We start from the raw sequence: 54,954 nt of genomic DNA, 5'->3' as shown, positions 1-54,954 counted from the left end.
CCAGCACGTCGTGGATGGCGCTGAGCTGGTCGTCCGTCTCCTCGTAGGGGAAGCGGGCGCAGAACTCGTCGAACACGCCCTGCGGCGCGTCGGTTTCCTCGACGGACTTCAGCTGGCGGGCGGCGGCGATCTGGATCAGGCCCTCGGCCATGACCCGCAGACGTTCTTTCGCTTTCGCCTTGCGGCCCTGCCAGGCGGCGCCGCCCAGCTTGTCCAGCTGCACGCTCTCGGGATCGGAGGCGCCGTAGCGGGTCAGCAGGTCGATGTTCTCGACGGGCAGGTACAGCTTGGCCTCGCCGCCGTACATCAGGTCCAGGCAGTCGTGCGGGGCGCCCTGGACGTCGAGGGTCTTCAGGCCCTCATAACGGCCGATACCGTGGTCAATGTGCACGACCAGGTCGCCGGGCGTCAGCGCGGACGCCTCGGCCAAGAAGTTGGCGGCGCGGCGCTTCTTCCGCGGACGGGCCAGGCGATCACCGAGAATGTCGGTCTCGGAGATGACCGCCAGCTGGTCGGTCTCGAAGCCGTGGTCCAGCGGCAGGACCACGCGCTGGGGGGTCTTGGGGTCGTTGGCCTTGGCCGCCTGCCAGTAGCCGGCATAGGGGATCTTCTTCAGGCCGTGGTCGGCCAGCATGGTCCCCAGGCGCTCGGACGAGCCTTCGGACCATGAGGCGAACAGCACCCGCTTGCCCTCGGCGGCAAGTTTCTTGGCGTGGTCGGCGGTGGCCTCGAACAGGTTGACGCTGTCCTGCGCCCGCTCGGCGGCGAAGACGCGGCCCAGTTTTGCCCCAAGATCGACGACGTCCAGGCCCTGGGGCTGGAACGGCGTGAACAGGCGGTGGGTGCGGTCGGTGAGCTCGCGGTCCCACTCGGCGGCGGTTAGGTACAGGGCCTCGGGCGCCAGCGGGCGGTAGGCCGACTTGCGGTCGGCGCTGGCGCGGGCGTCATAGGCGTCGACGATCATCGACAGGCGCTCGTCGCGGGCCTCGGCGGCCTGGTGGTCGACGCCGATCAGGCTGCCGGCGGGCAGATAGTCGAACAGGGTCGACATCCGTTCGTAGAACAGCGGCAACCAGTGCTCGAGACCCGCGCGGCGGCCGCCCTCGCTGACGGCGGCGTACAGCGGATCATCGCCCGGCGCGCCGAACTGCGCGACATAGCCTTTCCGGAACCGCGAAATGCCGTCGGCGTCCAGCAGGGCCTCGCTGACCGGCAGCAGGTCGATTTCTTTCAGCTGCTTGGTCGAGCGCTGGGTCTCGGGATCGAAGGCGCGGATGCTTTCCAGCGTGTCGCCGAACAGGTCCAGGCGCACCGGTTCTTCGGCGGCCGGCGGATAGACGTCGATGACGCCGCCGCGGATCGCGAACTCACCGCGCTCCGACACCGTCGAGGCGCGGGTGTAGCCGTTGACCGCGAAATAGCGCTCCAGGTCCTTGATATCGACGACATTGCCGACCTTCGCCGAGTACGAGGCGCGCAGCAGCACGTCCTTGGTCGGCACGCGCTGCAGAAGCGCCGGCGCGGCGATGACCAGGATGGCCGGCTTGCTCTCGCCCAGGCCTCGCGCCAGGCGCGACAGGGTCGCCATGCGGGTAGCCGAGACGCCCGAGGACGGACCGATGCGGTCGTAAGGCAGGCAGTCCCACGACGGGAACAGCACCGCCTCGATCTCGGGCGCGAAGAACTTCAGGGCGTCGATGAAGGCCCCAGCGCGAGCGGTGTCGCGGGCCACGAACGCGGTCAGGCCGCCGCGCGCCCGGGCGATGTCGGCCATCACCAGTGCGTCAAAGCCCTCCGGCGCGCCGGCCAGGGTCAGGCCGCCGGCGGCCTTGGCGATCTGTTTGGCGTCGTAGCTCATGCTCTTTAAGCGCCGTCTCCGGTCGGGCGCGAGGCGTGCGCCTCGAACCTGAAAGCACGGATCATCGCCAGGACATCCGTCTCGAACTTTTCAGGGGTCGGCTCCTGGCCAACGATCCAGGCATAGATCTCGCGATCCGACTCCTCGAGCAGGCGCTCCAGGGTGTCCAGCTGCGCAGATGTCAGGTTCGGGCCGTGAACGTCCGCGAACGGGCCCAAGATCAGGTCCGCTTCCCGGAAGCCGCGATGCCAGGCGCGGAAACGAAGGCGCCGAAGGCGGGAGTCGTGGTCGATGCTCATGTGTCGGCGGATATAGAGCGGTGGTTGCTCAGGCGCCAGCCTAACGACTTGGGCCGCCAAAGCGTTCTTAGGAATATCCTTCCGAATACCCCCTATCGCCTTGTGGCGATTGACTTTGCCGACTTTCCGCCTATTTATCCCCAGCTTCGGAGCAGGTCTGGCGAATCCGCGCCGCCCGCTCGCCCAAGCACGGGCGGCTCCGGATCAGACCAGCGTGTAATGACCGAATTTACTGACCTCGGGCTTTCGCCCACGACCCTGCAGGCGGTCGCCGACACCGGCTATACCACTGCGACCCCGATTCAAGCCCAGGCCATTCCGGTCGCCCTCGCGGGCCAGGACGTCCTCGGCATCGCCCAGACGGGCACCGGCAAGACCGCCGCCTTCACCCTGCCGATGGTCGACCGCCTGGCCTCGGGCCGCGCCAAGGCTCGCATGCCGCGCGCCCTGGTCATCGCCCCGACCCGCGAACTGGCCGACCAGGTCGCCGCCAGCTTCGAGAAGTACGCCAAGGGCACAAAGCTCTCGTGGGCGCTGCTGATCGGCGGCGTCTCGTTCGGCGACCAGGAAAAGAAGCTGGACCGCGGCGTCGACGTGCTGATCGCCACGCCCGGCCGCCTGCTCGACCACTTCGAGCGTGGCAAGCTCCTGATGACCGGCGTCCAGATGATGGTCGTCGACGAAGCCGACCGCATGCTGGACATGGGCTTCATCCCGGACATCGAGCGCATCTTCAAGCTGACGCCGCCCAAGAAGCAGACCCTGTTCTTCTCGGCGACCATGCCGCCGGAAATCACCCGCCTGACCAAGCAGTTCCTGCGCGATCCCGTGCGGATCGAGGTGGCCAAGCCGGCGACGACCAACGCCAACATCACCCAGTGGATGGTCAAGGTCCCCTCCTCCGACCCGAAGGCCAAGCGTCTGGCGCTGCGCACCCTGGTCGAGAAGGCCCAGATCGAGACCGGCATCGTGTTCTGCAACCGCAAGACCGAAGTCGACATCGTCGCCAAGTCGCTGAAGGTGCACGGCTTCGACGCCGCGCCGATCCACGGCGATCTGGACCAGAGCCAGCGTATGAAGACCCTGGCGGACTTCCGTTCGGGCGCGCTGAAGATCCTGGTGGCCTCTGACGTCGCAGCGCGCGGCCTGGACATCCCGGCCGTCAGCCACGTTTTCAACTACGACGTCCCGCACCACGCCGACGACTACGTCCACCGCATCGGCCGCACCGGCCGCGCCGGGCGCACGGGCGTGACCTACATGCTGGTCACTCCGGCCGACGACAAGGGCTTCGACAAGGTGGTCAAGCTGATCGGCTCGACCCCGGACGAAGAGAAGCTCGAGCTGGACTACTCCAACGCCGTGACCGTCAAGCGCGAAGGCGACCGTGATCGCAAGCGCGGTGGTCGTGATCGCGATCGCGGCGAGCGCGGCGACCGTCCGCCCCGTGGTCGTGGCCGTGGCCGCTCGGAAGAGACCGCCGCCGAGGCGCCGGCCGAGGCTGTCGAAGCCGCCGCCGTCGACGCCCCGGAAGCCGCCGTCTCCGAAGAGCGTCCCGCCCGCGAACGCCGGCCGCGCCGTGAGCGCACGCCTCGCGCCGAGGCCGCCCCGGTGGTCGAGACCGAACGCGCCGAGCGTCCGGAACGACCCGCCCGCGCGGAACGTCCCGAGCGTAGCGAACGGCCCGAGCGTAGCGAACGTCCGGAACGCCCCGAGCGTCCGGTGCGCGGCGTCCAGCCGGTTCGCGACCGCGACGAGGACGACCGTCGCGTGGTCGGCTTCGGCAACGACATCCCCGCCTTCCTGGCCCGCCCGCCGCGCGGCAAGTAAGGCTCGGGCATCGAGACAATAGCCAAGGCGCCGGACCTCAGGTTCGGCGCCTTTTGCTTACCTAGTGGAACAGCCGCCCCTGCAGCCACAGGATGGCCGGATAGGCCGCCAGCCAGGTCCAGAAGAACCGGTTGAGGCCGAACAGGCAAGCATTGGCCAGGTGAAAGGTCCCGGCGACGACTAGGCCCACGATGAGGGCGGGCGTCCACAGCAGGGTCAGTGGAAAGACTAGCTCGAACCCCATCACCGCCCAAGACATCGCCAGCAGCACCCGCGGCCGGTCGGCCCACCCCCGCAGAGCCTCACTGACTGGATAGGCCGAGAACCGGAACACGTCGGCCAGGGCCCGGCCCGAGCGCCAATCGGGGTTCACGATCTTGACCCCACCCGAGATGAAATAGGACAGGATCAGTTGCGCCCCCAGATACCCAAAGGCCAGCTCCTGCAAGGGCAGCGTCGGCAGCAGGCGCGATGCCGTCAGGCACCACAGCGCCAGGAGGCCCATCCGGTCGCTGCCGCCGTTATACGGCCCCTCGAACCGGTACAGGATCAGCACCGACAGTCCTGCTAACCCAACCAGCGGCCACGGCGCGGCGATCCCGGCCAGCGCCAGCCCGCACAGGGCGATCCGCAAGCCGAACAGCACCTGCTCGCTCCGGAAGCGCACCAGGTGCTCCAGGCTCTGCTGGATCAAGGCCAGGGCCAGCAGGCTCTCGGTCAGGCGGGCGGCGGCTTGCAGCGTCATCCGACGGCGATCTCCGCCAACCGGCGCGGCGCGGGCTGGTACTGCACCTCGTCGACCAGGGCCTCGCCCGCGCGGCTGACGAAGACCACGCGGAAACACAGCCAAGGCCGCTCGGCGTCCTGCGGCTCGCGGACGACATCGGCGGCGATGCGCTTGAAGATCTCGCTCTCGCTATGGGCGGTCTCGTCGTCGCACAGGCGCTCGGCGCAGCTGACCAGGAACAGGCTCTCGTTCCAGCATGGATTCCAGACCAGGCGCGTCAGCATCTCCAGCGGCGACAGGCGCTGGGGCCTGGGCCGGAACGGCTTCCAGTCGCCCGCCGTGTCGCCGATCGAGCGCAGCCGGGCATACTCGACGCGCGGCGACGGGGCGATCACGTCGAAGAAGTTCCAGGACGGGATCAGCGCGGGCAACAGCAGCTTCAGGGGACTGCGCACGGGTCCCTCCAGAATCGCGAGCGAGGTCGCAGCCTAGCCGGACCGGTCGCTCCCGCCCAATGGTCAGGCTCGCGGAACGCTGTTATCATTCCGCTCGTTTTCGGCTTTGATCGCGCCGGAGCCCGGCGGATCTAGCCCAACAAGAATGGGAGGACTGCAACGTGGCCGCCATCGAACCCGAACTCGACAAGGAAGCCATCCTCATCGCGCATGAGAAGACCTACCACGCCTTCTCGGTGCTGCTGCGCTGGTCGATGCTGGGCCTCGCGGCCTCCATCAGCGCTCTGACGGTGTGGTTCGCCACGCCCGGCGGCTTCTGGGGCGGCCTGTTCACCTTCGCGATCGTCTGGGTCGCCGGCTATTACGGCATGGTCAAGCGCGAGGAGCAGCAGCCGCTGGACCCGTGGGTCCCCGGCCGCAAGGGCATCCTCTAAAGAGCCGCATCCACGAACGCCATCAGGTCGTCCAAGGGCGGCCTGAAGGCGAACTTGAAGCCTCGGCGGAACCTGGCCAGCAACGGCGCCGCGCGCGCCGGGCACGGTGACGCGCAGACATAGCCACGCCAGTCGACCCCGACCTGCCGGCAGGCCGCCCTCACCCACTGGCTGGTAAAGTTCAGGGGCTGGATCTCCACGACCCGCGCGCCCTTCGGCAGGAACACGGCATTGGCCAGGGCCGCGCCGCTCGCGCCCACCAGCACTTCGGCGTCGCGGATCAGGGCGACCTGCTCGCTGGCGCTCAGGGTCTCAGGCCGCACGATGGTGAAGCCGCGCGCCGCCAGGGCCTTCTCGAACGCGGCCTCGCCCACCATCACCCGCATCGACTGGCCCCGGCGCGAGAGATAGACGCGGCGCGCCCCCTTCCCGGCTGGCGCTCGCGCCAGGATCCGAGCGGCGACATCGGCAAGCACGCCATTCGGGTGATGCAGGAAGTGGTCCATGCTGGTGGCGAAGGCCGCGCGCTTGAGCCGAACGACCGGCGCCTCGACCTCGTGGACCTCAAGGCCCGGGAACGCCAGGGCGATCAGGTCGCGCTGCCACGGCGTCAGCTTCGGGGCTAGCACCGGCGCGCCCTCCAGCAGCCCGGCTTGCTCCAGCAGTTGCAGCGACGTCAGGGCGTCGATGACGAAGTGGCCGTAGTTGAAGCCGGCGCCCCAGGGCAGGAACACCGCCCCCGCCTCGATCTCAGGCGCTGTCGCGGGCGGCGCGAAGCGGGTCGTGTTCTCGCCGACACCCGGCAGGATCGACAGGTCCTGCGAGCCGTGCCGGACCTCGCCGATCGTGGCGTTGTAGAGCGCGCCGTCGGTCCCGATCAGGCCACCGTAGCGTGGGAACCACCAGGCCTCGCCGATCGCGCAGGTCGCCGGCACGTCCACCGGCGGCGGGCTGGCGACGTCGTGCGGCCAGGCGCCGGCTTCCGGACCGCCCAGCACGCCCGCCGGCGCGCCGATCGAGGCGTCATGCTCCGGCGACCACGCGATCCCGGCCTCGCCCCGCGCGAAGCGTTCGCGCAGTTCGGGAACCTGCATGCGCGGCAGGTCCTGGGCTTCGACGATCGGACGCAGAGGCAACGACATGCGCCGCTTGGAGCATGTCGCGCCGTCCTGTTGAAGCTACTTCTTGATCTGGCCCGCCAGGTACTTGCGGATCCCCTCCCCGTACGGCGGGCGCAGGCCCAGCATCGGGGCGATGTCCTTCTTCAGCTGCTGGAACACCGCCTTGCGGTGGCTGAACTCGCGGAAGCCGTCGTGGCCGTGATAGGCGCCCATGCCGGCCGGGCCGACGCCGCCGAACGGCAGGTCCTCCTGGGCGACATGGAAGATCACGTCGTTGACCGTGACCCCGCCGCTGGTCGTGCGCTCCAGCACCCGGTCCTTCTCGGCCTCATCGGTCCCGAACCAGTAGAGGGCCAGCGGCCGGTCGTGGGCGTTCACATAGTCGACGGCCTCGTCGACGGTCTTGTAGGTCTTCACCGGCAGGACCGGGCCGAAGATCTCTTCCTGCATCACCTTCATGTCGTCGGTGGGATCCAGGATCAGGGTCGGGGCGATCTTGCGGTGCTCCTGCTGGCTCAGGTCTTCGCCGGCCGGATTGATCTCGACCACCCGCGCGCCCTTGGCCCGAGCGTCGTCGACATAACCCTTCACCCGGTCGTAGTGGCGCTGAGCGACGACGGCGGTGTAGTCGGGATTGTCTTTCAGCGTCGGGAAATAGCGGCCGACGGCGGCCTTGGCCTCCTCGACGAAGGACTCGACCTGGTCCTGCGGGGCGAAGACATAGTCGGGCGCCAGGCAGATCTGGCCGGCGTTCAGGGTCTTGCCGTTCATGATCCGCGCCGCGGCCGTGGCCATGTCGGCGCCGCGCGACAGGATCACCGGGCTCTTGCCGCCCAGCTCCAGCGTTACCGGCACCAGGTTCTCGGCCGCCGCCCGCATCACGTGCCTGGCCACCGAGGTCGCGCCAGTGAAGACCAGATGGTCGAAGGCCAGGCCGGCGAAGGCCTGACCCACTTCGGGTCCACCGACGAACACCGCGACCTCTTCCTCGGCGAAGGCCTTGGCGAATATCGCCTTCAGCAGCTCCGAGGTGGCCGGCGTATATTCCGAAGGCTTGATCATCGCCCGGTTGCCGGCCGCGAAGATCCCGGCCAGCGGCGCGAAGGTCAGATTGACCGGGAAGTTCCAGGGACTGATCACGCCGACCACGCCCTTCGGCTGCCATTGCACGGTAGCCTTGGCGCCGAACAGGCCCAGGATCGCCGGGGTCGTCTTGCGCTTCTCGGGCCGGACCCATTTGGCGACGTTTTCGCGCGCGAATTTCAGCGGTCCGATCGAGCCGGCGACGTCGGTCAGGGCTGTGGCCTCGGGCGAGCGCGAACCGAAATCTTCGTTAACGGCGCGGGCGATTTCGGCCTGATGACCGATCAAAAGATCAATGGAGCGGTTGAGCCAATCGATGCGCTTTTCAACGCTCGGCGGCCCATTTTTTAGGTGCGCGGCCTTTTGGCGCTCCAACACCGCGTTCATCGCCGCCTTGTGGGCGTCGAAAGACAGATTCACCGGTGCATTCATGACCTTGTCGCTCCTCCCCAGGGCCTCACGTTCTGGCGCGAAACCAACCTTATCAGCGATCACCATGAGCGAGCCGGAGAGCGTGCGCAAGCGAACGTTGTTCGTTCTTAACCGCTCGTAAGAACTCTCCAGTTTAAGGTCAGGCTCCAAGCGATCGGTGTTTCCGCAAGGGAAAGCGCCGATGGGGGAAGAAAAGATGTCGGACGTCGAAACCACGCTGCGCGGTCCCGAGGCTTACAAGATCGCCTCGCGCGCGCTGGAGCTCATGGAACGCCACCAGGTGTGGCCGACCGCGCTGAACTTCGAGCTGTGGACGCACTACGTCGCCGACCCGGACGGCGCGCTGGCGCGTGAACTGACCCGTCTGATCTCCCTGGGCGAACCGATGACCGAGCTGGTCAGCGAAGAGCTGGCCGCCACCTATCTGCCCAAGGCCCGCCTGAACGAACAGATCCGCGACGCCGGCGACATCCTTTCGAAGGAACTGGAAGCCGTCTCCAAGGCCATCCAGAACGCCCAGAAGTCGAACGCCGCCTTCGGCAAGGAACTGGCCGGCGCGACCAAGAGCCTGGACAAGTCCAACGACGTCGAAGCCATCAAGGCCGTGGTCGGCAACCTGGCCGAAGCCACCCGCCGCGTGCACAAGGAAAACCAGTCGCTGGAAACGCGCCTGGCCGACTCCACCGCCGAGGTCGAGCGCCTGCGCGAGCACCTGGAACAGGTCCGCCGCGACGCCACCACCGACGGCCTGACCAACCTCGCCAACCGCAAGGCCTTCGACGAAGAACTGGAGCGCGCCTGCGCCGAGGCCGACGACCAGGGCGCCGGCATCTGCCTGGCCGTGCTGGATATCGACCACTTCAAGGGCTTCAACGACACCTGGGGTCACCAGACCGGCGACCAGGTCATCCGCTACGTCGCCTCGGTGATCGGCCGCGTCGCCGCCCCGCCGCGCTTCGCCGCCCGCTACGGCGGCGAGGAGTTCGCGATGATCTTCCCGCGCGAAAGCGCCGCCCAGGTCGCCACGACCCTGGAAGAAATCCGCGTCGAGGTCTCCTCGCGCATGCTCAAGCGTCGCTCGACCAACGAGGACCTGGGCGCCATCACCATCTCGTCGGGCTTCGCCGAGCGCCAGCCGAACGAGAGCGGCCACTCGATCATGGAACGCGCCGACGCGGCGCTCTACGCCTCCAAGCGCGGTGGTCGTAACCGCGTCACGGCGGCGGAATCCATGCCGGCCTCAGCCAACGCGGCCTAAACTTCTTCAGCAGAAGACCTACCTGGCGCCGCCGCTCCCTCGGGACCGGCGGCGTTTCCTTGCGAAGATTTCGCTAGCCTTCCCAAGGGGCAAAGGCGCCTAGACTCTCCCAACGAATGAAGGGAGAGCCGCCGTGGACTATCAGAAGATCCGTGTCTCGACGCAGGACGGCGTCGCCACCGTCACCCTGGCCGATCCCACGACGCTGAACGCCGCCAGCCTGGAGATCGCCCGCGAGCTGATCCACGCCTTCTCGTCCATCGCGGCGGGCAAGATCGAGGCGCGCGCGGTGATCCTGACGGGCGAAGGCCGCGGCTTCTGCTCGGGCGCCAACCTTTCGGGCGGCGGCGCGGCCGGGCGTGAACTGGACGTCGACGGCAAGCCCGACGCCGGTTCGGCGTTGGAAAATACCTACAACCCGCTGATGACCCTGCTCAGGGACTTTCCGCTGCCGATCGTGACGGCTGTGAACGGCCCGGCGGCCGGCGTCGGCTGCTCCATCGCCCTAATGGGTGACATCATCGTCGCGGCCGAGAGCGCCTATTTCCTGCAAGCCTTCCGCCGTATCGGCCTGGTGCCCGACGGCGGCTCGACCTATCTGCTGCCGCGCCTGATCGGCAAGGCGCGGGCGATGGAGATGATGCTGCTGGGCGACAAGATCCCGGCCGCCACGGCGCTGCAATGGGGTTTGGTCAACCGCTGCGTCCCCGACGCCGAACTGATCCCGACCGCCCATGCCCTGGCCGTCGAGCTGGCCCAGGGCCCGGCGGCGCTGGGCGCGATCCGCAAGCTGGTCTGGGACAGCCTGGACGAGGACTGGACCGGCCAACTGCACGCCGAACGCAAGGCCCAGAAATTCGCCGGCAAGACCGAGGACTTCATCGAGGGTGTCAGCGCCTTCCTCCAGAAACGCGCGGCGGCGTTCAAGGGGCGCTAGCGGCGACCTGCAAGTCCCGTAGGATCCGAACCGCCTCGTCGGCCCGCTCGGCCGGCACGAAGACATGGTCGTGGTTCAGCGCCGCGACCATGTTGCAGGCGATGCCCGCTTGGGCCAGCGCCGTGGCGACAGCGGCGGTCAGGCCGACGCCGTCCAGGGCCGAGTAGACATTCAGGGTGATCAGGGCCATCGGCGCCTCGACCGTAAGGCCGGAGGCCTGGGCTGCCTCTCGCTCGAGGATCAGGCTGACACCCTCGGCCTCGCGGAACATGGCCAGGGGCTGCAGCGCGGCCCAGTCGCGATCACCGGTGGCGCAGAAGACGTATTGGCCAGGCTTCAGCTCCGGCATCATGCCGGCGACCATTTCCCGAGCGTCGCGAACGACTTGCGTCATTTATCCGAGGTTCCGAGATAGGGCTTGTAGCTCTTCTCCTCGACGATGTCAGAACCGGCGGCCGCGTTGATGGCGCGCTTGATGGCGGCGCGCTTGTCGTTATCGATATAGACGCGGCGGGCCAGGGCCACGAAGTCCGGCCCGAAGTCCTGGCGGCGCTCGCAGTCGCGCTTGCCGTCCTCGATGTCCCACAGGGCGGCGTTGACGTCGGTGAGCTCGGCGGTCAGGCGGGCGATCTCGGCGCTGTCGGGCAGGTGCTCGGCGGCCGTGGCCTCCAGCATCGCCAGTTCCTTGCGGACATTGGCCTCTTTCGCCGGATCGCCGATGCGCTGGGCCTTCACCCGCAGAATGGTGATCTTGTCGACCAGTTCGCCCGCCGAGATCGGCGCGAGGATGGACATTCAGGACGCTCCGGAGACCAGCTTCTGGAGGGCGTCCCAGGCCGCGTCGACCGGCAGGGCGCCCATGCCGCTTCCGTAGTCCTCCGCGACCAGCATCTCAAGCCGCTGGGCGGCCGGGCGGAACTTCACCGACTTGCGGAGGTCCTGCTGGAGAGACAGCAGCGGCGCGCCGCCGGCGGCCAGCATGTGGCCGGGACCGGCGTCGTTGGCCACGCCCGCGGCCAGGCGCCCGGCCAGGGCAATCACCAGCAGCGGGCCCTTCACCGCCGTGAAGCCGTCGGTTCGGTTGCGTTCGGGCTGCAAGGCCTGCGGGACCTCGCGCGCGGCGACGGCGGCGTCCTCGGCCTCGTCGGGGCCGAAGAAGAACACGGGCGCCCAGCCCTTGGCGGCGACGCGGCGGGCCAGCTCCAGATAGTTCTCCAGTGGCCAGCGCTTGTCCTGGCCGCCCGCGCCGGGCGCCAGGCCGACATAGGTCGGGCCGGCGGGCAGCAGGGCCTCGGCGGCCTTCAGGGCGTCGGGGTTGGTCAGGGCCAATGGACGAGGCGCGCCCTGCCCGTCCGTCGCCAGGCTCAGCAGCCGCGCCAGGCGGTCCGTGACCGCCACCGGCCAGTCCTTGTCCCGCGCATGCCGGGCGGCCGAGACGAAGCGTCCCGCCACCCCGCGCTGAGCCACGCCACTGCGGCCGATATGCTCCTGGGTGTCGATGACGAGGTCGAACTTGCGGCCGCCGAACGGCTTGCTCCATGGCAGCATGTCCAGCGGATGGCCCCCGTTCGGGCCCTCCAGGATCAGCTCGTCGATATAGCCGGCCACGACGCCCTTGAGCGGCCCGGCATAGACCGTCTCGACCTTGGCCGCGCACCAGCTGATGCGCGCGCCCGGGAACGCCGCCCGCAGGCCGGCGATGAAGGGCAGCTTGATCAGGCCATCGCCGATGACCTCACCCATCGAATAGATCAGAACCGTCTGGACCATGGCCGTGTGTCGCCGCCCAACTGCGTCGGGTCAATCACGATTACGACAATGTAAGTGAACACTCACTTGCATTTCTGGCTGGCCGTGAGATGCTCCCTTCATGAGCGCCAAATCCCGCATCGAACGCGCCGCCCTCGAGGCCTTCGTCGTCGAAGGCGTCGACGCCACAACGACCAAGACCATCGCCGCCCGCGCCGGCGTCTCCGAGGGCGCGATCTATCGCCATTGGAAGAGCAAGGACGCGCTGGCGGTCGGCCTGTTCATGGACTGCCACTGCCGTCTTTCGACGCTGATCGAGGACGAGGCCGGCGCCGCCGACGGAATCAAGGCCAAGGCCGCCGCCCTGGTGCAGGCCTATTGCGCGGTAGCCGACGAGGACTGGCTGCTGTTCTCGTTCCACCTGCTGCAGCTGCACCACTTCCTGCCCTACTACCAGGAGGACGGCCGCGATCCGGTCACTCTGGTCGAGAACGTGATCAAGCGGGCGATGATCAATGCCGAGCTGCCGCCGGGCGACCCGCGCGTGCTGGCCGCCATGGCCATTGGGGTGATCACCCAGACCGCGCAGAACAAGGCCTATGGCCGCCTGGGCGCCGACGCCCTCTCGGCCCACGCTTCTCTCATGACGGCGGCCGTCCAGGCCGTGCTCTTTGCTCGCTAGAGAAAGACCCCATCCCATGCGCAGCGCGCTGTTCAACGCCTACTACTGGGTCCTGTCGATCTTCTACGGCCTGTCGGCCGCCTTCGCCGCCCTGGCGCCAGGCCGCAAGCCGGTGGCCTTCGCCCTGCGGCTCTACAGCCAGCGGATGCTGTGGGCGCTGAAGACCTTAGCCGGGGTCAAGGTGCAACTGAAAGGCCAGGAAAACCTGCCCGCTGGCCCCTTCATCATCGCCGCCAAGCACCACAGCTGGGGCGACGGCTTCGTGATGTTCGCCAATGTCGAGAACCTCAGCTTCGTCACCGGCGACCACCTGGAGAAGTTCCCGCTGGTCGGGGCGATCCTGAAGAAGTTCGGGGCCATCGTCGTCGACAGCTGCGGCGGGCCCGAAGCCCGCAAGGCCCTGTCCAAGAGCGCCGCCCAGGTCGCCGCCGAGGGCCGGCGCATCCTGATCTATCCCGAAGGCCACCTGGCCAAGCCGGGCGAGCATTTCCGCTACCGCACGGGCGTCTACTACATGAGCAAGGACTTCGGCCTGCCGGTCGTGCCGGTGGCCACGAACCTGGGCTGCTTCTGGCAGCAGACCGATAAGACGAAGAAGCCCGGCATTGCGACCGTGGAGTTCCTGCCGCCCCTGCCCCAAGGCCTGGAGAAGGCCGAGTTCATGCGGCTGCTGGAGGCGACCGTCGAAGGCCGCACCAATGAGCTGATCGCGATGGCGCGCGGCGAACCGGTGAAGGCTTCGGTGCTGGTGGAGTCGCCGAAGAAAAAAGCGTCAGAGCCGAGGGTGGTCCAGGCGTCGGCCTAGACCGCGACCGGGCACTCCGCCGGTACGCCCGCGAACGTGCCCTCGGCCCGGCGCTTGGCGAAGTGGGTCTGGGCGCAACCACTGGAGCACAGCAGGCCGGTGTCCGACCAATACAGCGGGGCATCGTCCTCGTGCTTGAAGCGGGGCGCCCCCCACGGCAGGCCGCATTCGACGCAGGACGGGGTCTTGGCAAGCATGTCGGTCAATCTTCGAATTCAGTGTCGGCGCGCGGTGCGGTCGGCAGCTGCGTGTCCAGGGACTGGCGATAGCGGATGCAGCCGCGCATGAACTGCGGCCACTCCGGGACGACGGGCTGAGGATCGGTCTTCTCGGGCAGCAAGGCCCACATGTCCGGATGATGCCAACACAGTTCGTGTAACGTGCTGCCCCGGTGCGTGCGGATCGCCGCGCGCAGCTTGCGAACCTCGTCGATCAGCGCCTCGCGGGACAGATCGTCGAGATCCTCGTCCATCAGTCCAGAGCCTCTGGCGCCGGCTGGATGGTGACGCTCTCGCCGCAGCCGCAGGCATCGGTCTCGTTCGGGTTATGGAACACGAACTTCGACGACAGCTTGGTGATCTCGTAGTCGATCTCGGTGCCGATCAGGAACAGCACGGCTTTGGGCTCGATCAGGATGGTGACGCCCTTGTCCTCGACGACCTCGTCGATGGGCCCCTTCTCCTTGGCGTACTCGAAGACGTATTCCTGGCCCGCGCAGCCGCCGTTCTTCACGCCGACGCGGAGGCCGACATAGGCCTCGCTAGCCCGATCCATGATCTCCTTCACGCGCGCGGCCGCGGCGTCGGTCAGGGTGACGACCTTGGGGCGCGGGCGGCGGGGACGTGCGGTGATCGCGGTTTCCATGGCTCTCGAACCGATCAGAACATGTTCAGTTGCAGCTTGGCCTCGTCGCTCATCCGCGAGGCGTCCCACGGCGGCTCGAACACCAGCTCGACATTGCACGACTTCAGGCCCGGGATCTCCATGACCGCGTCGCGCACCCAGCCCGGCATCTCGCCGGCCACCGGGCAGCCCGGGGCGGTCAGGGTCATGTCGATGGCGACGTCCTTGGAGTCGCTGACATCGACCTTGTAGATCAGGCCCAGCTCGTAGATGTCGACCGGGATTTCCGGATCGTAGACGGTCTTCAGCTTGTCGATCAGCTGATCGGTCAGCCGGTTCAGCTCGTCCTGCGTCAGAGGCGCGGGCGCGTCTGCCGTGACGGGTTCCGGAGTGGCGGCGGCGTCGGTCATCGGTCGGCTCAACTGAAGAAGCTACGCGCCTTGGCCAGCGCGTCCACGAACGCGTCGGCCTCGGCCTCGGTATTATATAGGGCGAAGGAAGCCCGCGCGCTCGAAGTGACCCCGAAACGGCGCATCAGGGGCTCGGCGCAGTGGGTGCCGGCGCGCACGGCGACGCCGTAACGGTCCAGCACCTGGGCGATGTCGTGGGCGTGGGCGCCCTCGACCGTGAACGACAGCACCGCGCCCTTACCGGGCGCCTCGCCCAGGATCCGCACGCCGTTGACGCAGCGCAGCTGCTCGGCGACGCGTTCGTACAGGGCGTGCTCGTGGGCGAAGATGGCGTCGCGATCCAGGCCATTCAGCCATTCGATCGCCGCGCCCAGACCGACGGCCTCAAGGATCGCGGGCGTGCCGGCCTCGAAGCGGTGCGGCGGGTCGGCATAGGTGATCTTGTCCAGCGACACCGAACCGATCATCTCGCCGCCACCCTGGTATGGCGGCAGAGCCGCCAGGCGCTCGGCCTTGCCATAGAGCACGCCGATGCCGGTGGGGCCGTAGAGCTTGTGGCCGCTGAAGACGTAGAAATCGACGTCCAGGGCTTTGACGTCCACGCGGGTGTGAACCACGCCCTGGCAGCCGTCCAGCAGCACCGGCGCGCCGGCCGCGTGGGCCAGGCGGACGATCTCGGCGACGTCGTTGACCGTGCCCAGCACGTTCGACATGTGGGTGACGGCGACCATCTTGGTACGCTCGGTCAGCAGGCCCTTGTAGGCCTCCATGTCCAGGCGGCCGTCGTCCAGCACCGGGATGAACTTCAGCACGACGCCCTTGCGTTCGCGCAGGAAGTGCCACGGCACGATGTTGGCGTGGTGCTCCATCTCGGAGATCACGATCTCGTCGCCGGCGTTCAGGCTGAGGCCGAACGAGCTGGCGACCAGGTTCACCGCTTCCGTGGCGCTCTTGGTCCAGATGACTTCGGTCGGCTCGGCATTGATGAACTTGGCGACGGTTTCGCGCGCCTTTTCATAGGCTTCCGTCGTTTCGTTCGCCAGCGTGTGCAGGCCGCGATGGACGTTGGCGTACGAGGTGCGGGCCAGCCCCATCATCGTGTCCAGCACCGCATCGGGCTTCTGGGCGCTGGCGGCGCTGTCCAGATAGATCAGCGGCCTGCCGTGCACGGTGCGCTGCAGGATCGGGAACTGGGCCCGGATCGCGGCGACATCGAAGGGCGCGTCGAAAGCCATCAGACGCTCCCCAGTTTGCGGGCGACCCAGGCGGCGGCGATCTCGCGCGCGCCTTCGTGCTCGATGCGGTCGACCACTTCGCCGACGAAGGCGACGGTCAGCATAGCTTTCGCTTCGGCTTGCGGGATGCCGCGCTGCTCGGCGTAAAACAGGGCGTCCTCGTCCAGCGCGCCGATCGTGTTGCCATGAGCGCAGGAGACGTCGTCGGCGAAGATCAGCAGTTCGGGCTTGGCGTCGATCTCGGCCTTTTCCGACAGGATCAGGGCATGGTGGCCCATCCGCGCATCGGTCTGGTCGGCGCCGGGCGAAACGACGATGCGGCCCTGGAAGACGCCGCGCGCCTGGTCGGTGACCATGCCCTTGGTGAGCTGGCTGGTGACGCCCTCGACGCCGGCGTGGGTGACGACGGTGGTCAGGTCGGCGTGGCGCTGGGCGTCCAGCAGATAGGCGCCGTCCAGGCGGGCCTCGGCCTGGGCGCCGGGATGATTGACCCGCGTCTCGATCCGCTGGCGGCGGGCGCCCGAGGTCAGGACGGTCTGGGCGAACTTGGCGCCGGGGGCGATACGAACGATGGCCGTGCTGACGCCAACGCCCTCTTCCGCGTCTTCGGCAATGACCACACGCTCAAGCGATGCCCCGTCCTCGACGATGATCTCGATCAGGGTGTTGGACAGGTAGCGACCGCCCTTCCCTTCGTAGCTTTCCAGCAGGGTCGCCGAAACGCCAGTCTTGACCACGACGCCAACACGCGCGTGATGCGAGGTCTCCGTAGCCTCAGTCACCAAGCGCAGCAGCGCCACGTCATCGCCATTGAACTGGATGATCGAAACCGGTGGCTCAAGCGCCTGCTCGGCGGCCATCGCCGCCATCGGCAGCTCTTCGGGCGCATAGGGATTGTCCGGTGACTGGTGCTCGAAGAACTCAACAGTCTTACTATCCGCGCCGGGCCACCAGTTATGACGGCCGTTGGCGATTGCCAGTTCAGCCTTGGCCAAGCCCTTGAATGGACCACCAGGTTGCAGCGTTTCGGCGATGCGCGGCGACGGCGCCGGTAGCGTTCGCAGCAGGCCGTATAGGTCCGTCCAGCGCCAGTCCTCGTCTCGCCGAGACGGCAGCGTGGTTGAAGCGCTGGTCTTGAGGGCGAGGGTCAAGCCGCCGCTCCGACGTAGCGGTCGTAACCCTCGGCTTCCAGCTGCAGGGCCAGTTCCGGACCGCCCGAGGCGACGATGCGGCCGGCGGCCAGCACGTGCACCTTGTCGGGTTTGATGTAGTCCAGCAGGCGCTGATAGTGGGTGATGACCAGCATGCCGCGCTCTGGCGAGCGCAGGGCGTTCACGCCTTCCGAGACGATCTTCAGGGCGTCGATGTCGAGGCCCGAGTCCGTCTCGTCCAGGATCAGGAACTTCGGCGAAAGCATCGCCATTTGAAGGATTTCCATCCGCTTCTTCTCGCCGCCCGAGAAGCCGACGTTCAGGCCGCGCTTGAGCATGTCGAAGTCGATCTTCAGCGAGGCGGCCTTTTCCTTGGCCAGCTTCAGGAAGGCCGGAGCGGCGATCTCGTCCTCGCCCCGCGCGCGGCGTTGGGCGTTCAGGGCGGTGCGGATGAAGGTCAGGGCCGGAACGCCCGGAATTTCCAGTGGATACTGGAACGACAGGAACAGACCCTTGGCGGCCCGCTCGGCGGGATCCAGGGCCAGCAGGTCGTCGCCGTTCAGTTCGGCAGAGCCCTCGGTCACCTCATAGCCGCCACGGCCCGACAGCACGTACGACAGGGTCGACTTGCCGGCGCCGTTCGGACCCATGATCGCGTGGACCTCGCCCGCCGGCACGTCCAGCGTGACGCCCTTCAGGATCGGCTTCTCTTCGACGCGGGCGTGAAGGTTCTGGATCTTAAGCATGGGTCTCGTTGAGTTTTCTGTATTCCGCGTCGTGGCCCGCGAAGGTCCCGGCGACGGTGATATGGCCTTGAATGGCCGCGTTCAGCAGCGAAAGATCCTCGGGCGGGATCCAGTATTCCTCGTGCCCCGGCGTGCCGGAGACCTTGTTCTCGTAGGCGTCCAGGAACGTCTTGCTGACCGCGAACCGGACGATATAGCCGCGCCGATAGGTCGTATGGGCGGCGTTCCAGTTCTGGGCCAACTGCGCGGCGAAGGCCTCGTTGGTCGTGGGCCGGAAGATCGGCTGCTCGATGTCGTGCGGCGGAAAGGCCTTCCAGTCCGACGCCTTGATATCCTGCAGCTCCTCCATGCCCACCGGCTGGTAGAGCGTGACGGTGGTCATCCCACGCTGCCCTCCAGGCTGATGGCGACCAGCTTCTGGGCCTCGACGGCGAATTCCATGGGCAGCTGCTGCAGCACGTCCTTGACGAAGCCGTTGACCAGCAGGGCCACGGCCTCTTCCTGGGAGAGGCCGCGCTGCTGGCAGTAGAACAGCTGGTCGTCCGACAGGCGCGTGGTGGTGGCCTCGTGCTCGAACACCGACTGGCCGTTGCGGGCCTCGATGTACGGCACGGTGTGGGCCGCGCATTCCTTGCCGATCAGCAGGCTGTCACACTGGGTGAAGTTGCGCGCGCCCTTGGCTTTCGGGTGCGCCGAGACCAGGCCGCGATAGGTCGAGGTCGACTTGCCGGCGCTGATGCCCTTGGCCACGATCCGCGACTTGGTGTTGGCGCCCAGGTGGATCATCTTTGTGCCGGTGTCGGCCTGCTGGTGACCGTTGGTCACGGCGATCGAGTAGAACTCGCCCGAGCTCCCCTCGCCGCGCAGCACGCAGGACGGATACTTCCAGGTGATGGCCGAGCCGGTCTCGACCTGGGTCCACGACACCTTGGAGCGATCGCCACGGCAGTCGGCGCGCTTGGTGACGAAGTTGTAGATGCCGCCCTTGCCGGTCTCGGGATCGCCCGGGTACCAGTTCTGGACGGTCGAATATTTGATCTCGGCGTCGTCCAGCAGGACGAGCTCGACGACGGCCGCGTGCAGCTGGTTCTCGTCACGCATCGGGGCCGTGCAGCCCTCCAGGTACGAGACGTAGGCGCCCTTGTCGGCGATGATCAGGGTGCGTTCGAACTGGCCGGAATCCTTGGCGTTGATCCGGAAATAGGTCGACAGCTCCATCGGGCAGCGCACGCCCGGCGGGACATAGACGAACGAGCCGTCCGAGAACACCGCGCTGTTGAGGCAGGCGAAATAGTTGTCCGAGGTCGGCACCACGCTGCCCAGGTACTGGCGCACCAGTTCCGGATGTTCGCGGATCGCCTCGCTCATCGAGCAGAAGATGACACCGGCCTGGGCCAGCTCCTTCTTGAAGGTCGTGACGACGCTGACGCTGTCGAACACCGCGTCCACGGCGTAGCGCGGCGCACCCTCGACGCCGGCCAGCACGGCCTGCTCCTTCAAGGGGATGCCCAGCTTTTCGTAGACGGCCAGCAGCTCGGGATCGACCTCGTCCAGGCTCTTGGGCCCTTCCTTGGTCTTGGGCGCGGCGTAGTAGTAGGTGTCCTGATAGTCGATCTTGGGATAGCTGACCTTGGCCCAGTCGGGTTCTTCCAGCTCAAGCCAGCGACGATAGGCCTCCAGGCGCCAGTCCAGCATCCACTGCGGCTCGTCCTTCTTGGCCGAGATGAAGCGCACGATGTCCTCGGAGAGGCCCTTGGGGGCGAACTCCTGGTCGATCTCAGTGGTGAAGCCGTGCTCGTATTTCTCGAGCGCGGCGACGGTTTCGACAGTCTCTTTGACCGCGGCCATTACGCCACCTCCCGGCGCCGAGCGCCGATACGCTTCCAGGCGGCGAGCCAGGCGTCGCCGCACTTGATCCAATCTTGTTCCGTGCTGGCCCAGCCGCCGCTGACACGCAGGGCGAACGGAGCCAGGTCGGACCGGCCCATGGCTTCCACCACGCGGCTGGCCTTGACCTTGCCCGACGAGCAGGCGCTGCCGGCGCTGACCATGACCCCGGCCAGGTCCATGTTCATGACCTGGACTTCGGAGCCGAAGCCCTCGCCAGCGAAACACAGCGTCTGGGGTAAACGCGCCGCGCCCTCCCCGAGCACCACGGCGCCTTCGGCCTTGAGCCGTTCGGCCAAGGCGTCGCGCCAATGGGACGTTTCGGCGGTCGAGGCAAGGCTTTCCTGCGCCACGCGGGCGGCCGCGCCGAAGGCGGCGATGCCCGCCACGTTCTCGGTGCCGGCCCGGCGGCCGCGTTCCTGGCCGCCGCCGTGCTGGTGGCGGGTGACGTTCGCGCGGGTTCCGGCCACCAGAGCGCCGACGCCCTGCGGACCGCCCAACTTGTGAGCCGACAGCGCCATGGTGTCGGCGCCGAGGGCCGAGAAATCGACGGCGATCTTCCCGGCCGCCTGGACGGCGTCGACGTGCAGCAGACCTTCGGCGGCGCGAATCAGGGCGGAAGCCTGGGCCACCGGCTGGATGACACCCGTCTCGTTGTTGGCCAGCATCAGGCAGACCAGGGCCTTGCCGGGCGCTTCGAGCGCTTGGGCCAGCCAAGCCATGTCAGCGACGCCATTGCCATCAACCGGCAGAATCTCGACCGGCAGGCCCGAAACCTTGGCGGTTTCGGTGACGGCGTCATGCTCGACCGCGCTGATGATGATGCGATCGACCTTGGCGCTCTGGATGGCCAGGGCGTTGGCTTCGGTGCCGCCACTGACGAAGGTCACAGACCCGGCCGGCACGCCGACCAAAGCCCCGACCTCGGCGCGGGCCCGCTCGACCACGTCTCGCGCGGCGCGACCGGCGGCGTGGACCGACGACGGGTTGGCCGGGCTCTCCAGGGCGCGCAGCAGCGCCTCACGCGCCTCCGGCCGCAGAGGGGCCGTGGCGTTGTAGTCGAGATAGACCGATGTGCGGGGGATGCTCACTCGGCCGCGATCCCCATCGGACTGGGGCGCAGGTCGCCGTTAAGAACATCGGCGACCGACACCGACGCGAGGTAGCCGTGGATCTGACGGCCCATCTCTTCCCACAGGCCGTGGGTCATGCAGCGCTCACCGCCGGCCATGCAGCCCTTGGCCTGGCCCTTGGTGAAGTTGCAGCGCGTGGCGCGCAGCGGTTCGTCGACCGCCAGCACGATGTCGGAAATGAAGGTCTCGGCCGAAGCCTTGGCCAGGCGATAGCCGCCGCCTGGGCCGCGGGCGCTGATCACCAGGCCCTTGCGGCGCAGGCGAGCGAACAGCTGCTCCAGGTAGGACAGCGAGATCTGTTGGCGCGAAGCGATCTCGGCCAGGGCCACGGCGCGGCCCTCGCTTTCGTCCTGGCGCTTGGCCAGGTCGGTCATCGCCATGACCGCATATCGTCCCTTGGTGCTCAGGCGCATCGCCTTACCCCTTGCAGATTCCGCGCGCATCGGCTTTTGCGTGTGCTACAAGCCGCGACTTCGCGCGCGGGCTAGCGGCCCGCTTGCTGGCTGCGATTTAGGAAGACCAAGCGCAGCGGTCAAGTATTCTGGCGACCCAAATCGTCGGAAGACGGACCGCTGCCAGCGCAAGGGAACGATATGCCTGATGTGATTTTGACCGGCGCGTCCGGGCGGATCGAAGGTCGCTACTCGCCGGGCAAGACCGAAACGGCGCCCATTGCCCTCATCTTGCACCCGCACCCCAAGGCCGGCGGTCACATGAACCACCCGGTGGCCGTGCAGCTGTATCACCTGTTCATGAAGCGGGGTTTCGCGACCCTGCGCTTCAATTTCCGCGGCGTGGGCCGCAGCCAGGGCGAGTTCGACGCCGGCATCGGCGAGCTGGCTGACGCCGCCACCGCGCTGGACTGGCTGCAGACCTCGAACCCAGCCGCCAGCCAGACCTGGGTCGCCGGCTTCGACTTCGGCGCCTATATCGGCATGCAACTTTTGATGCGCCGCCCTGAGACGGACGGCTTCATCTCGGTGTCGCCGCCGACCAACATGTACGACTTCAGCTTCCTGGCCCCCTGCCCGGCCTCGGGCCTGTTCCTGACGGGCTCGGCCGACACCATCACCCCGCCGGTCGAGGTGGAGCGCGTAGTCACCAAGCTGCGCACCCAGAAGGGCATCACGATCGACTACGAAGTCATCGACAAGGCCACCCACTTCTGGGCCGAGCACCTGCCCAGCGTCGAGAAGAGCGTCAGCGACTATCTCGACAAGCGCCTGGCGGAAAATCCGATCTAGAGCTTTTCAGAAGGCCTCCCTCCGGGGAGGCCTTTTTCGTTTTGCCCCTTCTCTTTTAGGTCGGCGTCGCGCCACTGGTGTAACAGTGGTCACGATCTTATATTTTCACCGATTGATGAATATCAAGGAGCGGTGAGATGCACTACGACATCGTCATCGTCGGCGGGGGCGCCGGCGGACTGGAGCTGGCGTCGCGGCTGGGCCGTAGGCTCGGAGGTCGCCACGGCAAGCGTCGCGTGCTGCTGATTGACCGCTCGAGCTTCCACATCTGGAAACCGACCTTGCACGAGGTAGCGGCCGGCACCCTGGACGTGCACCAGGAAGGCATCTCGTATTCGATCCTGGGCCGCAGCAACGGCTTCAACTTCCTGCTCGGCGAGCTCTCGACCTTCGACCCAGCCGCCAAGCGCCTGACCCTTAAGGCGATCATCGGCGACGACGGCCAGGTCCTGGCGCCGGAACGGGCCATCACCTTCACCTACGGCGTGCTGGCGATCGGCAGCGGCTCGAACCTCTTCGGCACGCCCGGCGCTGAGCAGGCGCACCTGCTGGAACGCACCGAGGACGCCGAAGCCTTCCACACCCGGCTGCTCGCGGCCTTCACCAAGGCCTCGTTCTCGGCCGAGAAGATCATGCGCGTCGCCATCGTCGGCGGCGGGGCCACGGGCGTGGAGCTGTCGGCCGAGCTGATCGAGGCCCACCGCGAGTTGCTGGGCAGCCTGGGCGACGAACAGCGCTTCCGCTTGGACATCACCGTGGTCGAGGCCGCGCCGCGGATCCTGGGCGGCCTGCCACAGAAGATCGCCGACAAGGCCACGCTGGCCCTTGAGCGCAAGGGCGTGGCGGTGAAGACGGGCGCCAAGGTGGTGGCCGTCCATGCCGACCGGCTGGAGACTAGCCAGGGCGACGTCCCGGCCGACCTGATCGTCTGGGCCGCTGGCATCAAGGCCGCCGAGGCCAATACAGGCTTTGGCCTGGAGACCAACCGCGGCAATCAGTTCGTGGTCAATGACCGCCTGGAGACCTCGGCGCCGGACGTCTGGGCCCTGGGCGACTGCGCCGCCGCGCCGTGGAAGGACGGCAAGACCATCCCGGCCCGCGCCCAGGCCGCGCACCAGCAGGCCAGCTATCTGGAACGCGCCCTGATCGCCCGGCTGCACCAGGGCCGGATCGCGACGCCGTTCGTCTATCGCGACTTCGGCTCGCTGGTGTCGCTGGGCAACGACAAGGGCGTGGGCGCGCTGATGGGCGGGTTGGGCGGCCCGAACTTCTTCGTCGAGGGCCTGATCGCCAAGTGGGCCTATATGTCGCTGCACCTGGACCACCACCGGGCGATCCTGGGCGTGGGGCGCACTGTGACCCTGGCGCTGGCGCGGCTGCTACAGCAGCGGGTGTCTGGACGGCTGAAGCTGCACTAGGGCTGGACGATCCGGCCGCCCGTCATCGGCGCCTTCACGCCGGTAGTCCCCGGGAAGCTGATCGGCAGGCCCTTGACCGTGCGCGCCGCCAGGTAGGCGAAGGCCTCGGCCTCGATGCTGTCGCCGCGCCAGCCGTAGTCCTCGGCGGTCTTGACCGGCACCGGGGCGCGTTCGGTCAGCACCTTCATGATCTGCGGATTGTGACGGCCACCGCCGCAGACGATCAGGGCGCTGGGCCGCGCGCCAAGGTCGAACGCCTTGACCACGGCTTCCGCCGTGAAGGCCACCAGGGTGGCGGCGGCGTCCTCGGCCGACAGCGGCTCGACCAGATCCAGCGGGAAGTCGTAGCGGTCCAGCGACTTGGGCGCCGGGCCAGCGAAGTACGAACTGGCCAGGAACGTATCGAGGATCGTCTGGTCCACACGCCCGGAGGCGGCCAAGCGGCCGTTCTCGTCGAAGCGGCCCAAGCCTCGCTCCTGCAGCATCAGATCGATCATGCCGTTGCCGGGGCCGGTGTCGAAGGCCAGCAGCTCGTCCTCACCGATGAGGGTGATATTGGCCACGCCGCCGATGTTCAGCGCCGCCACCGGCGCCGGCAGGCCCGAGGCGCGGGCGCGGGCAGCGTGATAGATCGGGGCCAGCGGCGCCCCCTGCCCGCCGGCCGCCACGTCGGCCGTGCGGAAGTCGAAGGCCACCGGCCGCCCCGTCGCCTTGGCCAGGCGCTCGGCGTCGAGAAGCTGCACCGTTCGGCCGATCCGCTCGGGCGTCGGGCGCTCGTGGAAGACGGTCTGGCCGTGCACGCCCAGAAGGTCGAAGTCACTCCAGGCCAGGCCGTGCTCGGCCAGGAAGCTCTCGGCGGCATGCAGGTGCTCGTCGGCGACGGCGCGGGCGGCCTCGGCGAAGATCTCCGGCTCGGGCTTGTCGCGCGGCCAGCCTCGGGCGATCTCGGTCGCCACCAGCAGCAGGTCGCGGGTCTCTTCGCGCAGCTTGCGCTCGCCCGCCGGGCCAAAGGCCTGGATCTCGTGGCCGTCTGTCTCCAGCACCGCCATGTCGACCGCGTCGAGCGAGGTGCCGGTCATGAATCCAAGGATACGCATGGTCCGTTGACTGCCATGCCCGTGAAACGGTAGCTAGGCCCCATGATCGACGCTTTCGTCCTGGCCCGCCCCTATTACCGCCCGCTGCCATAGCGGGAGGACGATCAGCCACGTCGCCACCCCGCCTCGCCGGGGTCACTTCATTCCAAGTCGATCATGCGCTCCGGCTCGCACCCCGGAGTTTGAAATGAAACCCTCACAGACTGACCTCGCCGTGCTAGACGGCGCCCCATCACATTCAGAGAGTCGAACCATGTCCGCCGCGTCTGCCTTCAAGTCGGAGTTCCTGCGAACCCTGGAGGCGCGCGGCTACATCCATCAGATCACCCACTCGGACGAACTGGATGCGGCGGCCGCCGGCGGCATCGTCACGGCCTACATCGGTTTCGACGCCACGGCGCCGTCGCTGCACGTCGGCTCGCTGATCCAGATCATGATGCTGCGCCGCCTGCAGCAGGCCGGTCACAAACCGATCGTCCTGATGGGCGGCGGCACGACCAAGGTCGGCGACCCGACCGGCAAGGACGAGAGCCGCAAGCTGCTGTCGGACGACGATATCAAGGCCAACATCGCCGGCATCAAGCAGGTCTTCGCCAAGTTCCTGACCTTCGGCGACGGGCCCACCGACGCCATCATGGTCGACAACGATGAGTGGCTTTCGAAGTTCGGCTACGTGCAGTTCCTGCGCGACTACGGCGTGCACTTCACGGTCAACCGGATGCTGGCCTTCGACTCGGTCAAGCTGCGGCTCGAGCGCGAGCAGCCGATGACCTTCCTCGAATTCAACTACATGCTGATGCAGGCCACAGACTTCCTGGAGCTGAACCGCAAGTACGGCTGCGTCCTCCAGATGGGCGGCTCGGACCAGTGGGGCAACATCCTGAACGGCGTCGAGCTGACCCGCCGCGTCGACCAGAAGGCCGCCTTCGGCCTGACGACGCCGCTGCTGGCCACGGCCTCGGGCGCCAAGATGGGCAAGACCATGGCCGGGGCGGTGTGGCTGAACGCCGAGCAGCTTGAACCCTTCAAATACTGGCAATTTTGGCGCAACACCGAAGACGCTGATGTCGGTCGGTTCCTCAAGCTGTTCACCGATCTGCCGCTTGAACGCATCTCTGAACTGGAAGCCCTGCAAGGCGCCCAGATCAACGAGGCCAAGAAAGTGCTCGCTGACGAGGCCACACGCATGGCTCACGGCGATGAAGAAGCTCGTAAAGCCCGTGAGGCTGCCGAGAAGACTTTCGAACAAGGCGGCGTTTCGGCGAACCTGCCGACCAAAGAAGTTGCTCGCTCCGAGCTGGCCGAGGGAATTCGAGCATCAACCCTGTTCCTCGGTTGCGGTCTCGTGACTTCGAAGTCCGACGCTCGACGGCTCGCAAGCGAGGGCGGGATGCGGATCAACGATGTTAAAATCGCAGACGGCGACCAGCTGGTCACAGAAGCCGATCTTGTAGACGGCACCATCAAGCTGGCCGCCGGCAAGAAGAAGATCGTCTTGGTGAAGCCTGTTTAGTTAGACCATTGACTGTCATCCCGGCCGCAGCGTAGCGGAGAGCCGGGACCGCCAAGGACTCAGAGCCTGCGGCGGTCCCGGCTCGGCGCGCTTCGCGCTTGGCCGGGATGACAGATTTCAAGGACGCGTTCGATGCTGCAGCCCGGCGACAAGGCCCCTGATTTCGACCTGCCGACCGACACCGGCCGCGTCAGCCTGGCCGGCCTGAAGGGCAAGAACGTCGTCCTGTACTTCTACCCTAAGGACGACACCGCCGGCTGCACGTCCGAGGCGCTGCAGTTCTCGTCGGAAGTCGAGGAATTCCAGAAGCTGGGCGCGGTGATCGTCGGCGTGTCCAAGGATAGCGCCGCCTCGCACGCCAAGTTCCGCAAGAAGCACGACCTGACCATCGAGCTAGCCGCCGATCCGCTGGGCGACATCGTCGAGGCCTATGGCGCCTGGGTCGAGAAGAGCATGTACGGCCGCAAGTATATGGGCATCGACCGCTCGACCTTCCTGATCGACCGCGAAGGCGTCGTCCGCGAGGTCTGGCGCAAGGTGAAGGTCCCCGGCCACATCAAGGCCGTGATGAACGCCGCCAAGGCCATCAAGTAAAATTTCGTCTTTCAGGGGAACGCCTTCGTCGCAGAGGTGTTGTAACCGCGCCTCTACCTGTGACCTTTCGGCGCAAGCGCAGCCTTAACAGGTGACGTTCGCGATCAGGAAACGTTAAGGATCGAGGCGCAAGGTTATATTTTGCGACTCGCGCTCACTTCGGGCGCGAAGAGTCTTGCACGTTCCCGCTTTCTCGTAGCATATCGCCGGACCTGAAACGGGGGTTCTCGGGCGATGGCGATTAAGCGCTTCAAGCGACTGCGGCAGTCTCTCGAAACTCTTTTTCCCGAACGGCATATCTACATCCGCTCCGGCGGTGAGATGCGCGGTTATGTGTTCTCCACCAACAAGCAACTGCTGGGTGCGACTGGCGTCGCCGTCACTGCGCTGTGGATGGGCGTCTGCACCGCGGCCATGGCCGTCAACGCCCTGGCGGTCAGCTCGACCGATCAGCAAGTCATCAAGCAAAAAGCCTATTACGAGCGCCTGAACGCCGACCGCCAAGCGCGACTGAACAGCGCCGTCGCCCAGCTGTCGGCCACCAACGGCAACCTCGACGACCTGGCCACCTCGGTCGAGAAGCGTCACGCAGCCCTCGCCCTGCTGGTCTCCGACTTCAAGGGCGTGCCCGGCGCCGCCGAGGCCCTGAAGGTCGCCAAGCCGCGCCTGCTGGCCGCCAGCCCGGTGCAGCGCATCCAGGCCACCCGCATGGACCAGGAGCGCCTGATCGACGCCGCCGAAGGCTTCGCCAAGAGCCGCGCCGAGCGCCTGCGCCTGGCCATGCGCATGGCCGGCCTGGACGCCTCCAACTTCACCGGCCGCGGCGTGTCGCTGGGCGGCCCGCTGATCGAGGCCAAGGATCCGCGAGCTCTCGCCGCCGTCCTGGACGTCGACGAGGACTTCGCCAGCCGCATCCAGCACGCGGCCAATGATATGTCGGACATGCGCGCCCTGGGCGCGGCCAGCAAGAAGCTGCCGTTCTATCGCCCGACCAGCAATCCGGCCCTGTCGTCCAGCTACGGCGTCCGTTTCGACCCGTTCACGCGCCGCCCGGCCTTCCATTCGGGCCTGGACTTCCCCGGCGCCTTCTACACGCCCATCATGGCCACCGCGCCGGGCGTCATTTCGTTCACGGGCGTGCGCTCGGGCTATGGCAACACGGTCGAGATCGACCACGGCGGCGGCTTCAAGACCCGCTACGCCCACCTGGCCACCATCGGCGTTCGCGTCGGCCAGCGCGTGACCATCGGCGCCCGCGTCGGCGCCATGGGCTCGACCGGCCGCTCGACCGGTCCGCACCTGCACTACGAAGTCTGGGTCAACGGCAAGGCCCAGAACCCCAATCGTTTCTTGAAGGCTGGTGAGTATGTTCAGCAAGCAAGCTAAGTCCGGCAAGACGCCCGCGCGCATCGAGCCCCTGCCCACCCCGATGGCGGTCGCTCCGGTCGAGCAGGCCCGCCGCTCGCCCCCGAAGGTGGCCTCGCTGCTATCGGCCGACATCACCATCGAAGGCAGCGTCACCGGCGAAGGCGAGTTGCAGATCGACGGCGTGGTCAAGGGCGACGTCCGCGTCGGCCGCCTGACCGTCGGAGAGACCGGCCACATCGAAGGCGGCGTCTATGCCGAGGTCGTGGAAGTGCGCGGCCGCGTGGTCGGCGCCATCACCTCCAAGCAGGTCCGCCTCTACGGCACCTCGTATGTCGACGGCGACATCACCCACGAGCAGCTGGCCATGGAAACCGGCGCCTTCTTCCAGGGCCGCAGCCTGAAGTTCCAGCGCCCCGCCGCCCCGGCCCAGCCGGCGCCGCACGCCGAACCGCTGGCCATCGCCCAGGCCAAGCCGGTCGCCGACTGAGGCTTTTCTCAGAGGTTTCGGAAAGAGCGCTTCGGAAGGATCCGGAGCGCTTTCTCTTTGCACCCTCTCCAAGCCCGTCTTCCCGGCGAAAGCCGGGATCCAGATTCATCCAGAGAGGCTGGTGTGTTCGCGCCCCAACTCCACGCGCAATCGACAAACGCTCTGGGTTCGATCTGGGCCCCGGCTTTCGCCGGGGATACGGAGGACTAGCGGCTCGACAGCACGAAGGTGTTGCCGTCCGGATCCTTGAACTTGGCGAAGGTTCCCCAAGGCTGCTTCTCGGGCGGGCCTTCAAACTCGACGCCCTTCTCGGTCAGCTTGCGATAGGCGTGCTCGACGTCGTCGCAGGCCAGCGAGCCGTTGAAGAAGCTGCCGATGCGGTCCTCGTGGCCGTCGGGCGTGAACAGCACCAGCCCGGTCTCCGCGCCCGGGATGCTGAGCTCGATCCAGCGTTGCTTACCCATCGGCTGGTCGGTCGCCACGCGCAGGCCGACCTTCTCGGTCCAGAAGGTCAGGGCGCGATCCTGGTCGCTGACCGGAATGCTGACGAACTTTACCTTGCTGATCACGCTCATGGCGCTCCCCTTCCCTACCAACCGATGGGGTAGCGCGGCCGGCTTGCGCGGGTGAAGTCGTGCAGGCAATGCTATAGCAATGACTGCGCCAAGCTATGCCATCGACCGCTATGTGCTCGACACCCTGATGGCCGACCTCGTGGGCCACGACACAAGCCGTCGTCGTTCCTGGTCTATCTGGCGATCACGGCCGCGCATGCCGATGGCCGCGCCAGCTTCAGCCACGCGGAACTGGCCGAACGCACGGGCCAGTCGCGGCGCACCGTCCAGAACGCCGTCGAGAACTTGAAGCGAAGGGGTTTGATCGAGGTCAGCCGCCAGGGACCAACCGAAGCGGCGACCTATGTCCCGCTGACGCCCTGGAGACGCCAGCGGGACTAGTCAGGCCTAGGCCTCGCCGCCGTCGCGGGTGTGACCCACGCGTTGGGCCAGCGAAGCGCCCATGAAGGCGTCGAGGTCGCCGTCCAGCACGCCTTGCGTGTCGGAGGTCTCGACGTTGGTCCGCAGGTCCTTGACCATCTGGTAGGGCTGCAGGACGTAGCTGCGGATCTGGTGACCCCAGCCGATGTCGGTCTTGGTGTCTTCCAGCGCCTGCTGGGCGGCTTCCCGCTTTTGCAGCTCGGCCTCGTAGAGGCGCGCACGCAGCATCTTCCAGGCTTCCTCGCGGTTCTGGTGCTGCGAGCGGCCGGCCTGGCACGCCACCGCGATGCCGGTCGGAATGTGCGTCAGACGCACGGCCGAGTCCGTCTTGTTGATGTGCTGACCGCCGGCGCCGGAGGCGCGATAGGTGTCGGTCCGCACGTCCGACGGATTGATCTCGATCTCGATATTGTCGTCGACCACGGGATAGACCCAGGCCGAGGCGAACGAGGTGTGGCGGCGGGCGCTGCTGTCATACGGGCTGATGCGCACCAGACGGTGCACCCCGGCCTCGGTCTTCAGCCAGCCATAGGCGTTCGTGCCCTTCACAAGAAGGGTCGCGGACTTGATGCCCGCCTGGTCGCCGTCGGTCTCTTCGATCAGCTCGGTCTGCATCCCGTGGGCGTTGGCCCAGCGGGTGTACATGCGCAGCAGTATGCCCGCCCAGTCGCACGACTCGGTGCCGCCGGCGCCCGAGTTGATTTCGACGTAGCAGTCGTTGCCATCGGCCTCGCCCGACAGCAGGGCTTCAAGTTCGGCGCGACCGGCGCGCTCCTTGATGGCCTTCAGCTGGGCGCGGGCGTCGTTCAGGGAGTCCTCGTCGGACTCCATGTCGGCCAACTCGGCGTATTCGATCGCGTCTTTCACGTCGCGCTCGATCGACTGCACGGCCTCGACCTTGGCGGCCAGGGCGGCGCGTTCGCGCGAGACGGCTTGGGCTTCCGACGGGCGGTCCCACAGGGTCGGGTCTTCGACCCGGGCGTTCAGCTCATCGAGCTTTCGGAGGGCGACATCCCAGTCAAAGACGCCTCCTGAGCAGTCCCACGGACTGCTCGATGTCGGCCGCGGCGGCCTCGACATCCGGTCGCATCACGTAACTCCGTGACAGTGTTGAAGGGCGCGGGAGATAACGCGCGTCGCTCTCCCGCGCAATGACGTCAGTACAAACCGCTGAGCGGATCGACCTTCTGCGGCGGCGGCTTGCCCGGCTGCGGCGCCGGCTGAACCGGCTGCGGCAGGCCTGGCGACAGCTGCTCGTACGGGATCGGCCCGGTCGGCGCGACCTCGACCCGCGGCTCTGTGCCCGGACGGAAGGCTTCGCGGATGCCGCGCACCATGGCGAACTTGGCCGTCTTTGGCGGCTTGAAGTCGACGATCGGCTGGCCTTCCAGGGCGACCTTCATGAAGTCGCTGAACACCGGCACGGCGTCGGTGGCGCCGGTCTCGCCCTCGCCCAGCGAGCGGTTGTCGTCGAAGCCGACGAACACGCCCACCACCAGGTTCGGCGAGAAGCCGACGAACCAGGCGCTGCGGTACTCGTTGGTCGTGCCCGTCTTGCCGGCCAGCGGACGTCCCAGCGAGCTGACGGCGGCGGCCGTGCCGCGCTGGACCACGCCCTGCAGCATCGAGGTGATCTGGTAGGCCGTGACCGGATCCATGATCTGCTCGCCCGGCGCGGCGAAGCGCGGGCTCTCATCGCCGTTGAAGCCAGCCTCGCAGCGCTCGCAGTCGCGCTTGTCGGCGCGGAAGATGACCTTGCCCTCGCGATCCTGGACCAGCTCGATCAGGTGCGGATCGACGCGGCGGCCGCCGTTGACGAAGGCGGCATAGGCGGCGGTCAGCTTGAACGGCGTCGTCTCGCCCGCGCCCAGGGCCATGGCCAGCACGGGATCCATGCTCTTCACCACGCCGGCTCGCTGGGCGAAGTCGACGATCTTCTTCATGCCGACGCCCTGGGCCAGGCGCACGGTCATGGCGTTGATGGACTGCTCCAGGCCCTTGCGCAGCGGTTGCGCCCCGTAGAACTCCTTGTGGTAGTTCTCCGGGCTCCAGTCCTCGCCGTTAGCGCCCTTGAAGGTGATGGCGCTGTCGACGATGACGCTGGCGGGCGTGTAGTTGTTCTCCAGGGCCGCGGCGTAGACGAAGGGCTTGAACGACGAGCCGGGCTGGCGCATCGCCTGGGTGGCGCGGTTGAAGTTCGACAGCGAGTAGGAATAGCCGCCGACCAGCGCGACGATCCGGCCGGTATAGGGCTCCATCGCCACCATGGCGCCGTTGACGGCAGGCACCTGGCGCAGGCGATAGCCGGCGTCGGTCTTCTCGACGAACACCAGGTCGCCGGCCTTCAGGCCCTTGCCGTTCTTGGCCCAAGCCATGTCCTCGCCGACAATCTGGCCCTCGCCCTCCTTCTTGACCAGGCGCACGCGCCCGTCATTGGAGACGACCAGGGCCGGACGCCAGGTATTGCGTTCCGAGGGAATGGCCTTGGCGAGAGCGGTCTTTTCCCAGGCCAGGTCGGTCGATTCGACGTGACCCCAGGCGCCGCGCCAGCCGTGGCGGCGGTCGTACTTTTCCAGGCCGTCCATCAGCGCGACCCGGGCGGCCGTCTGCAGGCGCGGATCCAGGGTGGTGCGCATGTAGTAGCCGCCTTCGTTCAGGCGGGGACCCAGGGTCGCCATGCCACGCTGGCGCACTTCCTCGACGAAATAGTCGGCGTCGCGATAGGCGGCACGCTTGGGCGCGGCCTGGACGATCAGGTCCTCAGCCATCGCCTTGGCGGCGTCTTCCTTGGAGACCCAGCCTTGCTCGGCCATCTGGCCCAGCACCCAGTTGCGGCGCGCCAGGGCTTTGGCCTTGTTGCGGATCGGGTGGTAGTTGTCGGGCCCCTTGGGCAGCGAGGCCAGATAGGCGCACTGGGCCAGGGTCAGGTCCGGCAGCGACTTGCCGAAATAGTTGTAGGCGGCCGCGCCGACGCCGAACGAGCGATAGCCCAGCCAGATTTCGTTCAGGTACAGCTCGAGGATCTGCTGCTTGGTCAGCGACTGCTCCAGGCGGTGAGCCAGGATCGCTTCCTTGAACTTGCGGCCGACCGTGGCGTCACTGGTCAGCAGGACGTTCTTGGCCACCTGCTGGGTGATGGTCGAACCGCCCTCGAGGCGGCGGCCACGAATGGCGTTGCCGACGTTCTTGATCATGGCGCGCGATAGGCCGCCCACGTCGACGCCGCCGTGCTGGAAGAAGTTGCGATCCTCGGCCGCCAGGAAGGCCTGGGCCAGCTGCGGCGGGATTTGATCGTAAGGAATGAAGATCCGGCGCTCTTTGGAGTACTCGCCGATCAGGGTGCCGTCCCACGCATAGACGCGCGTGGCCGTCGGCGGACGATAGTCCTGCAGCTCACCGGCGTCGGGCATGTCGTGGAACAGCCATGCGGCATAGATCGCGATCGCGAAGCCCGCGACCGCGATGGCCGACAACACCGCCACGCCCGCGATGGCCATCCATCGTTCGGTGGGTTTCAGATCCACGCGACCTCCGTCGGGCAGGCCCCCTCGCCTGCCGCACACCCTTCACTAGATCGCTTGTCGCCGAACCGTAAGCGGTTTTGCGGTCGCACCCTTCGCCAGGGCGAAGCGCGAACGATCACCCTGTGATTAGAGCGGCGCGGAGAAAAGGGGAAGCGTGTCCCCTCTTATAGGAGTCCTACGACTTCCGCAGACCCGCCGAGAAATAGGCCTCGATCGAGTCGGCCACCGCCCCCACCAGGCGAGCGCGGCTGCTCTTGGTGGTCAGGAAGGCTTCGTCGTCCGGGTTGGTGATGAAGCCCATCTCCAGCAGCACGGCCGGCACGTCCGGGGCCAGCAGCACGATGAAGCCGGCGTCGCGGTGGCTGCGGCGCAGCAGCGTCGTCTCCTGGCTGACATTGGCCAGCAGCAGCTGGGCGAAGGCGGCCGAGCGGTTCTTGGTCGCGCGCTGGCTCAGATCCAGCAGGATCTGGCTGACGGCGCGGTCGCGGCCCGGCATGTTGGCCTTCATCAGCCAGTCGTCCTTGTCCAGGACCAGACCGACGCGTTCGGAACCCTTGTCCGACACGGTGTAGACCGACGCGCCGCGAGTCGAGGTGTCGGGCCCCGAGTCGGCGTGCAGCGAAATAAAGAGATCGGCGTCGGCGCGGCGGGCGATCTGCACCCGGCCTTCCAGCGGGATGAAGGTGTCGGTCTCGCGGGTCAGCACGACCTGATAGCGGCCCGTGCGCTCCAGACGCTCCTTCAGCGCCTTGGCGGCGGCCAGGGTCACGTCCTTTTCGAAGACATTGGCGCCCAGCGAGCCGGGATCCTTGCCGCCGTGGCCGGCGTCGATGACGATGACCTTCTTCATGCGCAGCGGCGCGGCCTTCACCGGACCGCTGGCCAGGGTCAGACGCGGCGCGCTCGGGGCCATGCTGGCGCCGTCGACGGCCTTCAGATCGATGACATAACGATAGGCGCTGGCGCCGTCGCCGGGCGGCAGCAGGAAGCGGCGGCGAACCTCGGCCTTGCCGGCCAGGTCCAGGCGCAGACGGGCGCCGCCGGCGGCCTCATCGATGACCCAGCGCTTGACCAGGCCCTGGCCCGTGCCCTGCAGGTCGCCGGAAACCAGAACATTGGGCAGAGCCATGACCAGTCGCTGGTCGTTCATGCCGTCGGAAAGCAGCTTGCCGGCCGCGGCGCGGTCCAGGTCGATGACCACGCGGGTTTCGGTGCGGTCGCCCCCGAAGCGGACCTTCTGCACGCCAGCGGGCGCGGCGGGGCCTTGGGCGGTCGCCACGGCGACGCCAGCCGTCGTCAGGCCGCCGATAATCAGCGCCGCGCGGACCCAGCCCATGCGGGCCAAACTGATAAGAACCTTACGCATCCCCGCCCGCGTATGCCGGAACTGGTGAACCGAACGTCAATATCGCTGAGAGGCGGTAGCCAAAGGGTTAAGTCCAGATCCTCCGTCGAAAGCTTTTCTTTTGCTCGCCGATGTGGCTACAGTCCCGCCGCGCGCGAAGTCCGTGATCGTCACGACTCCACGCGAGCCGCCTGTGCCTCGAAAGTGGTCCTGAACCTCTTCCAAGGCGGAGACGGCAGACTAGATAGTGTTCGAGACGCGGCCGACCTGGCGGGCAAGAGCCCTGCCGTGACACCGTGTCGAGGGGCTCGCGTCGGGCTCAAACGCCTTCCTGGCGACGACGCGCCATCCAATCCCGCGCCTGGCGCGGTAGGGACAAACGAAACCTCAATGGGCTGCGCCGCACCCGATCGCCTTTGGCACCCGATCCTTCGCAACCGCGCTGACGGTGCGACGATCGGCGACGCGCGCGCCCTTCATTCAGATCGGCGACCGGGCCTCGCGCCCGCTGCGCGCCGCGGAGACTTCCTTAATGTCGAAGAAGATGCTGATCGACGCAGCACACGCAGAAGAGACGCGTGTGGTCGTCGTGGACGGAACCCGGGTTGAAGAGTTCGACTTCGAGAGCCAGACCCGCAAACAGCTTCGCGGTAACATCTATCTCGCCAAGGTCACGCGCGTAGAGCCCAGCCTGCAGGCTGCGTTCATCGAGTACGGCGGCAATCGCCACGGCTTCCTGGCGTTCAACGAAATCCACCCGGATTACTACCAGATCCCGGTCGCGGATCGGGAAGCGCTGATGCGCGACGACTCGGGCGACGACGAGGACGACATCCCCGTCTCGCGCCGCGCCTCGGGCGGTGACGACGAGGACGACAACGGCGCCGATCACGCGATCGACGACGATGAAGACGACGTCGAAGAAGAACTGGCGCGCCGCAAGCGCCGCCTGATGCGCAAGTACAAGATCCAGGAAGTGATCCGCCGCCGGCAGATCATGCTGGTCCAGGTCGTCAAGGAAGAGCGTGGCAACAAGGGCGCGGCCCTGACCACCTACCTGTCGCTGGCCGGCCGCTACGGTGTCCTGATGCCCAACACCGCCCGTGGCGGCGGCATCAGCCGCAAGATCACGGCGGTGACCGACCGCAAGCGCCTGAAGAGCGTCGTCCAGAGCCTGGACGTGCCGCAGGGCATGGGCCTGATCGTCCGCACGGCCGGCGCCAAGCGCACCAAGGCCGAGGTCAAGCGCGACTACGAATACCTGCTGCGTCTGTGGGAGAATATCCGCGACAACACGCTGCACTCGGTCGCCCCGGCGCTGATCTACGAGGAAGAAGACCTCGTCAAACGCGCCATCCGCGACATGTACGACAAGGACCTGGACGGCATCTGGGTCGAGGGCGACGCCGGCTACAAGGAAGCGCGTGACTTCATGCGCATGCTGATGCCGAGCCAGGCCAAGAAGGTCTTCAACTACCGCGACCCGACCCCGCTGTTCGTGAAGAACAAGATCGAGGACCATCTGGCCCAGATCTATTCGCCGGTCGTGCCGCTGCGCTCGGGCGGCTATCTGGTGATCAACCAGACCGAAGCCCTGGTCGCCATCGACGTCAACTCGGGCAAGGCCACGCGCGAGCGCAACATCGAGGCCACGGCGCTCAAGACCAACGTCGAGGCCGCCGAGGAAGCCGCTCGCCAGCTGCGCCTGCGCGACCTGGCCGGCCTGATCGTGATCGACTTCATCGACATGGATGAAGCCAAGAACAACCGCACGGTCGAGAAGGTCCTGAAGGACGCTCTCAAGGACGACCGCGCCCGCATCCAGATGGGCAAGATCTCGGGCTTTGGCCTGATGGAGATCAGCCGCCAGCGTCGCCGCACCGGCGTCCTTGAAGGCACGACCCACGTCTGCGAACACTGCGAAGGCACCGGCCGCGTTCGCTCGGTCGAATCCAGCGCTTTGGCCGCCCTGCGCGCGGTCGAGGTCGAGGCCCTGAAGGGTTCCGGCGCCGTGATCCTGAAGGTCTCGCGTTCGGTCGGCCTCTACATCCTGAACGAAAAGCGCGCCTATCTGCAGCGCCTGCAGCAGACGCACGGCCTGCACGTCACCGTCATGGTCGATGACAGCCTGCACGCCGGCGACCAGGAGATCGAGCGCACCGAGCTGGGCGAGCGCATCGCCGTGGCGCCGGCCCCCTACGTCGAGGAAGACGACGACTTCGATCCCACGGCCTTCGAGGACGAGGAAGAAGACGACGAGATCATCTCCGACGACGACGAAGAGGATATCGAGCGCGAGGACTCCGACGACGACGACGCTTCTGCCCGCAAGCAGGCCCGCGACGACGATCGTGGCGACCGCAAGGGCCGTCGTGGCCGTCGTGATCGTGGCCGTGGCCGAGGCCGCCGCGACGAGCGTGAGACCGAAGCTGACGCCGAGGGCGAAGAGGAAGAAGTCGACGGCGACGCCGATGACCGCGCCGAGTTCGGCGACGATGACGACGGCGCCCGCCGCCGCCGCCGCCGGGGCCGTCGTGGCGGCCGTCGTGGTGGTCGCGAGGACGGCGATCGTCCGACCGACGCCTTCGTCTGGATCCGTCCGCGCGTCCCGTTCGGCGAGAACGTCTTCACCTGGCACGACCCGGCCGCCCTGGTCGGCGGCAACAGCGAGCCGCGTCGCCCGGCGCCGGAAGCCCGCGCCGACCGCGAGGAAAGCGTCGAGCGTCCGGAACGCGCCGAGCGCCCCGAACGTGAGGAACGTTCGGGGCGTGAACGCGGCCGCCGTGGCCGCGACCGTGGTCGCCGCAACCGCGACGAGGCCATCCAGGCCGAAGCCGTAGCTCCCGTCGAGGTCGTGACCGAGGCCGCCGAACCGGCCGAGCCGTTTGAAGCCCCGATCCTGGCCCCGCCGGTGATCGCCGGCCCGCCAGCCGACGTCTGGGTCGAGCTGCCCGAGACCGAGGAAGCGCCTAAAAAGCCCAAGCGCACCCGCGCTCGCGGCAAGAAGGCCGCCGCCGAAGCAGTCGAGGCCGCGCCGGAAGCTGTCGAGGCTGTCGCCGAGGTCGTGACCGAGAGCGTCGCCGTGGTTCCGCCGGAACCTGTCGTCGAACCGGTGGTCGAGGCTGCTCAGGAACCGGCGCCGGCTCCCGAGCCCGTCGTCGAAGCTGCCGAACCGGCCGCGCCGGCCGAGCCGGACCCGAACGAGATCACCACCCCGCCCGAAAAGCCCCGCAAGGGCTGGTGGCGCCGGTAGGCTGACCTGATGATGGCCCGCGCGTCCTGACCGATGCGCGGGCCAAATTCGTTATGGCGAGACCCGGAAACCCTTGTTCCCTCCCGCTGGACTTCCAAGTTAGACTGGTCGTGGTTCGCGGGGGCGCGATCTGGAGATCATTCGATGACCTCGCGTAGCGGGCGTGCCGGAAAACAGCTGGGCGTGGCTTTGTCCGCGCTCGCCGTTCTCGCGTCCGGAGTTCCCCAGGTCGCCCGGGCCCAGGACGACGGTCCCTCCCTGATCCGCGACACCGAGATCGAGGAGATCCTGCACCACGACTCCGACCCGATCTTCGCGGCGGCGGGGCTGGATCCCAAGAACGTCCGCATCCTGATCGTCGGCGACAAGTCCCTGAACGCCTTCGCGACGCAGGGCCTGCAGATGGGCCTCAACACCGGCCTGATCCTGCAGACCGAGAACCCCAACCAGCTGCGCGGCGTCATTGCCCACGAAACCGGACACCTGGCCGGCGGCCACCCGATCCGCTCCGACGAGATGATGCGCGCGGGCCTTAAGCCGATGATCCTGACGATGGGTCTGGGGGTGCTGGCCGCCCTCGCCGGCTCGGCCGACGGCGCGGCCATGCTGCTGGGCAACGCCCAATACGCTGGCGCGCTAGGCGCCCTGGGCTACAGCCGCGAGCAGGAATCACGCGCCGACCAGGCTGGCGCCGGCTTTCTGGAAGCCACCGGTCAGTCGGGCCGCGGCCTCGTCGAGTTCTTTGACAACTTCCGCTACCAGGAGATCTTCGACCAGGCTCGGCGCTTTGCCTATTTCCGCAGCCACCCCCTGTCGTCCGAACGGATCGAGGTGCTGCGCAGCCGCGTCGAGCGCCAGCCTCACTACAGCGCCGTCGACACGCCGGAAGACCTGGCCCAGCACGAGGTGATGAAGGCCAAGCTGGAAGGGTTCCTGAACCCGCAGGTCGCCTTGATGAAGTACAAGGAGACCGACACCGGCTTCCCGGCCCGCTACGCCCGGGCCATCGCCTACTACCAGATGAAGGACCCCGACCGGGCCCTGAACCTGCTGCAGCCGCTGATCGACCAGCACCCCGACAATCCCTATCTGTGGGAGTTGAAGGGCCAAATCCTGTTCGAATTCAATCGCATCGCCCAGGCCGAGGAGCCGCAGCGCAAGTCGGTGCAGCTGAAACCGGACGCAGCCCTGCTGCGCATCAATCTGGGCCAGACCCTGATCAGCCTGAACGATCCCAAGAAGGTCGAGGAAGGCGTCCAGGAGCTGAAGCGCAGCCTGCTGAACGACCCCGACAACGCCGTCACCTGGCGCCTGCTGGCCCAGGCGTACGACACCCAGAAGAAGGACGGCGAGGCCCGCCTGGCCACCGCCGAGCAGTACTACTCGCTGGGCGCCGTGCGTGAAGCCAAGGTCTTCGCCATGCGCGCCCGCGAGCTGCTGACCAAGAACACGCCGGACTGGCGTCGGGCCACCGACATCATCCTGGCCTCGCGTCCGACCAACCAGGACCTGAAGGACCTGGCCAAGGAAGGCGTCGCCCAATCCAACCTGGGGCGCTAAGCCCCCTCTCCTTTTTCCGAGACCTCTATGACCGTCTTCCGTCGCGCCGCGACCCTCGTCGTCCCGTTCGCCATCGCCGGCCTGACCCTCGCCGGCTGCGGCCCGGCCAAGCCCGACAAGGCCTTCGGCGAGAAGGTCCGCGCCTATCTGCTGGAGCACCCGGAGGTGCTGATGGAAGCCAGCCAGAAACTGCAGGAAAAGCAGGCCCAGCAGCAGGCCGTCTCGGCCCAGAAGGCTATCGGCCAATACCGCCAGGCCATCGAGCGCGACCCGCGCGACGTTGTGATCAATCCGAACGGTTCGATCACGGTCACCGAATTCTTCGACTATCGCTGCGGCTATTGCCGCCACGCCGCGCCCGAAATCGTCGATCTGGTCCAGAAGAACCCCGACGTGCGCCTGGTGCTGAAGGACTTCGTGATCTTCGGCAACGACAGCGAGGCCGCCGCCCGCCTGATGCTGGGCGCCAAGGACCAGGGCAAGAGCCTGGAGCTCTACAAGGCCCTGATGGCCGAGAACGCCCTGGACGCCGCTGGCGCCCTGCGCATCGCCCAGGGCATGGGCATCGACATGGCCAAGGCCCGCGCCGCCGGCGAAAGCCAGGCCGTGACCCAGCACCTGGCCGACACCGAAGCCCTGGCCAAGACCCTGCAACTCTCCGGCACCCCGGCCTTCATCGTCGGCGACACCCTGATCCCGGGCGCGGACATCAACGCCCTGAAGCTGGCGATCGAGCAGACGCGAGCCGGTAAGGCGAAGGGCTAAGCCTCCTCTCACCGACTATCCCCGCGAAAGCGGGGATCCAAGCGGCTGATCGGCTCACCTCAAAGGTTAGAGACAAACCTACAGACCCAGCTTGGGTCCCCGTTTTCGCGGGGACGATCGGTATTGGGGTGAAGACTAGATCAGCCCCGCCAGCGGCGAGCTGGGATCCGCGTACAGCCGCTTCTGCATCCGCCCAGCCAGGTACGCCTCACGGCCCGCGATGACCGCGTGCTTCATGGCCTTGGCCATGCGGATCGGGTCCTTGGCTTCGGCGATGGCGGTGTTCATCAGGATGGCGTCGCAGCCCAGCTCCATGCCGATGGCCGCGTCCGAGGCCGTGCCGACGCCGGCGTCGACCAGCACCGGGACCTTGGCGTTCTCAACGATGATCCGAAGGTTGACGCGGTTCTGGATGCCCAGGCCCGAGCCGATCGGGGCGCCCAGCGGCATGATCGCCACGGCGCCGGCTTCCTCCAGCTTGCGGGCATAGACCGGATCGTCCGAACAGTAGACCATCACCTGGAACCCGTCGGCGACCAGCAGCTTCAGCGAGCGCAGGGTCTCTTCCATGTCCGGGAACAGGGTCTTGGGGTCACTGAGGACCTCCAGCTTGACCAGATCCCAGCCACCGGCTTCCCGGGCCAGGCGCAGGGTGCGCACAGCATCCTCACCCGTAAAACAGCCCGCAGTGTTCGGGAGATAGGTGAATTCCGTCGGCTTGACGTAATCGACCAGCAGCGGCTGGGTCGGATCCGTCAGGTTCACCCGGCGCACGGCCACGGTGACGATCTCGGCCCCGGCCGCGCGGGCGGCGGCGGCGTTGGTCGCATAGTCCTTGTACTTGCCCGTGCCGACGATCAGGCGCGAGCGGAAGGTGCGGCTGGCGACGGTCCAGGTTTCGTCGGCGTCAGCGACGGCGGAGTCGGGGGAAACGTGCGCGTTCATGGGGTCGGTTTACGCTCCGTCAGCCCGCGTTTCAAATGCGGACGATCAACCGCCGCCGATAAAAGTGACGATCTCGATGCGGTCGCCCTCGGCCAGCGCGGTGTCGCCATAGGTCGAGCGCGGCGCGATCTCTAGATTGCGTTCGACCGCCACCTTGCGGGCGTCCAGGCCCAGGACGGCCACCAGATCGGCGATGGTGACCACGTCGGCCACGTCCCGCTCTTCCCCGTTCAGCAAAAGCCTCATCTCACCTCCGAAGCGAGCCGTGCTTGTGACCCGGCGGAACCGGCTATACAAGACCTCCCGGAATCGACGGCGGAGCCGCATGGTAAAACCGATCCACGTGCTGAGCGGACCCAACCTGAACCTGTTGGGAACCCGCGAGCCCGAGATTTATGGCAAGGACACACTCGACGATGTCCGAGCGCGCTGTGAGGCGCGGGCGGCTTCGCGTGGCGTTTCGGTGGTCTTCCGCCAGTCCAACCATGAGGGCGTGCTGATCGATTGGGTTCAGGAGGCGCGTGAGTCGGCCTCGGCCCTGATCCTCAATCCGGCCGGCTACGGCCACACCTCGATCGCGCTTCTGGATGCGCTCAAGACCTTGAGCATCCCGGTGATCGAGTGCCACCTGTCCAACCCGGCGGCGCGGGAGGAATTCCGCCGCCACACCTTCGTTTCGCTGGCCGCTACCGGGATCGTCTCCGGCTTCGGCGCGGCGAGTTATGAACTGGCGATCGAGGCCGCTTTCGGCCTGATCCGCGTTTAGCAACGATAACGCCCGGCGTTTTCCGCCGCCGGGGCGCTCAGAAGAACAAGGTAAGCTTCCATGTCGAACCCCAAGGCCCCCGCCGATCCGGTCGAAGCTCCGGCCATCGACGCCCGTCTGGTCCGCAAGCTGGCGGACATCCTGAAGGACACGGGCCTGTCCGAGATCGAAGTCGAGCACGCCGGCCTGAAGATCCGCGTCGCCCGTGAACTGACCGCCGCCCCGGTCAACTACGTCCAGGCCGCGGCTCCGGCCTACGCACCGGCCCCCGTCGCCGCGCCGGCCCCGGCCGCCGCTCCGGCTCCGGTCGCTGAAGCGGCCCCGGCTCCCGCCGCCGTCCGTGGCGACGCTGTGAAGTCGCCGATGGTCGGCACTGCCTATCTGTCGCCCCAGCCGGGCGCCGACGCCTTCATCAAGGTCGGCGACACGGTCTCGGCCGGCCAGACCCTGCTGATCGTCGAAGCCATGAAGACCATGAACCCGATCTCGGCTCCGAAGGCCGGCAAGGTCGTCGAGATCCTGGTCGAGGACGCCCAGCCCGTCGAGTTCGGCGAGCCGCTCGTCGTCATCGAGTAACGCTCATGTTCGACAAGATCCTCATCGCGAACCGGGGCGAGATCGCGCTCCGGGTTCACCGCGCCTGCAAGGAAATGGGCATCGCCACCGTGGCGGTCCACTCCGAGGCCGACCGTAACTCCATGTGGGTGCGCCTGGCGGACGAAAGCGTCTGCATCGGCCCCGCGCCTGCCGCCAAGAGCTACCTGAACATCCCGTCGATCATCGCCGCGGCCGAGATCACCGGCGCCCAGGGCATCCACCCGGGCTATGGCTTCCTGTCGGAGAACGCCCGCTTCGCCGAGATCGTCGGCGCGCACGGCTTCACCTTCATCGGCCCGAAGCCGGAACACATCCGGATGATGGGCGACAAGATCACCGCCAAGCAGGCCGTGAAGGACGCCGGCATCCCGGTCGTCCCCGGCTCGGACGGCGGGGTCTCCACGGAAGAAGAGGCCTTCGCGGCGGCCGACCAGATCGGCTTTCCCGTGCTGATCAAGGCCGCCGCCGGCGGTGGCGGTCGCGGCATGAAGGTCGCCCAGACGCGTGAAGACCTGGCCGAAGCTGTCGCGACCGCCCGCGCCGAGGCCCGCGCCGCGTTCGGCGACGACACAGTCTATATGGAGCGCTACCTCCAGAAGCCGCGCCACATCGAGCTGCAGGTCATCGCCGACAGCCACGGCAACGTGGTGCACCTGGGCGAGCGCGACTGCTCGCTGCAGCGCCGCCACCAGAAGGTGCTGGAAGAAGCCCCCTCGCCGGCCCTATCGGCGGAAGGGCGCGCCAAGATCGGCAAGATCGTTGTCGATGCGGTCAAGGCCATCGGCTATCTGGGCGTCGGGACCATCGAGTTCCTGTGGGAGAACGACGAGTTCTTCTTCATCGAAATGAACACCCGCCTGCAGGTCGAGCACCCGGTCACCGAAGCCATTACCGGCATCGACTTGGTCCGTGAGCAGATCCGCATCGCCGCCGGCCTGCCGCTGTCGTTCACCCAAGAGGACGTCGTCTTCGAGGGCCACGCCATCGAGTGCCGGATCAACGCCGAGAATGCGCGGACCTTCACGCCCTCGCCCGGCACGATCACCGACTTCCACGCCCCCGGCGGTCTGGGCGTTCGCCTGGATTCGGCGATCTACACCGGCTACGCGATCCCGCCGTACTACGACAGCCTGATCGGCAAGCTGATCGTGCACGGCCGCGACCGCGCCGAGTGCATCGCGCGCCTCAAACGCTGCCTCGGCGAGATGGTCGTCGGCGGCGTCGAGACCACGATCCCGCTGTTCCAGGACCTCCTGGTGCAGCCCGACATCCTGGCCGGCGACTACAACATCCACTGGCTGGAACGCTGGATCAAAGCCCAGGAAGCCTAGTCCGGGCGTAGCTATGGAAGACGCCTTCACGGTCGACGACCTGATCGCCTACTACGCGCGTGGCGTCTTCCCCATGGCCGACGCCCGCGAGGACGAAAGCCTGTTCCTGATCGATCCCGAGCGGCGGGGTATCCTGCCGCTCGGGGACTTTCACATCCCCAAGCGCCTGGCCCGCACGGTCCGTAACGGTCCTTACGAGGTCAAGATCGACACCGCCTTCGACGCGGTCATCGAGGGCTGCGCGGCGTCCAAGCCCGGCCGGCTCGACACCTGGATCAACCACCCCATCCAGCGCCTGTACGGCCAGCTCTACGCGCGCGGCCTGGCCCATAGCGTCGAGACGTGGGAAGGCGACCAACTGGTCGGCGGCCTGTACGGCGTCGCGCTAGGCGGGGCGTTCTTCGGAGAGAGCATGTTCTCGACAGCGCGGGACGCCAGCAAGGTGGCGCTGGTGCATCTGGTCGCCCGGCTACTGGCCGGCGGCTATCAGCTGCTCGATACCCAGTTCCTGACCGACCACCTGACGCAGTTCGGGACGCTCGAGATCAGTCGCGCGGACTATCGTCGGCGGCTGGCCAAGGCCCTGCAGGTTCCGGGCGACTTCTACGGCTTGGCGGGCGGGGCGACCGGCAGCGACTGCTTGCAGGCGATCAGCCAGGCATCATAGACCGGATGCTCCAGCGGGTGCAGGCCCGGCGTGCTGGCGTACATCCAACCCTTGTAGACTTGGCGTCCCGGAGGCGCGGCGCGGCCGGCCTGGGCCTTGGGCTGAGTGTCGATGACGACATAGGCCGAGGTTTCCGGCGCGATCTCGTCGGCGGCGGCCGTCTCGCAGGCGCGGACGGTGAAGATCAGAGTCTTGTAGCGGATCGGCTGGCCCACCGGGACCTCGAACCGCATGGTCTCGGTCGTGACCTTGTCCAAGGCCTGGACGATGGCGACCGAGTAGCGCTGGCGCTTGGCGGGTTCGACCGGCTTGGCCGGTGTCGTGACTTTGGGCGTCGCGACGGCGCCGGGCTTGGGCGAAGCCGGCGGCACGGGATTGGCGACCGCTGGGGTCACCTGGGTCGGCTGAGCCTCGCCGGCCGGCGTCGGCGCGGGGGCCGGACGCGGCGCGGGCGGCGCCTGAGGGGCCAGAGGCGCGGCCGGGGGCTGGTAAGTCGAGTTCTGGCGCGCCAGGGCGGCGCCCGTCACGGTCAGACCGGACAGGACGGCGATGGCTGCCAGGGAAGCCCGACGGGCCATGCGGCTTATTCCGGCTTCCAGGCTTCGTAGTCGCTGGTGGCGACCGCGCGTTCGCCGCCACGGGTCAGCGAACCTTTCGGGCGCCAAGCGTAGACGGTGCCGGTCAGGTTCGGCAGGTGATCCTTTTCCCACTCGCGACGCTTCAGCGGAACCTGGGTCGGCGGCTCGTCGAAGGTGTAGTGCAGCCAGCCGCTCCAGTCCGGCGGGACCTTCGAGGCTTCGGCATAGCCGTTGTAGATCACCCAGCGGCGCTTGCGCTGGTCGTACGAGTCGCTGTTGTCGCGCGCTTCGAAGTAGCGGTTGCCCTGCTCGTCCTGGCCCACAAACACGCCGCGGCGGCCGATATGGAAACGCTGACCCAGGGTCGCGCCGTTCCACCACGTGAAGATCGCTTTCAGCACTACGTTCGCACCTGAAATTGCAAGGCTTTGGGTCACCGCGAGACGCGCGGCGAAGCGGCCGGAACATAGCGCCCCACGCTGGCAGCGTCCAGCGCCGCTAGGTCAAGGCCGACTTCAACATCTTGTGGATTAGAGCCCCCAGACCCACGACATCTATTGAGGCTCGGCGAGCGAGGTTCTAGCTTGGGGTGCGACCTTACGCGCATCCCGACGGCACGGAATCAGTCGTTAGGGATTTGGTAAGATATCACGACCGCCGCCCGGACCGGAACTCGCCCATGCGCACGCCCGCCAAAGCCGCCGGACTTGTCCCCGCCATGGAATGGCGCGACCTCGAGCGCGCCGATGAGATCGTCGTGGTCTCCGCGCCGCCCACCTGGAGCGACGTCCGTGTCGAGGCCTGGCTGGACTGGGCCGGCGAGATCGAGCCCAAGGCCCCGCTGGGTGGCGGCCCTGCCCGTTATGCCGATCGTATCGCTCAAGCAGGCCTGTCGCGCGGCCTGTTCGGCGACAAGGCCGACGCCGCCGCCTTCCGTGAGGCCCTGCTGGCCACCATGCTGTCGGGCGTCGCCACGCCCGCAGGCGGCCAGGCTGGCCTCGAGCTGCTGCCCGACATCGGTGAGTTCGAGTTCCAGAGCGCGGTGAAGGCCACCCTGGCCCAGCGTCGGGGCCACCTGCTGGCCGCCCAGGCCGCCGCGCGCCTGGACGCCGCCCTGGCCCAGGTCGCCGACGCCGTGCGCCGCTGCTCGGGCGACGCCCGCGCCTGCTCGGACGTCCGCAAGAACCCCGCCCTCGCCCGCGCCGCTCGCAAAGCCCGCGAGCTGGGCGCCGACGACCGCACCATCCTGGACGCCATCGCCACCGCTGACACCCAACGTCCCTCGCTGGGCGAGCAAGGTCCCGAGCGCGAACTGTCGATGGTGGCCTCGGCCTCGCGTCAGGCCGTCGCCGCCGGCGACGAGGCCTCGGCCCTGGCTGCCCAGGTCGGCTGGGAGACCAGCGCCCTGACCCTGGCCCTGTCGCCGAACGACGCCGAGCTGGTCTCGCGCGGCGCGGGCGTCAGCGCCGCCATCGACGCCAGCGCCTTCCTCGACGACGAGGGCTTCGACGTCGAGCGCTTCACCTATGTCTGCCACCTGTGGGGCACGGCCCTGGAGCTGGCGCGCGGCGACCGCCCTGCCCGCCTGGGTTTGGCCGGCGTCGGCGACTGCCTGCTCACGCAAGGCTGGGCCCAGACCAGCGTCGAGGGCCGCGACGGCGCCGCCGCGCTGTGGGCCCTGGCGGTCGGCGCTGCCCTGTCAGCCAGCGCCGAGGCCGCCGCCGTCCTCGGCGCGGACGAGACCTTCGCCCAGGACAAGCAGAGCATCCTCAAGGGCGTCGCCGAACGCCGCGTGCGCGCCGCCGCCCTGCGTTCGGCCCTCGCCACCGAGGCCGCCGCGTCGCTCGCCACCGCCCACGCCCTGGCCCGTAAGCACGGCCTGCGCTCGGCCGCCCTGGTCGGTCCGTTCGAGGACGTCGAGGCCTCCCTGCGCCTTGGCGGCGCCCCGGTCGGCCCGGCCGGCGCCGTGTCGCCCGTGTCGGTCACCCAGACCGCCGACGGCTGGCTGCTGCCCGCCTTCAGCCCCGCCGCCTTCGAAGCGCTCTCGACCGAAGGCGTCGACCTGGACGCCGCGCGCCGTCACGCCTTGGGTCACGGCTCGCTGCTGGACAGCCCGGCCATCGACCACGAGATGCTGCAAGCCCGTGGCTTCACCGCCCACGAGATCGAGAAGGCCGAGAACGCCCTGCGCGAGCATCACGGCATTCGCGCCGCCTTCGCCCCGGCCGTGGTCGGCGCTGGCTTCCTGCGCGACGTGCTGGGCGCCTCGGCCGAGGACGTGGCACGCCGCGACTTCGACACACTCGCCTTTGCTGACTTCATGCCGAGCGAGATCGCCGCCGCCGAACGCCACGCCCTGGGCGCGGGTACGCTGGGCGATTGCGAGGCGCTGAACCCGGAACTGCGCGAGGCCTTCCGCTCGATCGAGGCTCCGGCCTTCGCCGACCGCCTGTCCATGCTGGCCGCCGTCGAGAGCTTTGCCTGCCTGCCCTCGCCCGTCATCGTGCCGGTGGCCTTCGATAGCCGCCCGGCGGACGCCGTGCGCGCCCAGGCCGCCGCCGCCCGCGCGGGCGTTCGCGCCCTGCGCCTGCAACGCGCCGCCGCGCCGGCCGACTTCAAGCTGGACCTGCCCGATGAGGCCGCGCCCGAACCCGCTCGCGCGGCCGCGCCGGTCCGCGAGCCCGTCGTCACCGAACGCGTCGTCGAAAAGATCGTCGAGCGCGACCGCGCCCGCCGCCGCCTGCCTGATCGTCGCAAGGGCTACATCCAGAAGGCGGCTGTCGGTGGTCACAAGGTCTATCTGCATACTGGCGAGTACGAGGACGGCGAGCTGGGCGAGCTGTTCATCGACATGCACAAGGAAGGCGCGGCGTTCCGCAGCCTGATGAACAACTTCGCCATCGCCGTGTCGCTAGGCCTGCAGCACGGCGTGCCGCTGGAAGAGTTCGTCGAGGCCTTCGTCTATACCAAGTTCGAGCCGGCCGGCCCGGTGTCGGGTAACGACTCGATCAAGTCGGCGACCTCGATCCTAGACTACATCTTCCGCGAGCTGGGCGTCTCGTACCTGGGTCGCGACGATCTGGCCAATGGCGACACCGGCCAGTTCAACGCCGACGGCCTGGGCTGGGGCAAGCCGCTGGAGGACGACGAGATCGACGATGTCGGCCTGGACCCCGTCCTGGCCAGCAAGTTCATCTCCAAGGGCTTCTCGCGCGGCGCCACGCCCGACAACCTGGTCTTCGCCTCGTTCGGCCGTAAACGCGTCGAGGGCGCGGATCGTCCCGGCGCCGAGGGCGAGATGTGCCCGGCCTGCGGCGACCTCTCGCTGATCCGCCGTGGCGGCATGACCGTCTGCGACACCTGCGGGGCGCAGTCGGACCGTCCGGGTCCGGTCGCCTCCTCGTAACAGCGTTGGCTTGGCGTTAAGCTTGCTGCGGCATGGTGCGGAAGCCTTTTCCGCGTAGGACGTGCGCCAGAATGAAACCGTTTGCCCTGATCGCCGCTCTCGTCGCGCTCGCTGCCGCGACGACCGCCAGCGCCCAGAACGCCGGCCAGCTCTCGGCCGTGCGCAATGGCGCCAACTGCCCGCGCTGCAACCTGTTCCAGGCCGACCTGTCGAACCTGGAGCTGAAGAGCAAGAATCTGGCGGGCGCCCGCCTGCGCCAGGCCGACTTCTCGACCGCGATCATGAACCGCACCAGCTTCGCCGGCGGCGACCTGCGCGACGTCAACGCCTATGGCGCGGTGCTGACCGGCGCCAGCTTCGCTCGCGCGGACCTGACCAATGCCAGCTTCGTCGGGGCCTATCTGCAAGGCGCGAACTTTTCGGGCGCGCGACTGTCGGGCGTGAACTTCTCAGGCGCCGAGATGAACCGCGCCGTGGGTCTCAACCAAGGTCAGTTGAACGGCGCCTGCGGCGACGACTCCACGTTGCTGCCGCGTGGGCTTTCCATTCCGCGCTGCCGTTAAATCCCCGTCATTACCGCAATTTAAGTGGCATCTGCCCCTCCGACGGTTCAAACCGTAACTCACACAGTCGCGTATCGTTGGACTGGCACGGAGAAGTCGATGTCCCGCTTGGGCGTTTCAATCGCCGCCTTGACGCTGAGCCTGCTGGCCCTGACCGGCCAGGCTCACGCCTCGATCGAAGACAAGGACGTCGCCAAGCTGACCTCCTTCGGCGGTATGTGCGCCAACTGTGACCTCGCCGGCCGCAAGCTGATGAACGCCAAGTTCGCCGGCGCCAATTTCGCCAAGGCCGTCCTGATCGGCGCCGACCTGCGCGGCGCCATGTTCTATGGCAGCAACTTCGCCGCCGCCGACCTGACCCGCGCCGACCTGCGCGGCGCCGAGATGCGCGGCGCCAACTTCGTCTCTGCCAACTTCACCGACGCCAAGATGTCGGGCGTCGAGAGCAGCGGCGTGAACCTGCAATCGGCCAACATGGTCCGCGTCGACCTGTCCTCGTCCGAGCTGCACGGCTCGCAGCTGGTCGGCGCCAATCTGCAGCGCGCTCGCCTGTCGAACGCCGAGCTGACCGGCTCCAGCCTGCAGGGCGTCAACGCCCGCGACGCCGACTTCTCGAACGCCGACCTGACCCATGCCAACCTGACGGGCGGCAAGTTCGACGGCGCCAGCTTCCGCAACGCCGACCTGACCGCCGCCAACCTGCGCGGCGCGGTGTTCAACGGCGCCGACTTCCGCAATGCCGATCTCAGCGCCGCGGTGCTGACCGGCGCGGATTTCTCGGGAGCCAAGGGCCTGGACCAGGACCAGCTGGACGAAGCCTGCGCCGATGGAATCCGCCTGCCCTCGGGCTTCACCATCCGCGCCTGCAACGGCGTGCGGAGCGCGCGCTTCATGCTGCTGCGCGAGATGCCCAAGCCGCCCGCCCCACCAGCGCCGCCGAAACCGGCCAAGCCTCCGAAGTACTGATGAAGAAAAAGCCCTCCGATCTCAGACCGGAGGGCTTCTTTGTATCTGGGCTCTCGCCCGCGCCTTAAACCTTGATGGGGGGCGCGGTGCGGATGTGCAGTTCCTTGAGCTGCTTGTCGAGCACGTTGGCCGGGGCGTTCATCAGGAGGTCCTGGCCCTGCTGGTTCAGCGGGAAGGCGATGACTTCACGGATGGCGACCTGGTCGGCCAGCAGCATGACGATGCGGTCGATGCCGGGCGCCAGACCACCGTGCGGCGGCGCGCCGTAACGGAAGGCGTTCAGCATGCCGCCGAACTGCTCCTCGACCACTTCCGGGCCGTAGCCGGCGGTGGCGAAGGCCTTGAGCATGATCTCGGGCTTGTGGTTCCGGATCGCGCCCGAGCACAGCTCGTAGCCGTTGCAGACGATGTCGTACTGATAGGCGCGGATGGTCAGCGGGTCCTGGGTTTCCAGGGCCTCCAGACCGCCTTGCGGCATCGAGAACGGGTTGTGGCTGAAGTCGACCTTCTTCTCGTCCTCGTTCCACTCGAACATCGGGAAGTCGACGATCCAGCAGAACTTGAACTGGTTCTCGTCGACCAGCTTCAGCTCGGTGCCGACGCGGGTGCGGGCCAGGCCGGCGAACTTGGCGAACACGGCCGGATCACCGGCCACGAAGAAGGCGGCGTCGCCAGCGCCCAGGCCCAGCGATTCCATCAGGGCTTGCGTCGGTTCACCCAGGTTCTTGGCGATCGGGCCGCCCCAGCCGCCCTGGTCTTCCGACCAGAACACGTAGCCCAGGCCCGGCTGGCCTTCGCCTTGGGCCCAGCTGTTCATGCGGTCGCAGAAGGCGCGCGAGCCGCCAGTCGGGGCCGGGATCGCCCAGATCTGGTTCTTGGCGTCAGCACCCAGGATCTTGGCGAACAGGCCAAAGCCGCCGTCACGGAAGTGCTCCGAGACGTTCTGCATCTTGATCGGGTTGCGCAGGTCCGGCTTGTCGCTGCCGTACCAGGCCATCGACTGCATGTAGGTCAGGCGCTCGAAACCCTTGTGGTCGAACGATTCACCCAGGTCGTTGGTGAAGGTGTGCGTGCCCGAGATCGGCGAGACCGGCTTTCCGTTCGAGAATTCCTCGAAGACGCCGTGCATCACGGGCTCGATGGCCGCGAATACGTCTTCCTGGGTGACGAAGCTCATCTCGACGTCAAGCTGGTAGAATTCCAGCGAACGGTCGGCGCGCAGGTCTTCGTCGCGGAAGCACGGGGCGATCTGGAAATAGCGGTCGAAACCCGAGACCATCAGCAGCTGCTTGAACTGCTGGGGCGCCTGCGGCAGGGCGTAGAACTTCTCGGGATGCAGACGCGACGGCACCAGGAAGTCGCGAGCGCCTTCCGGCGACGACGCGGTCAGGATCGGCGTCTGGAACTCGTTGAAGCCCTGCGCGAACATGCGGTTGCGGATCGACTGGATGACGCGCGAGCGCAGGACGATGTTCTTGTGCAGGGTCTCGCGGCGCAGGTCGAGATAGCGGTGCTTGAGGCGGATCTCTTCCGGATAGTCCGGCTCGCCGAAGACCGGCAGCGGCAGCTCGGCGGCTTCCGACAGCACCTCGACGGCCGAGACGCGGATCTCGATCTCGCCGGTCGGCAGGTTCGGGTTCACCACGCTGGCGTCACGAGCAACGACTTCGCCGTCGATCTTGATGACGCTTTCGGCGCGCAGGCGCTCGACGATCGCGAAGCCCGGGGTTTCCGGGTGCAGGACCAGCTGCGTGAGGCCGTGGTGGTCGCGCAGGTCGATGAAGACCAGACCGCCGTGGTCGCGCTTGCGATGGATCCAGCCCGACAGGCGCACCGAGGAACCGGTGTCGGAAGCGCGCAGAGCGCCGCAGTTGTGGGTGCGATAGGCGTGCATGGAGGTCATGAAAGTCTTGAATACGCGGTGATTTGCAAGGCGCGGTAAGGCGCACGTGGGCGCCTCGATGTCAAGGATTCTGGGGCCGTTTGTGGCCCCTACGCCGCCTCGACGATCGCCAGGAAGTCCTTGGCCTTCAGCGATGCGCCGCCGACCAGGGCCCCGCCGACGTTGGGCGCGGCCAGGATCTCGCGGGCGTTTTCGGGCTTCACTGAGCCGCCGTACAGGATCTGGATCGTCTCGCCCTGCTCGCCGAACAGGCTGATCAGCTCGGCGCGGATGGCCGCGTGCATCTCGATGATGTTGTCGACCGAGGCCACATGGCCGGTGCCGATGGCCCACAGCGGCTCGTAAGCGACGTTGAACGCCTGGCCTTTCAGGCTGAGCGGCAATGAGTTGTGCAGCTGGTTGATCACAAAGCTGACCGCCTCGCCCGCCTCGCGCTGCGCCAGGCTCTCGCCGACGCAGACGATCGGCTCCAGGCCCGCGGCGATGGCCGCCTCGGCTTTTCCGGCCACCAGCTGGCAAGTCTCGCCATGGTCGGTGCGGCGCTCGGAGTGGCCGACGATGACCAAGGTCCCGCCAGCGTCGGCGATCATCTCGGCCGAGGTGTCGCCGGTATGGGCGCCGCTGGCCTTGCCGTGGCAGTCCTGACCGCCGGTCAGGACGAACGAGCCCTCCACGGCCTGCGACAGGCGGTGCAGCAGGGTGGCGGGCGGGAAGATGGCGACGCGGGCGCCGGCCGGCCGGCCGTCCAGGCCCGCCGCGACGGCGCGGGCCTCGTCGAGAGCCGCCGAAAGGCCGTTCATCTTCCAGTTTCCGGCGATCAGCGGCCGGGGAGTCGTGCTCGAAAGGGTCATGGACGCCTTCTTGGCGTCACCCTCGCTTGGGAAGTCAAGCCCAGGCCGCTTGCCCGGCTACCCACGGCTCTACTATACCCGCTGCTCTCGACCGCTTTGCCTGTTCGCTTGGCGGTCCCCTGGAAGGTTTTCGATCGCATGCTCGCCGGTTTCCGCTCCTTCGCCAAATCGCCGTTCGCGGTGCTGCTGTTTGGCCTGCTGATCGTCAGCTTCGCCATCTTCGGCATCAGCGACGTGTTCAAGGGCCCGCAAGGCTCGGGTGTCATCAGCGCCGGGTCGCGCACGATGTCGGCCCAGGACTTCAAGGCGCGCTTCGACAACTATCGCAAGGCGATGGAACAGCGCGGCGGTGAGGCCATCACCCCTGACCTGGCCGTCGAGCGCGGCATCGACCGCCAGATCGTCCAGGAGCTGACCCTGCAGGAATCGATGGCCGCCGCGATCCAGAAGATGGGCGTGGCCCCGTCGGACAAGCTGGTCGGCGACATCGTTCACCAGCAGATGAGCGCCCTGCCGCCCGGCCAGCGTCCGTTCAGCCCGATCACCGGCAAGTTCGACCAGCAGGCCTACGCCGCGCTGCTGGCTCAGAACGGCATCACGCCGCAGGCCTATGAGGCCTCGCTGCGCGACGAGATCGCCAACGCCCACTTTTTCTCGGCCGTGGCCGACGGCCTGAAGGCCCCGCGCGTCTACGCCGCCCTACAAGGCGCCTACCTGCTGGAAGCCCGCGACGTGGCCGCCTTCGCCGTGAACCCGGCTTCGGTGGAGCGCCCCGCGCCGCCGACCGACGCCCAGCTGACCGCCTTCATGAAGGAAAACGCCGAGCGCCTGACGCGTCCGGAAACCCGCGTGCTGTCGATCATGCGCGTCAGCGCCAAGGCTCTTGAGCCGACCGTCACGATCGACCAGGCCGCCGTGCAGAAGGCCTTCGACTTCCGCAAGGACAGCCTGGCCAAGCCGGAAACCCGCTCGCTGATCCAGATCGCCGCCCCGGACGCCAAGGCCGCCGCCGCGATCTCCGACCGCCTGAAGAAGGGCGAGGATCCGGTTGCCGTGGCCAAGGCCTATGGCAAGACCCCGCTCGTCCTGACCGACAAGCCCAAGACCGCCGTGCCAGACCGCAAGGTCGCCGACGCTGCCTTCACCCTGCCCGCCGGCCAGGTCAGCGCGCCGATCGCCGGCGAGCTGGGCATCTCGGTGATCAAGGTCACCAAGGTCACCCCGGGCGTCGTGGCCACGCTAGAGAGCGTCCGTCCGCAGATCGAGGCAGAGGTTCGCGCCCAGGCCGCCCAGAGCAAGGCCTATGACCAGACCCAGGCCTATCAGGACGCCCACGACGCCGGCGCCGACCTGATCGCCGCCGCCACCAAGGCCGGCGCCATGGTCGCCACGACCGCCCCGCTGACCGCTCAGGGCACGGACCCGGTCGGCCAGCCGGCCGTCGGCCTGACCCCTGACATCATCAAGACCGCTTTCGGCCTGTCGCAAGGCGGCGAGAGCGAACTGGTCGAGCTGGGCAAGGGCGAATATTACGCCGTGAAGGTCGAGAAGATTAATCCGGCCGCCATGCCGCCCCTGGCCGAGATCAAGCCGCAACTGACCGGCATCTGGCTGAACCAGGAGATGGGCAAGCGCCTCAAGGCCAAGGCCGACGCCCTGGCCGCTCGCGTCAAGAAGGGCGAGAGCCTGGACGCCGTCGCCGCCTCGGCCCAGTCCAAGGTCCAGAAGGTCGCCGGCCTGTCGCGCCAGAACGCCCGCCAGCACATGGGCCTGGGCCAGGAGTTCCTGGGCGCGGCCTTCTCGGCCAAGTCGGGTGAAACCTTCGTCGCCCGCGCCGGCCAGCAGGGCGAGGCCTATGTCGTCGCCAAGCTGGAAGGCGTGAAGGCCGCCCCGTCGGCCCAGGTGGCCCAGATCGCCGCCTTCACCCAGCAGCAGACGGCCGGCGGCCTGATGCGGGATCTGGGCGAGGCCTCGCGCAACGCCGCCAAGACGCAGCTGAAGACCAAGAGCAACCTGACCCTGGCGCGCCAGGCCATCGGCGTCGACACCGACGCCCTGGCCAAGGCGCAGGACGCCAAGGCTGGAAAGAAAGCCGAGTAATGAGTCTGGAACCCGCGTTCGACGCCTTTTCGGAAGCCTATGA

Annotated in this window: 58 protein-coding genes (2 of these 58 running past the window's edge); 27 read left to right on the top strand and 31 right to left on the bottom strand. The window is 67.6% G+C overall.

Annotated elements, in window-relative coordinates; all coding sequences use genetic code 11:
• On the bottom strand, positions 1-1,858 hold the 5' portion of the coding sequence (gene mfd / locus J7528_RS20650; RefSeq protein WP_291878376.1) for a transcription-repair coupling factor. Its footprint begins 1,610 nt before the window's first position; only the first 1,858 of its 3,468 coding nucleotides appear in the window; it begins with the start codon at positions 1,856-1,858; the stop codon falls past the left edge of the window.
• A gap of 5 nt (positions 1,859-1,863) precedes the next feature.
• Positions 1,864-2,157, bottom strand: a complete 294-nt coding sequence (locus tag J7528_RS20645) for a succinate dehydrogenase assembly factor 2 (RefSeq protein ID WP_291878374.1) — start codon at positions 2,155-2,157, stop codon at positions 1,864-1,866.
• Between the two features lie 219 nt (positions 2,158-2,376).
• On the opposite strand from J7528_RS20645, the gene J7528_RS20640 reads away from it, so the two are divergent.
• Entirely contained in the window at positions 2,377-3,987 is a 1,611-nt protein-coding gene (locus J7528_RS20640; protein WP_291878371.1) for a DEAD/DEAH box helicase, read from the top strand.
• Between the two features lie 61 nt (positions 3,988-4,048).
• Here J7528_RS20640 and J7528_RS20635 read toward each other — a convergent pair whose 3' ends face one another.
• On the bottom strand, positions 4,049-4,732 hold the full coding sequence (locus tag J7528_RS20635; RefSeq protein WP_291878370.1) for an HTTM domain-containing protein: 684 nt from the start codon (positions 4,730-4,732) through the stop codon (positions 4,049-4,051).
• Positions 4,729-5,169: a hypothetical protein gene (locus tag J7528_RS20630; RefSeq protein ID WP_291878367.1), complete on the bottom strand. Its 441-nt coding sequence runs from the start codon at positions 5,167-5,169 to the stop codon at positions 4,729-4,731. Before J7528_RS20630 ends, J7528_RS20635 begins: the two co-directional genes overlap by 4 nt.
• 161 nt (positions 5,170-5,330) lie before the next feature.
• Here J7528_RS20630 and J7528_RS20625 point away from each other — a divergent pair, with 161 nt between their 5' ends.
• Positions 5,331-5,603 carry a hypothetical protein gene (locus J7528_RS20625; RefSeq protein WP_291878365.1) on the top strand — a complete coding sequence of 91 codons (273 nt, stop codon included), beginning with the start codon at positions 5,331-5,333 and terminating at the stop codon, positions 5,601-5,603.
• Here the strand turns inward: J7528_RS20625 and J7528_RS20620 are convergent.
• Together J7528_RS20620 and J7528_RS20615 are read right to left on the bottom strand one after the other, a co-directional pair.
• On the bottom strand, positions 5,600-6,745 hold the full coding sequence (locus tag J7528_RS20620) for a DUF563 domain-containing protein (RefSeq protein ID WP_291878363.1): 1,146 nt from the start codon (positions 6,743-6,745) through the stop codon (positions 5,600-5,602). The genes J7528_RS20625 and J7528_RS20620 overlap by 4 nt on opposite strands.
• Before the next feature lie 36 nt (positions 6,746-6,781).
• Positions 6,782-8,239 (bottom strand): coniferyl aldehyde dehydrogenase, encoded by a 1,458-nt coding sequence (locus J7528_RS20615; protein WP_291878361.1) that lies wholly within the window; start codon positions 8,237-8,239, stop codon positions 6,782-6,784.
• Positions 8,240-8,435: 196 nt separating this feature from the next.
• Here J7528_RS20615 and J7528_RS20610 point away from each other — a divergent pair, with 196 nt between their 5' ends.
• Together J7528_RS20610 and J7528_RS20605 are read left to right on the top strand one after the other, a co-directional pair.
• Positions 8,436-9,497, top strand: a complete 1,062-nt coding sequence (locus J7528_RS20610) for a GGDEF domain-containing protein (protein WP_291878360.1) — start codon at positions 8,436-8,438, stop codon at positions 9,495-9,497.
• Between the two features lie 133 nt (positions 9,498-9,630).
• Complete coding sequence (locus J7528_RS20605; RefSeq protein WP_291878357.1) at positions 9,631-10,434, top strand: enoyl-CoA hydratase/isomerase; 804 nt, start codon at positions 9,631-9,633, stop codon at positions 10,432-10,434.
• Here the strand turns inward: J7528_RS20605 and J7528_RS20600 are convergent.
• From J7528_RS20600 to J7528_RS20590, 3 genes are read right to left on the bottom strand one after another with little or no spacing between them, the layout of a single operon-like run.
• Entirely contained in the window at positions 10,421-10,828 is a 408-nt protein-coding gene (locus J7528_RS20600) for an ACT domain-containing protein (RefSeq protein ID WP_291878356.1), read from the bottom strand. The genes J7528_RS20605 and J7528_RS20600 overlap by 14 nt on opposite strands.
• Positions 10,825-11,229, bottom strand: coding sequence for a DUF6165 family protein (locus tag J7528_RS20595; RefSeq protein ID WP_291878353.1), 405 nt, complete (start codon positions 11,227-11,229; stop codon positions 10,825-10,827). The genes J7528_RS20600 and J7528_RS20595 overlap by 4 nt, the downstream gene beginning before the upstream one ends.
• The gene (locus tag J7528_RS20590) at positions 11,230-12,204 is read right to left on the bottom strand and encodes a glycosyltransferase family 9 protein (RefSeq protein ID WP_291878350.1); all 975 of its coding nucleotides are present in this window, start codon (positions 12,202-12,204) and stop codon (positions 11,230-11,232) included.
• Between the two features lie 100 nt (positions 12,205-12,304).
• Between J7528_RS20590 and J7528_RS20585 the strand changes: the two genes are divergently transcribed.
• Together J7528_RS20585 and J7528_RS20580 are read left to right on the top strand one after the other, a co-directional pair.
• Positions 12,305-12,865 (top strand): TetR/AcrR family transcriptional regulator, encoded by a 561-nt coding sequence (locus J7528_RS20585; protein ID WP_291878348.1) that lies wholly within the window; start codon positions 12,305-12,307, stop codon positions 12,863-12,865.
• A 16-nt stretch (positions 12,866-12,881) separates the two neighbouring features.
• A complete protein-coding gene (locus J7528_RS20580) occupies positions 12,882-13,670 on the top strand; it encodes a lysophospholipid acyltransferase family protein (protein WP_291878346.1) in 789 nt (262 codons plus the stop codon).
• Here the strand turns inward: J7528_RS20580 and J7528_RS20575 are convergent.
• Genes J7528_RS20575 through J7528_RS20525 form a run of 11 tightly spaced genes read right to left on the bottom strand, consistent with a single transcriptional unit; the run spans position 13,667 to position 21,488 of the window.
• Positions 13,667-13,867 (bottom strand): hypothetical protein, encoded by a 201-nt coding sequence (locus J7528_RS20575; RefSeq protein WP_291878390.1) that lies wholly within the window; start codon positions 13,865-13,867, stop codon positions 13,667-13,669. The genes J7528_RS20580 and J7528_RS20575 overlap by 4 nt on opposite strands.
• A gap of 5 nt (positions 13,868-13,872) precedes the next feature.
• Positions 13,873-14,142, bottom strand: coding sequence for a hypothetical protein (locus J7528_RS20570; RefSeq protein ID WP_291878343.1), 270 nt, complete (start codon positions 14,140-14,142; stop codon positions 13,873-13,875).
• Complete coding sequence (locus J7528_RS20565) at positions 14,142-14,534, bottom strand: iron-sulfur cluster assembly accessory protein (RefSeq protein ID WP_291878341.1); 393 nt, start codon at positions 14,532-14,534, stop codon at positions 14,142-14,144. The genes J7528_RS20570 and J7528_RS20565 overlap by 1 nt, the downstream gene beginning before the upstream one ends.
• A 14-nt stretch (positions 14,535-14,548) precedes the next feature.
• Positions 14,549-14,923 carry an SUF system Fe-S cluster assembly protein gene (locus tag J7528_RS20560; RefSeq protein ID WP_291878338.1) on the bottom strand — a complete coding sequence of 125 codons (375 nt, stop codon included), beginning with the start codon at positions 14,921-14,923 and terminating at the stop codon, positions 14,549-14,551.
• Between the two features lie 8 nt (positions 14,924-14,931).
• On the bottom strand, positions 14,932-16,158 hold the full coding sequence (locus J7528_RS20555; RefSeq protein WP_291878335.1) for a cysteine desulfurase: 1,227 nt from the start codon (positions 16,156-16,158) through the stop codon (positions 14,932-14,934).
• Positions 16,158-17,309, bottom strand: coding sequence for a Fe-S cluster assembly protein SufD (sufD, locus tag J7528_RS20550; RefSeq protein WP_291878333.1), 1,152 nt, complete (start codon positions 17,307-17,309; stop codon positions 16,158-16,160). Before sufD ends, J7528_RS20555 begins: the two co-directional genes overlap by 1 nt.
• A complete protein-coding gene (gene sufC, locus J7528_RS20545) occupies positions 17,306-18,055 on the bottom strand; it encodes a Fe-S cluster assembly ATPase SufC (RefSeq protein ID WP_291878330.1) in 750 nt (249 codons plus the stop codon). Before sufC ends, sufD begins: the two co-directional genes overlap by 4 nt.
• Complete coding sequence (locus J7528_RS20540; RefSeq protein WP_291878329.1) at positions 18,048-18,437, bottom strand: hypothetical protein; 390 nt, start codon at positions 18,435-18,437, stop codon at positions 18,048-18,050. Before J7528_RS20540 ends, sufC begins: the two co-directional genes overlap by 8 nt.
• Entirely contained in the window at positions 18,434-19,903 is a 1,470-nt protein-coding gene (sufB, locus tag J7528_RS20535; RefSeq protein WP_291878327.1) for a Fe-S cluster assembly protein SufB, read from the bottom strand. The genes J7528_RS20540 and sufB overlap by 4 nt, the downstream gene beginning before the upstream one ends.
• Positions 19,903-21,033 (bottom strand): cysteine desulfurase family protein, encoded by a 1,131-nt coding sequence (locus tag J7528_RS20530; protein ID WP_291878324.1) that lies wholly within the window; start codon positions 21,031-21,033, stop codon positions 19,903-19,905. Before J7528_RS20530 ends, sufB begins: the two co-directional genes overlap by 1 nt.
• Positions 21,030-21,488 carry an Rrf2 family transcriptional regulator gene (locus J7528_RS20525; RefSeq protein WP_291878322.1) on the bottom strand — a complete coding sequence of 153 codons (459 nt, stop codon included), beginning with the start codon at positions 21,486-21,488 and terminating at the stop codon, positions 21,030-21,032. The genes J7528_RS20530 and J7528_RS20525 overlap by 4 nt, the downstream gene beginning before the upstream one ends.
• Positions 21,489-21,668: 180 nt before the next feature.
• Between J7528_RS20525 and J7528_RS20520 the strand changes: the two genes are divergently transcribed.
• Together J7528_RS20520 and J7528_RS20515 are read left to right on the top strand one after the other, a co-directional pair.
• Positions 21,669-22,319, top strand: a complete 651-nt coding sequence (locus J7528_RS20520; protein WP_184719478.1) for an alpha/beta hydrolase — start codon at positions 21,669-21,671, stop codon at positions 22,317-22,319.
• 137 nt (positions 22,320-22,456) lie between these two features.
• Complete coding sequence (locus J7528_RS20515) at positions 22,457-23,737, top strand: FAD-dependent oxidoreductase (protein WP_291878316.1); 1,281 nt, start codon at positions 22,457-22,459, stop codon at positions 23,735-23,737.
• Here the strand turns inward: J7528_RS20515 and J7528_RS20510 are convergent.
• Positions 23,734-24,834 (bottom strand): anhydro-N-acetylmuramic acid kinase, encoded by a 1,101-nt coding sequence (locus J7528_RS20510; RefSeq protein WP_291878313.1) that lies wholly within the window; start codon positions 24,832-24,834, stop codon positions 23,734-23,736. The two genes, J7528_RS20515 and J7528_RS20510, sit on opposite strands and share 4 nt — an antisense overlap.
• Positions 24,835-24,876: 42 nt before the next feature.
• On the opposite strand from J7528_RS20510, the gene J7528_RS20505 reads away from it, so the two are divergent.
• The 5 genes from J7528_RS20505 to J7528_RS20485 all read left to right on the top strand — a co-directional run bounded on the left by J7528_RS20505 (position 24,877) and on the right by J7528_RS20485 (position 28,796).
• Entirely contained in the window at positions 24,877-24,927 is a 51-nt protein-coding gene (locus J7528_RS20505; RefSeq protein WP_024265744.1) for a hypothetical protein, read from the top strand.
• Positions 24,928-25,021: 94 nt separating this feature from the next.
• Positions 25,022-26,347: a tyrosine--tRNA ligase gene (tyrS, locus tag J7528_RS20500; RefSeq protein WP_291878311.1), complete on the top strand. Its 1,326-nt coding sequence runs from the start codon at positions 25,022-25,024 to the stop codon at positions 26,345-26,347.
• Positions 26,348-26,479: 132 nt separating this feature from the next.
• Positions 26,480-26,941 carry a peroxiredoxin gene (locus tag J7528_RS20495; RefSeq protein ID WP_172271364.1) on the top strand — a complete coding sequence of 154 codons (462 nt, stop codon included), beginning with the start codon at positions 26,480-26,482 and terminating at the stop codon, positions 26,939-26,941.
• A gap of 234 nt (positions 26,942-27,175) precedes the next feature.
• Positions 27,176-28,327, top strand: a complete 1,152-nt coding sequence (locus tag J7528_RS20490; protein WP_291878304.1) for a peptidoglycan DD-metalloendopeptidase family protein — start codon at positions 27,176-27,178, stop codon at positions 28,325-28,327.
• Positions 28,308-28,796 (top strand): polymer-forming cytoskeletal protein, encoded by a 489-nt coding sequence (locus tag J7528_RS20485; protein WP_291878301.1) that lies wholly within the window; start codon positions 28,308-28,310, stop codon positions 28,794-28,796. Before J7528_RS20490 ends, J7528_RS20485 begins: the two co-directional genes overlap by 20 nt.
• 206 nt (positions 28,797-29,002) lie before the next feature.
• Here J7528_RS20485 and J7528_RS20480 read toward each other — a convergent pair whose 3' ends face one another.
• On the bottom strand, positions 29,003-29,371 hold the full coding sequence (locus J7528_RS20480) for a VOC family protein (protein ID WP_291878299.1): 369 nt from the start codon (positions 29,369-29,371) through the stop codon (positions 29,003-29,005).
• Positions 29,372-29,422: 51 nt separating this feature from the next.
• On the opposite strand from J7528_RS20480, the gene J7528_RS20475 reads away from it, so the two are divergent.
• On the top strand, positions 29,423-29,752 hold the full coding sequence (locus tag J7528_RS20475) for a helix-turn-helix domain-containing protein (protein WP_291878296.1): 330 nt from the start codon (positions 29,423-29,425) through the stop codon (positions 29,750-29,752).
• A gap of 6 nt (positions 29,753-29,758) precedes the next feature.
• On the opposite strand, the gene prfB is transcribed toward J7528_RS20475, so the two are convergent.
• From prfB to J7528_RS20460, 3 genes are all read right to left on the bottom strand, one after another.
• Positions 29,759-30,881, bottom strand: a protein-coding gene (gene prfB, locus J7528_RS20470) for a peptide chain release factor 2 (protein WP_291878293.1) whose coding sequence is annotated in 2 segments (ribosomal slippage) — positions 29,759-30,811 and positions 30,813-30,881 — 1,122 coding nt in all. Because the reading frame shifts where the segments join, the coding sequence is not laid out codon by codon here.
• 67 nt (positions 30,882-30,948) lie between these two features.
• The gene (locus J7528_RS20465) at positions 30,949-33,315 is read right to left on the bottom strand and encodes a penicillin-binding protein 1A (protein WP_291878290.1); all 2,367 of its coding nucleotides are present in this window, start codon (positions 33,313-33,315) and stop codon (positions 30,949-30,951) included.
• A gap of 175 nt (positions 33,316-33,490) precedes the next feature.
• A complete protein-coding gene (locus J7528_RS20460; protein WP_291878287.1) occupies positions 33,491-34,681 on the bottom strand; it encodes an N-acetylmuramoyl-L-alanine amidase in 1,191 nt (396 codons plus the stop codon).
• Between the two features lie 369 nt (positions 34,682-35,050).
• On the opposite strand from J7528_RS20460, the gene J7528_RS20455 reads away from it, so the two are divergent.
• The 4 genes from J7528_RS20455 (at position 35,051) to J7528_RS20440 (ending at position 40,238) form a co-directional block, all read left to right on the top strand.
• Positions 35,051-35,269 (top strand): hypothetical protein, encoded by a 219-nt coding sequence (locus J7528_RS20455; RefSeq protein WP_291878285.1) that lies wholly within the window; start codon positions 35,051-35,053, stop codon positions 35,267-35,269.
• Positions 35,193-37,913, top strand: a complete 2,721-nt coding sequence (locus J7528_RS20450) for a ribonuclease E/G (protein ID WP_291878282.1) — start codon at positions 35,193-35,195, stop codon at positions 37,911-37,913. Before J7528_RS20455 ends, J7528_RS20450 begins: the two co-directional genes overlap by 77 nt.
• Positions 37,914-38,057: 144 nt before the next feature.
• Complete coding sequence (locus tag J7528_RS20445; protein ID WP_291878280.1) at positions 38,058-39,473, top strand: M48 family metallopeptidase; 1,416 nt, start codon at positions 38,058-38,060, stop codon at positions 39,471-39,473.
• 27 nt (positions 39,474-39,500) lie between these two features.
• On the top strand, positions 39,501-40,238 hold the full coding sequence (locus J7528_RS20440) for a DsbA family protein (RefSeq protein ID WP_291878278.1): 738 nt from the start codon (positions 39,501-39,503) through the stop codon (positions 40,236-40,238).
• A 135-nt stretch (positions 40,239-40,373) separates the two neighbouring features.
• Here J7528_RS20440 and J7528_RS20435 read toward each other — a convergent pair whose 3' ends face one another.
• Positions 40,374-41,183 carry a thiazole synthase gene (locus tag J7528_RS20435; RefSeq protein ID WP_291878276.1) on the bottom strand — a complete coding sequence of 270 codons (810 nt, stop codon included), beginning with the start codon at positions 41,181-41,183 and terminating at the stop codon, positions 40,374-40,376.
• Positions 41,184-41,228: 45 nt separating this feature from the next.
• On the bottom strand, positions 41,229-41,429 hold the full coding sequence (gene thiS / locus J7528_RS20430) for a sulfur carrier protein ThiS (protein WP_291878274.1): 201 nt from the start codon (positions 41,427-41,429) through the stop codon (positions 41,229-41,231).
• Between the two features lie 79 nt (positions 41,430-41,508).
• On the opposite strand from thiS, the gene aroQ reads away from it, so the two are divergent.
• Genes aroQ through aat form a run of 4 tightly spaced genes read left to right on the top strand, consistent with a single transcriptional unit; the run spans position 41,509 to position 44,544 of the window.
• Positions 41,509-41,949, top strand: a complete 441-nt coding sequence (aroQ, locus tag J7528_RS20425) for a type II 3-dehydroquinate dehydratase (protein WP_291878271.1) — start codon at positions 41,509-41,511, stop codon at positions 41,947-41,949.
• Positions 41,950-42,009: 60 nt separating this feature from the next.
• A complete protein-coding gene (gene accB, locus J7528_RS20420) occupies positions 42,010-42,525 on the top strand; it encodes an acetyl-CoA carboxylase biotin carboxyl carrier protein (protein ID WP_291878268.1) in 516 nt (171 codons plus the stop codon).
• Between the two features lie 5 nt (positions 42,526-42,530).
• Entirely contained in the window at positions 42,531-43,877 is a 1,347-nt protein-coding gene (accC, locus tag J7528_RS20415) for an acetyl-CoA carboxylase biotin carboxylase subunit (RefSeq protein ID WP_291878265.1), read from the top strand.
• Between the two features lie 13 nt (positions 43,878-43,890).
• Positions 43,891-44,544 carry a leucyl/phenylalanyl-tRNA--protein transferase gene (aat, locus tag J7528_RS20410; RefSeq protein WP_291878263.1) on the top strand — a complete coding sequence of 218 codons (654 nt, stop codon included), beginning with the start codon at positions 43,891-43,893 and terminating at the stop codon, positions 44,542-44,544.
• On the opposite strand, the gene J7528_RS20405 is transcribed toward aat, so the two are convergent.
• Positions 44,481-45,122: a DUF2155 domain-containing protein gene (locus J7528_RS20405; protein WP_291878260.1), complete on the bottom strand. Its 642-nt coding sequence runs from the start codon at positions 45,120-45,122 to the stop codon at positions 44,481-44,483. The genes aat and J7528_RS20405 overlap by 64 nt on opposite strands.
• Positions 45,123-45,127: 5 nt before the next feature.
• A complete protein-coding gene (locus J7528_RS20400) occupies positions 45,128-45,523 on the bottom strand; it encodes an NADH:ubiquinone oxidoreductase subunit NDUFA12 (RefSeq protein ID WP_291878257.1) in 396 nt (131 codons plus the stop codon).
• A 278-nt stretch (positions 45,524-45,801) separates the two neighbouring features.
• On the opposite strand from J7528_RS20400, the gene J7528_RS20395 reads away from it, so the two are divergent.
• From J7528_RS20395 to J7528_RS20385, 3 genes are all read left to right on the top strand, one after another.
• Positions 45,802-48,528, top strand: a complete 2,727-nt coding sequence (locus J7528_RS20395) for a ribonucleotide reductase (protein WP_291878254.1) — start codon at positions 45,802-45,804, stop codon at positions 48,526-48,528.
• 71 nt (positions 48,529-48,599) lie between these two features.
• Positions 48,600-49,091: a pentapeptide repeat-containing protein gene (locus J7528_RS20390; protein ID WP_291878251.1), complete on the top strand. Its 492-nt coding sequence runs from the start codon at positions 48,600-48,602 to the stop codon at positions 49,089-49,091.
• A gap of 99 nt (positions 49,092-49,190) precedes the next feature.
• Positions 49,191-50,057 carry a pentapeptide repeat-containing protein gene (locus J7528_RS20385; RefSeq protein WP_291878248.1) on the top strand — a complete coding sequence of 289 codons (867 nt, stop codon included), beginning with the start codon at positions 49,191-49,193 and terminating at the stop codon, positions 50,055-50,057.
• A 64-nt stretch (positions 50,058-50,121) separates the two neighbouring features.
• Here the strand turns inward: J7528_RS20385 and aspS are convergent, their stop codons facing one another.
• Together aspS and tpiA are read right to left on the bottom strand one after the other, a co-directional pair.
• Entirely contained in the window at positions 50,122-51,960 is a 1,839-nt protein-coding gene (gene aspS, locus J7528_RS20380) for an aspartate--tRNA ligase (RefSeq protein WP_291878246.1), read from the bottom strand.
• 89 nt (positions 51,961-52,049) lie between these two features.
• Positions 52,050-52,811, bottom strand: a complete 762-nt coding sequence (gene tpiA, locus J7528_RS20375) for a triose-phosphate isomerase (protein ID WP_291878243.1) — start codon at positions 52,809-52,811, stop codon at positions 52,050-52,052.
• A gap of 138 nt (positions 52,812-52,949) precedes the next feature.
• Between tpiA and J7528_RS20370 the strand changes: the two genes are divergently transcribed.
• Both J7528_RS20370 and trpE read left to right on the top strand, forming a co-directional pair.
• Positions 52,950-54,911 (top strand): peptidylprolyl isomerase, encoded by a 1,962-nt coding sequence (locus tag J7528_RS20370; protein WP_291878240.1) that lies wholly within the window; start codon positions 52,950-52,952, stop codon positions 54,909-54,911.
• Positions 54,911-54,954, top strand: the 5' portion of a protein-coding gene (gene trpE / locus J7528_RS20365) for an anthranilate synthase component I (RefSeq protein WP_291878238.1). The gene runs 1,492 nt beyond the window's last position; the window shows 44 of its 1,536 coding nt (coding positions 1-44); the start codon lies at positions 54,911-54,913; its stop codon lies off the right edge, out of view. Before J7528_RS20370 ends, trpE begins: the two co-directional genes overlap by 1 nt.

It is taken from the genome of Caulobacter sp. (assembly GCF_017744445.1).
Taxonomy (GTDB): Bacteria; Pseudomonadota; Alphaproteobacteria; order Caulobacterales; family Caulobacteraceae; genus Caulobacter.
The sequence above is the reverse complement of the archived record's forward strand: the minus strand, read 5'-3'. Positions and strand labels throughout refer to the sequence as shown.

Bases quoted from the DNA above. Each gene is read 5' to 3' on its own strand.
- J7528_RS20645 (WP_291878374.1), bottom strand. From the start codon at position 2,157: ATGAGCATCGACCACGACTCCCGCCTTCGGCGCCTTCGTTTCCGCGCC.
- J7528_RS20640 (WP_291878371.1), top strand. From the start codon at position 2,377: ATGACCGAATTTACTGACCTCGGGCTTTCGCCCACGACCCTGCAGGCG.
- J7528_RS20635 (WP_291878370.1), bottom strand. From the start codon at position 4,732: ATGACGCTGCAAGCCGCCGCCCGCCTGACCGAGAGCCTGCTGGCCCTG.
- J7528_RS20620 (WP_291878363.1), bottom strand. From the start codon at position 6,745: ATGTCGTTGCCTCTGCGTCCGATCGTCGAAGCCCAGGACCTGCCGCGC.
- J7528_RS20615 (WP_291878361.1), bottom strand. From the start codon at position 8,239: ATGAATGCACCGGTGAATCTGTCTTTCGACGCCCACAAGGCGGCGATG.
- J7528_RS20610 (WP_291878360.1), top strand. From the start codon at position 8,436: ATGTCGGACGTCGAAACCACGCTGCGCGGTCCCGAGGCTTACAAGATC.
- J7528_RS20600 (WP_291878356.1), bottom strand. From the start codon at position 10,828: ATGACGCAAGTCGTTCGCGACGCTCGGGAAATGGTCGCCGGCATGATG.
- J7528_RS20595 (WP_291878353.1), bottom strand. From the start codon at position 11,229: ATGTCCATCCTCGCGCCGATCTCGGCGGGCGAACTGGTCGACAAGATC.
- J7528_RS20590 (WP_291878350.1), bottom strand. From the start codon at position 12,204: ATGGTCCAGACGGTTCTGATCTATTCGATGGGTGAGGTCATCGGCGAT.
- J7528_RS20585 (WP_291878348.1), top strand. From the start codon at position 12,305: ATGAGCGCCAAATCCCGCATCGAACGCGCCGCCCTCGAGGCCTTCGTC.
- J7528_RS20580 (WP_291878346.1), top strand. From the start codon at position 12,882: ATGCGCAGCGCGCTGTTCAACGCCTACTACTGGGTCCTGTCGATCTTC.
- J7528_RS20575 (WP_291878390.1), bottom strand. From the start codon at position 13,867: ATGCTTGCCAAGACCCCGTCCTGCGTCGAATGCGGCCTGCCGTGGGGG.
- J7528_RS20570 (WP_291878343.1), bottom strand. From the start codon at position 14,142: ATGGACGAGGATCTCGACGATCTGTCCCGCGAGGCGCTGATCGACGAG.
- J7528_RS20565 (WP_291878341.1), bottom strand. From the start codon at position 14,534: ATGGAAACCGCGATCACCGCACGTCCCCGCCGCCCGCGCCCCAAGGTC.
- J7528_RS20560 (WP_291878338.1), bottom strand. From the start codon at position 14,923: ATGACCGACGCCGCCGCCACTCCGGAACCCGTCACGGCAGACGCGCCC.
- J7528_RS20555 (WP_291878335.1), bottom strand. From the start codon at position 16,158: ATGGCTTTCGACGCGCCCTTCGATGTCGCCGCGATCCGGGCCCAGTTC.
- sufC (WP_291878330.1), bottom strand. From the start codon at position 18,055: ATGCTTAAGATCCAGAACCTTCACGCCCGCGTCGAAGAGAAGCCGATC.
- J7528_RS20540 (WP_291878329.1), bottom strand. From the start codon at position 18,437: ATGACCACCGTCACGCTCTACCAGCCGGTGGGCATGGAGGAGCTGCAG.
- sufB (WP_291878327.1), bottom strand. From the start codon at position 19,903: ATGGCCGCGGTCAAAGAGACTGTCGAAACCGTCGCCGCGCTCGAGAAA.
- J7528_RS20525 (WP_291878322.1), bottom strand. From the start codon at position 21,488: ATGCGCCTGAGCACCAAGGGACGATATGCGGTCATGGCGATGACCGAC.
- J7528_RS20520 (WP_184719478.1), top strand. From the start codon at position 21,669: ATGCCTGATGTGATTTTGACCGGCGCGTCCGGGCGGATCGAAGGTCGC.
- J7528_RS20515 (WP_291878316.1), top strand. From the start codon at position 22,457: ATGCACTACGACATCGTCATCGTCGGCGGGGGCGCCGGCGGACTGGAG.
- J7528_RS20510 (WP_291878313.1), bottom strand. From the start codon at position 24,834: ATGCGTATCCTTGGATTCATGACCGGCACCTCGCTCGACGCGGTCGAC.
- tyrS (WP_291878311.1), top strand. From the start codon at position 25,022: ATGAAACCCTCACAGACTGACCTCGCCGTGCTAGACGGCGCCCCATCA.
- J7528_RS20495 (WP_172271364.1), top strand. From the start codon at position 26,480: ATGCTGCAGCCCGGCGACAAGGCCCCTGATTTCGACCTGCCGACCGAC.
- J7528_RS20490 (WP_291878304.1), top strand. From the start codon at position 27,176: ATGGCGATTAAGCGCTTCAAGCGACTGCGGCAGTCTCTCGAAACTCTT.
- J7528_RS20485 (WP_291878301.1), top strand. From the start codon at position 28,308: ATGTTCAGCAAGCAAGCTAAGTCCGGCAAGACGCCCGCGCGCATCGAG.
- J7528_RS20480 (WP_291878299.1), bottom strand. From the start codon at position 29,371: ATGAGCGTGATCAGCAAGGTAAAGTTCGTCAGCATTCCGGTCAGCGAC.
- J7528_RS20460 (WP_291878287.1), bottom strand. From the start codon at position 34,681: ATGCGTAAGGTTCTTATCAGTTTGGCCCGCATGGGCTGGGTCCGCGCG.
- J7528_RS20455 (WP_291878285.1), top strand. From the start codon at position 35,051: ATGGGCTGCGCCGCACCCGATCGCCTTTGGCACCCGATCCTTCGCAAC.
- J7528_RS20450 (WP_291878282.1), top strand. From the start codon at position 35,193: ATGTCGAAGAAGATGCTGATCGACGCAGCACACGCAGAAGAGACGCGT.
- J7528_RS20445 (WP_291878280.1), top strand. From the start codon at position 38,058: ATGACCTCGCGTAGCGGGCGTGCCGGAAAACAGCTGGGCGTGGCTTTG.
- J7528_RS20440 (WP_291878278.1), top strand. From the start codon at position 39,501: ATGACCGTCTTCCGTCGCGCCGCGACCCTCGTCGTCCCGTTCGCCATC.
- J7528_RS20435 (WP_291878276.1), bottom strand. From the start codon at position 41,183: ATGAACGCGCACGTTTCCCCCGACTCCGCCGTCGCTGACGCCGACGAA.
- thiS (WP_291878274.1), bottom strand. From the start codon at position 41,429: ATGAGGCTTTTGCTGAACGGGGAAGAGCGGGACGTGGCCGACGTGGTC.
- aroQ (WP_291878271.1), top strand. From the start codon at position 41,509: ATGGTAAAACCGATCCACGTGCTGAGCGGACCCAACCTGAACCTGTTG.
- accB (WP_291878268.1), top strand. From the start codon at position 42,010: ATGTCGAACCCCAAGGCCCCCGCCGATCCGGTCGAAGCTCCGGCCATC.
- accC (WP_291878265.1), top strand. From the start codon at position 42,531: ATGTTCGACAAGATCCTCATCGCGAACCGGGGCGAGATCGCGCTCCGG.
- aat (WP_291878263.1), top strand. From the start codon at position 43,891: ATGGAAGACGCCTTCACGGTCGACGACCTGATCGCCTACTACGCGCGT.
- J7528_RS20405 (WP_291878260.1), bottom strand. From the start codon at position 45,122: ATGGCCCGTCGGGCTTCCCTGGCAGCCATCGCCGTCCTGTCCGGTCTG.
- J7528_RS20395 (WP_291878254.1), top strand. From the start codon at position 45,802: ATGCGCACGCCCGCCAAAGCCGCCGGACTTGTCCCCGCCATGGAATGG.
- J7528_RS20390 (WP_291878251.1), top strand. From the start codon at position 48,600: ATGAAACCGTTTGCCCTGATCGCCGCTCTCGTCGCGCTCGCTGCCGCG.
- J7528_RS20385 (WP_291878248.1), top strand. From the start codon at position 49,191: ATGTCCCGCTTGGGCGTTTCAATCGCCGCCTTGACGCTGAGCCTGCTG.
- aspS (WP_291878246.1), bottom strand. From the start codon at position 51,960: ATGACCTCCATGCACGCCTATCGCACCCACAACTGCGGCGCTCTGCGC.
- tpiA (WP_291878243.1), bottom strand. From the start codon at position 52,811: ATGACCCTTTCGAGCACGACTCCCCGGCCGCTGATCGCCGGAAACTGG.
- J7528_RS20370 (WP_291878240.1), top strand. From the start codon at position 52,950: ATGCTCGCCGGTTTCCGCTCCTTCGCCAAATCGCCGTTCGCGGTGCTG.